Annotated in this window: 59 protein-coding genes, 2 tRNA genes and 3 pseudogenes; 44 read left to right on the forward strand and 20 right to left on the reverse strand. The window is 57.1% G+C overall.

What is annotated here, in order from left to right; genetic code table 11:
* From Q4Q11_RS10480 to Q4Q11_RS10490, 3 genes are all read right to left on the reverse strand, one after another.
* A partial coding sequence (locus tag Q4Q11_RS10480; protein ID WP_498569443.1) for a valine--tRNA ligase occupies positions 1-1,638 on the reverse strand: 1,638 nt, incomplete at its 3' end.
* Positions 1,639-1,760: 122 nt separating this feature from the next.
* Positions 1,761-2,669: a PopZ family protein gene (locus Q4Q11_RS10485; RefSeq protein WP_498569444.1), complete on the reverse strand. Its 909-nt coding sequence runs from the start codon at positions 2,667-2,669 to the stop codon at positions 1,761-1,763.
* A gap of 246 nt (positions 2,670-2,915) precedes the next feature.
* Positions 2,916-3,584: a protein-L-isoaspartate O-methyltransferase family protein gene (locus tag Q4Q11_RS10490; RefSeq protein WP_498569445.1), complete on the reverse strand. Its 669-nt coding sequence runs from the start codon at positions 3,582-3,584 to the stop codon at positions 2,916-2,918.
* 463 nt (positions 3,585-4,047) lie between these two features.
* Between Q4Q11_RS10490 and Q4Q11_RS10495 the strand changes: the two genes are divergently transcribed.
* The 4 genes from Q4Q11_RS10495 to Q4Q11_RS10510 all read left to right on the forward strand — a co-directional run bounded on the left by Q4Q11_RS10495 (position 4,048) and on the right by Q4Q11_RS10510 (position 7,593).
* Positions 4,048-4,476 carry a Rap1a/Tai family immunity protein gene (locus tag Q4Q11_RS10495; protein WP_112507395.1) on the forward strand — a complete coding sequence of 143 codons (429 nt, stop codon included), beginning with the start codon at positions 4,048-4,050 and terminating at the stop codon, positions 4,474-4,476.
* Between the two features lie 473 nt (positions 4,477-4,949).
* Positions 4,950-5,023 (forward strand) — tRNA-Cys (locus Q4Q11_RS10500).
* A 942-nt stretch (positions 5,024-5,965) separates the two neighbouring features.
* Positions 5,966-7,066: a porin gene (locus tag Q4Q11_RS10505; RefSeq protein WP_112507397.1), complete on the forward strand. Its 1,101-nt coding sequence runs from the start codon at positions 5,966-5,968 to the stop codon at positions 7,064-7,066.
* Between the two features lie 209 nt (positions 7,067-7,275).
* Positions 7,276-7,593 carry a hypothetical protein gene (locus tag Q4Q11_RS10510; protein WP_498569446.1) on the forward strand — a complete coding sequence of 106 codons (318 nt, stop codon included), beginning with the start codon at positions 7,276-7,278 and terminating at the stop codon, positions 7,591-7,593.
* A gap of 282 nt (positions 7,594-7,875) precedes the next feature.
* Here the strand turns inward: Q4Q11_RS10510 and Q4Q11_RS10515 are convergent, their stop codons facing one another.
* Positions 7,876-8,070 carry a hypothetical protein gene (locus Q4Q11_RS10515; RefSeq protein WP_113217651.1) on the reverse strand — a complete coding sequence of 65 codons (195 nt, stop codon included), beginning with the start codon at positions 8,068-8,070 and terminating at the stop codon, positions 7,876-7,878.
* A 310-nt stretch (positions 8,071-8,380) separates the two neighbouring features.
* Positions 8,381-8,800, reverse strand: coding sequence for a DoxX family protein (locus Q4Q11_RS10520; RefSeq protein WP_112507403.1), 420 nt, complete (start codon positions 8,798-8,800; stop codon positions 8,381-8,383).
* Between the two features lie 454 nt (positions 8,801-9,254).
* Between Q4Q11_RS10520 and Q4Q11_RS10525 the strand changes: the two genes are divergently transcribed.
* The 9 genes from Q4Q11_RS10525 (at position 9,255) to Q4Q11_RS10565 (ending at position 17,927) form a co-directional block, all read left to right on the forward strand.
* Positions 9,255-10,454 carry a tyrosine-type recombinase/integrase gene (locus tag Q4Q11_RS10525; protein ID WP_498569447.1) on the forward strand — a complete coding sequence of 400 codons (1,200 nt, stop codon included), beginning with the start codon at positions 9,255-9,257 and terminating at the stop codon, positions 10,452-10,454.
* Between the two features lie 269 nt (positions 10,455-10,723).
* On the forward strand, positions 10,724-10,933 hold the full coding sequence (locus Q4Q11_RS10530; RefSeq protein WP_498569448.1) for a helix-turn-helix transcriptional regulator: 210 nt from the start codon (positions 10,724-10,726) through the stop codon (positions 10,931-10,933).
* Positions 10,930-11,385 (forward strand): hypothetical protein, encoded by a 456-nt coding sequence (locus Q4Q11_RS10535; RefSeq protein WP_498569449.1) that lies wholly within the window; start codon positions 10,930-10,932, stop codon positions 11,383-11,385. The genes Q4Q11_RS10530 and Q4Q11_RS10535 overlap by 4 nt, the downstream gene beginning before the upstream one ends.
* 578 nt (positions 11,386-11,963) lie before the next feature.
* Positions 11,964-12,392, forward strand: coding sequence for a MerR family transcriptional regulator (locus Q4Q11_RS10540; RefSeq protein WP_498569450.1), 429 nt, complete (start codon positions 11,964-11,966; stop codon positions 12,390-12,392).
* Between the two features lie 103 nt (positions 12,393-12,495).
* Complete coding sequence (locus tag Q4Q11_RS10545; RefSeq protein ID WP_498569451.1) at positions 12,496-12,762, forward strand: hypothetical protein; 267 nt, start codon at positions 12,496-12,498, stop codon at positions 12,760-12,762.
* Positions 12,740-14,056 (forward strand): AAA family ATPase, encoded by a 1,317-nt coding sequence (locus Q4Q11_RS10550; protein ID WP_498569452.1) that lies wholly within the window; start codon positions 12,740-12,742, stop codon positions 14,054-14,056. Before Q4Q11_RS10545 ends, Q4Q11_RS10550 begins: the two co-directional genes overlap by 23 nt.
* 193 nt (positions 14,057-14,249) lie before the next feature.
* Positions 14,250-14,462, forward strand: a complete 213-nt coding sequence (locus Q4Q11_RS10555; RefSeq protein WP_498569453.1) for a hypothetical protein — start codon at positions 14,250-14,252, stop codon at positions 14,460-14,462.
* Between the two features lie 83 nt (positions 14,463-14,545).
* Positions 14,546-15,694, forward strand: coding sequence for a phage baseplate assembly protein (locus Q4Q11_RS10560; protein ID WP_498569454.1), 1,149 nt, complete (start codon positions 14,546-14,548; stop codon positions 15,692-15,694).
* Between the two features lie 121 nt (positions 15,695-15,815).
* Positions 15,816-17,927, forward strand: coding sequence for a phage tail tip lysozyme (locus Q4Q11_RS10565; RefSeq protein ID WP_498569455.1), 2,112 nt, complete (start codon positions 15,816-15,818; stop codon positions 17,925-17,927).
* A gap of 281 nt (positions 17,928-18,208) precedes the next feature.
* Here Q4Q11_RS10565 and Q4Q11_RS10570 read toward each other — a convergent pair whose 3' ends face one another.
* From Q4Q11_RS10570 to Q4Q11_RS10580, 3 genes are all read right to left on the reverse strand, one after another.
* Entirely contained in the window at positions 18,209-19,231 is a 1,023-nt protein-coding gene (locus Q4Q11_RS10570; RefSeq protein WP_498569456.1) for a DUF2806 domain-containing protein, read from the reverse strand.
* A 539-nt stretch (positions 19,232-19,770) separates the two neighbouring features.
* On the reverse strand, positions 19,771-20,292 hold the full coding sequence (locus Q4Q11_RS10575) for a GNAT family N-acetyltransferase (RefSeq protein ID WP_498569457.1): 522 nt from the start codon (positions 20,290-20,292) through the stop codon (positions 19,771-19,773).
* A gap of 10 nt (positions 20,293-20,302) precedes the next feature.
* A complete protein-coding gene (locus Q4Q11_RS10580) occupies positions 20,303-20,494 on the reverse strand; it encodes a hypothetical protein (RefSeq protein WP_498569458.1) in 192 nt (63 codons plus the stop codon).
* A 372-nt stretch (positions 20,495-20,866) separates the two neighbouring features.
* Here Q4Q11_RS10580 and Q4Q11_RS10585 point away from each other — a divergent pair, with 372 nt between their 5' ends.
* The 3 genes from Q4Q11_RS10585 (at position 20,867) to Q4Q11_RS10595 (ending at position 22,223) form a co-directional block, all read left to right on the forward strand.
* Positions 20,867-21,109: a hypothetical protein gene (locus Q4Q11_RS10585; protein WP_498569459.1), complete on the forward strand. Its 243-nt coding sequence runs from the start codon at positions 20,867-20,869 to the stop codon at positions 21,107-21,109.
* Between the two features lie 320 nt (positions 21,110-21,429).
* Positions 21,430-21,618 (forward strand): hypothetical protein, encoded by a 189-nt coding sequence (locus Q4Q11_RS10590; protein WP_498569460.1) that lies wholly within the window; start codon positions 21,430-21,432, stop codon positions 21,616-21,618.
* A 410-nt stretch (positions 21,619-22,028) separates the two neighbouring features.
* A complete protein-coding gene (locus Q4Q11_RS10595; RefSeq protein ID WP_498569461.1) occupies positions 22,029-22,223 on the forward strand; it encodes a YodC family protein in 195 nt (64 codons plus the stop codon).
* 344 nt (positions 22,224-22,567) lie between these two features.
* Here Q4Q11_RS10595 and Q4Q11_RS10600 read toward each other — a convergent pair.
* Together Q4Q11_RS10600 and Q4Q11_RS10605 are read right to left on the reverse strand one after the other, a co-directional pair.
* Positions 22,568-23,102 (reverse strand): annotated as a pseudogene (locus Q4Q11_RS10600) (IS66 family transposase); the annotation flags it as partial.
* Between the two features lie 251 nt (positions 23,103-23,353).
* Positions 23,354-24,121: an eCIS core domain-containing protein gene (locus Q4Q11_RS10605; protein WP_498569462.1), complete on the reverse strand. Its 768-nt coding sequence runs from the start codon at positions 24,119-24,121 to the stop codon at positions 23,354-23,356.
* 369 nt (positions 24,122-24,490) lie between these two features.
* On the opposite strand from Q4Q11_RS10605, the gene Q4Q11_RS10610 reads away from it, so the two are divergent.
* Complete coding sequence (locus tag Q4Q11_RS10610) at positions 24,491-24,730, forward strand: hypothetical protein (RefSeq protein ID WP_498569463.1); 240 nt, start codon at positions 24,491-24,493, stop codon at positions 24,728-24,730.
* On the opposite strand, the gene Q4Q11_RS10615 is transcribed toward Q4Q11_RS10610, so the two are convergent.
* Positions 24,682-25,056, reverse strand: a complete 375-nt coding sequence (locus tag Q4Q11_RS10615) for an HNH endonuclease (RefSeq protein ID WP_498569464.1) — start codon at positions 25,054-25,056, stop codon at positions 24,682-24,684. The two genes, Q4Q11_RS10610 and Q4Q11_RS10615, sit on opposite strands and share 49 nt — an antisense overlap.
* Before the next feature lie 128 nt (positions 25,057-25,184).
* On the opposite strand from Q4Q11_RS10615, the gene Q4Q11_RS10620 reads away from it, so the two are divergent.
* The 11 genes and pseudogenes from Q4Q11_RS10620 to Q4Q11_RS10670 all read left to right on the forward strand — a co-directional run bounded on the left by Q4Q11_RS10620 (position 25,185) and on the right by Q4Q11_RS10670 (position 32,900).
* Positions 25,185-25,427: a hypothetical protein gene (locus Q4Q11_RS10620; RefSeq protein WP_498569465.1), complete on the forward strand. Its 243-nt coding sequence runs from the start codon at positions 25,185-25,187 to the stop codon at positions 25,425-25,427.
* Between the two features lie 521 nt (positions 25,428-25,948).
* A complete protein-coding gene (locus Q4Q11_RS10625; RefSeq protein WP_498569466.1) occupies positions 25,949-26,173 on the forward strand; it encodes a hypothetical protein in 225 nt (74 codons plus the stop codon).
* Between the two features lie 647 nt (positions 26,174-26,820).
* Positions 26,821-27,036, forward strand: a pseudogene (locus Q4Q11_RS10630) (helix-turn-helix domain-containing protein); the annotation flags it as partial.
* A 130-nt stretch (positions 27,037-27,166) separates the two neighbouring features.
* Positions 27,167-27,406, forward strand: a complete 240-nt coding sequence (locus Q4Q11_RS10635) for a hypothetical protein (RefSeq protein ID WP_498569467.1) — start codon at positions 27,167-27,169, stop codon at positions 27,404-27,406.
* A gap of 288 nt (positions 27,407-27,694) precedes the next feature.
* Positions 27,695-28,159, forward strand: coding sequence for a helix-turn-helix domain-containing protein (locus Q4Q11_RS10640; protein ID WP_498569468.1), 465 nt, complete (start codon positions 27,695-27,697; stop codon positions 28,157-28,159).
* A complete protein-coding gene (locus tag Q4Q11_RS10645) occupies positions 28,156-28,692 on the forward strand; it encodes a helix-turn-helix transcriptional regulator (protein WP_498569469.1) in 537 nt (178 codons plus the stop codon). The genes Q4Q11_RS10640 and Q4Q11_RS10645 overlap by 4 nt, the downstream gene beginning before the upstream one ends.
* A gap of 105 nt (positions 28,693-28,797) precedes the next feature.
* Positions 28,798-30,072 carry a hypothetical protein gene (locus tag Q4Q11_RS10650; RefSeq protein WP_498569470.1) on the forward strand — a complete coding sequence of 425 codons (1,275 nt, stop codon included), beginning with the start codon at positions 28,798-28,800 and terminating at the stop codon, positions 30,070-30,072.
* A gap of 492 nt (positions 30,073-30,564) precedes the next feature.
* Entirely contained in the window at positions 30,565-31,059 is a 495-nt protein-coding gene (locus Q4Q11_RS10655; protein WP_498569471.1) for a hypothetical protein, read from the forward strand.
* 15 nt (positions 31,060-31,074) lie between these two features.
* Positions 31,075-31,281, forward strand: coding sequence for an ECs_2282 family putative zinc-binding protein (locus Q4Q11_RS10660; RefSeq protein WP_498569472.1), 207 nt, complete (start codon positions 31,075-31,077; stop codon positions 31,279-31,281).
* Between the two features lie 130 nt (positions 31,282-31,411).
* Positions 31,412-31,663, forward strand: coding sequence for a DUF982 domain-containing protein (locus tag Q4Q11_RS10665; protein WP_498569473.1), 252 nt, complete (start codon positions 31,412-31,414; stop codon positions 31,661-31,663).
* Positions 31,664-31,913: 250 nt separating this feature from the next.
* Positions 31,914-32,900 (forward strand): hypothetical protein, encoded by a 987-nt coding sequence (locus Q4Q11_RS10670; protein ID WP_498569474.1) that lies wholly within the window; start codon positions 31,914-31,916, stop codon positions 32,898-32,900.
* 231 nt (positions 32,901-33,131) lie between these two features.
* On the opposite strand, the gene Q4Q11_RS10675 is transcribed toward Q4Q11_RS10670, so the two are convergent.
* Positions 33,132-33,497: a phospholipase D-like domain-containing protein gene (locus tag Q4Q11_RS10675; protein WP_498569475.1), complete on the reverse strand. Its 366-nt coding sequence runs from the start codon at positions 33,495-33,497 to the stop codon at positions 33,132-33,134.
* 187 nt (positions 33,498-33,684) lie between these two features.
* Complete coding sequence (locus Q4Q11_RS10680; RefSeq protein ID WP_498569476.1) at positions 33,685-34,248, reverse strand: hypothetical protein; 564 nt, start codon at positions 34,246-34,248, stop codon at positions 33,685-33,687.
* A 142-nt stretch (positions 34,249-34,390) separates the two neighbouring features.
* Between Q4Q11_RS10680 and Q4Q11_RS10685 the strand changes: the two genes are divergently transcribed.
* From Q4Q11_RS10685 to Q4Q11_RS10695, 3 genes are all read left to right on the forward strand, one after another.
* A complete protein-coding gene (locus Q4Q11_RS10685) occupies positions 34,391-34,630 on the forward strand; it encodes a hypothetical protein (protein ID WP_174174065.1) in 240 nt (79 codons plus the stop codon).
* A 57-nt stretch (positions 34,631-34,687) separates the two neighbouring features.
* On the forward strand, positions 34,688-34,897 hold the full coding sequence (locus Q4Q11_RS10690; RefSeq protein WP_498569477.1) for a dehydrogenase: 210 nt from the start codon (positions 34,688-34,690) through the stop codon (positions 34,895-34,897).
* Positions 34,898-35,232: 335 nt separating this feature from the next.
* Entirely contained in the window at positions 35,233-35,787 is a 555-nt protein-coding gene (locus Q4Q11_RS10695; RefSeq protein WP_498569478.1) for an NUDIX hydrolase, read from the forward strand.
* A 605-nt stretch (positions 35,788-36,392) separates the two neighbouring features.
* Here the strand turns inward: Q4Q11_RS10695 and Q4Q11_RS10700 are convergent.
* Positions 36,393-36,467: transfer RNA gene (locus Q4Q11_RS10700), tRNA-Asn, on the reverse strand.
* Positions 36,468-36,583: 116 nt separating this feature from the next.
* Here Q4Q11_RS10700 and Q4Q11_RS10705 point away from each other — a divergent pair.
* A complete protein-coding gene (locus Q4Q11_RS10705) occupies positions 36,584-36,895 on the forward strand; it encodes a hypothetical protein (RefSeq protein ID WP_498569479.1) in 312 nt (103 codons plus the stop codon).
* A 13-nt stretch (positions 36,896-36,908) separates the two neighbouring features.
* Here Q4Q11_RS10705 and Q4Q11_RS10710 read toward each other — a convergent pair whose 3' ends face one another.
* Positions 36,909-37,466, reverse strand: coding sequence for a sugar O-acetyltransferase (locus Q4Q11_RS10710; RefSeq protein WP_112507545.1), 558 nt, complete (start codon positions 37,464-37,466; stop codon positions 36,909-36,911).
* A 328-nt stretch (positions 37,467-37,794) separates the two neighbouring features.
* On the opposite strand from Q4Q11_RS10710, the gene Q4Q11_RS10715 reads away from it, so the two are divergent.
* The 3 genes from Q4Q11_RS10715 (at position 37,795) to Q4Q11_RS10725 (ending at position 41,053) form a co-directional block, all read left to right on the forward strand.
* Positions 37,795-39,147: an extracellular solute-binding protein gene (locus tag Q4Q11_RS10715; RefSeq protein WP_498569480.1), complete on the forward strand. Its 1,353-nt coding sequence runs from the start codon at positions 37,795-37,797 to the stop codon at positions 39,145-39,147.
* A 99-nt stretch (positions 39,148-39,246) separates the two neighbouring features.
* Positions 39,247-40,131, forward strand: a complete 885-nt coding sequence (locus Q4Q11_RS10720; protein ID WP_112337420.1) for a carbohydrate ABC transporter permease — start codon at positions 39,247-39,249, stop codon at positions 40,129-40,131.
* Positions 40,132-40,138: 7 nt separating this feature from the next.
* Positions 40,139-41,053: an ABC transporter permease subunit gene (locus Q4Q11_RS10725; RefSeq protein WP_113216956.1), complete on the forward strand. Its 915-nt coding sequence runs from the start codon at positions 40,139-40,141 to the stop codon at positions 41,051-41,053.
* Between the two features lie 285 nt (positions 41,054-41,338).
* On the opposite strand, the gene Q4Q11_RS10730 is transcribed toward Q4Q11_RS10725, so the two are convergent.
* Both Q4Q11_RS10730 and Q4Q11_RS10735 read right to left on the reverse strand, forming a co-directional pair.
* Positions 41,339-42,451 (reverse strand): sn-glycerol-3-phosphate import ATP-binding protein UgpC, encoded by a 1,113-nt coding sequence (locus Q4Q11_RS10730; RefSeq protein WP_498569481.1) that lies wholly within the window; start codon positions 42,449-42,451, stop codon positions 41,339-41,341.
* Between the two features lie 301 nt (positions 42,452-42,752).
* Positions 42,753-43,583 (reverse strand): SDR family NAD(P)-dependent oxidoreductase, encoded by an 831-nt coding sequence (locus Q4Q11_RS10735; RefSeq protein ID WP_498569482.1) that lies wholly within the window; start codon positions 43,581-43,583, stop codon positions 42,753-42,755.
* A 295-nt stretch (positions 43,584-43,878) separates the two neighbouring features.
* On the opposite strand from Q4Q11_RS10735, the gene Q4Q11_RS10740 reads away from it, so the two are divergent.
* From Q4Q11_RS10740 to Q4Q11_RS10760, 5 genes and pseudogenes are all read left to right on the forward strand, one after another.
* Positions 43,879-44,919, forward strand: a complete 1,041-nt coding sequence (locus tag Q4Q11_RS10740) for a cysteine synthase A (protein WP_112507413.1) — start codon at positions 43,879-43,881, stop codon at positions 44,917-44,919.
* Positions 44,920-44,923: 4 nt separating this feature from the next.
* Positions 44,924-45,661 (forward strand): alanyl-tRNA editing protein, encoded by a 738-nt coding sequence (locus Q4Q11_RS10745; protein WP_112507415.1) that lies wholly within the window; start codon positions 44,924-44,926, stop codon positions 45,659-45,661.
* Between the two features lie 66 nt (positions 45,662-45,727).
* Positions 45,728-46,585, forward strand: coding sequence for a 3-mercaptopyruvate sulfurtransferase (gene sseA / locus Q4Q11_RS10750; protein ID WP_112507417.1), 858 nt, complete (start codon positions 45,728-45,730; stop codon positions 46,583-46,585).
* Entirely contained in the window at positions 46,540-47,154 is a 615-nt protein-coding gene (locus Q4Q11_RS10755) for a GNAT family N-acetyltransferase (RefSeq protein ID WP_498569483.1), read from the forward strand. Before sseA ends, Q4Q11_RS10755 begins: the two co-directional genes overlap by 46 nt.
* A gap of 79 nt (positions 47,155-47,233) precedes the next feature.
* Positions 47,234-47,742, forward strand: a pseudogene (locus Q4Q11_RS10760) (DUF1203 domain-containing protein).
* A gap of 17 nt (positions 47,743-47,759) precedes the next feature.
* Here Q4Q11_RS10760 and ald read toward each other — a convergent pair.
* Positions 47,760-48,878, reverse strand: a complete 1,119-nt coding sequence (gene ald / locus Q4Q11_RS10765) for an alanine dehydrogenase (RefSeq protein WP_113216951.1) — start codon at positions 48,876-48,878, stop codon at positions 47,760-47,762.
* Between the two features lie 151 nt (positions 48,879-49,029).
* Between ald and Q4Q11_RS10770 the strand changes: the two genes are divergently transcribed.
* On the forward strand, positions 49,030-49,491 hold the full coding sequence (locus tag Q4Q11_RS10770) for an Lrp/AsnC family transcriptional regulator (protein WP_498569484.1): 462 nt from the start codon (positions 49,030-49,032) through the stop codon (positions 49,489-49,491).
* 6 nt (positions 49,492-49,497) lie between these two features.
* Here the strand turns inward: Q4Q11_RS10770 and Q4Q11_RS10775 are convergent, their stop codons facing one another.
* Complete coding sequence (locus Q4Q11_RS10775) at positions 49,498-50,301, reverse strand: endonuclease/exonuclease/phosphatase family protein (RefSeq protein ID WP_498569485.1); 804 nt, start codon at positions 50,299-50,301, stop codon at positions 49,498-49,500.
* Positions 50,302-50,519: 218 nt separating this feature from the next.
* Here Q4Q11_RS10775 and Q4Q11_RS10780 point away from each other — a divergent pair, with 218 nt between their 5' ends.
* Positions 50,520-50,876 (forward strand): PilZ domain-containing protein, encoded by a 357-nt coding sequence (locus tag Q4Q11_RS10780; RefSeq protein ID WP_112507427.1) that lies wholly within the window; start codon positions 50,520-50,522, stop codon positions 50,874-50,876.
* 137 nt (positions 50,877-51,013) lie between these two features.
* On the forward strand, positions 51,014-53,002 hold the full coding sequence (locus tag Q4Q11_RS10785) for a bifunctional 2',3'-cyclic-nucleotide 2'-phosphodiesterase/3'-nucleotidase (RefSeq protein ID WP_112507429.1): 1,989 nt from the start codon (positions 51,014-51,016) through the stop codon (positions 53,000-53,002).
* Between the two features lie 154 nt (positions 53,003-53,156).
* Here Q4Q11_RS10785 and Q4Q11_RS10790 read toward each other — a convergent pair whose 3' ends face one another.
* Entirely contained in the window at positions 53,157-54,125 is a 969-nt protein-coding gene (locus tag Q4Q11_RS10790) for a LysR family transcriptional regulator (protein ID WP_498569486.1), read from the reverse strand.
* Positions 54,126-54,262: 137 nt separating this feature from the next.
* Between Q4Q11_RS10790 and Q4Q11_RS10795 the strand changes: the two genes are divergently transcribed.
* Positions 54,263-54,842 (forward strand): FMN-dependent NADH-azoreductase (locus tag Q4Q11_RS10795; RefSeq protein WP_498569487.1); only part of this gene is annotated, 580 nt, incomplete at its 3' end.

Below are 54,842 nucleotides of genomic sequence, written 5' to 3' on the forward strand. Positions count from 1 at the left end.
GAAGCCGGTGACGAGGACGTTCGTCGGATAGTAGCGCGCGAGTTCCGGCGTCTCATCCGGCCAGCCGAGTGTCGAGAACGGCCAGAGCGCCGACGAGAACCATGTGTCGAGCACATCTTCGTCGCGCGTCAGGATTTCGCCCGGCTTGAAGTTCTCCAGCAGGTCCTCGACATAGGCCTTCATCGGTCCTTCATGCGAAAGGTAATGCTGGATCGCGGCCTGCAGCGCCTCTTCCTCGGTCTTTTCGACGAAGACCTGGCCATCCGGCCCGTACCAGGCCGGAATCTGATGGCCCCACCAGAGCTGACGGGAAACGCACCAAGGCTGGATGTTTTCCATCCAGTCGTAATAGGTCTTGTCCCAGCTCTTCGGAACGAGCTTCGTGCGGCCTTCGCGGACGGAGGCGATCGCCGGTTCGGCGAGCGTCTTGGCGTCGACATACCATTGCTCCGTCAGGCGCGGCTCGATCGGCACACCGCCACGGTCGCCATGCGGAACCATGTGCTTGTGCGGCTCGATCTTGTCGAGCAGGTCCGATTCTTCGAAAATGCGGACGATGATCTTGCGCGCCTCGAAGCGATCCTTGCCTTCCAGCTCATCCCAGGCGCCGTGCAGGGCGGCAGGATGATCGAGGCCTTCGAGGAAATCCTCGTTCTCCTTGATGCTGATGGAAGCATCGGCGTTCATAACGTTGATGGCACGCAGTCCTGCCCGCTTACCGACCTCGAAGTCGTTGAAATCGTGCGCCGGCGTAATCTTCACCGCGCCGGTGCCGGCGGTCGGATCAGCGTAGGAATCGGCAACAATCGGAATCCTGCGGCCGACAATCGGCAGAATGACATGCTTGCCGACAATCCCCTGATAGCGCTCGTCCTCCGGATTGACTGCAATGCCGGTATCGCCCAGCATCGTCTCCGGGCGTGTCGTCGCGACAACAATATAGTCGCGCGTCTCGAATTCGGTGGCCTTGCCCTGCTCATCGAAGGCGATCGGATACTGATAGGTAACGCCCGGCTCCAGCGGATAGCGCAGGTACCAGAGATTGCCGTTGACCTCGTGCTGTTCGACTTCGATGTCCGAAATCGCGGTCAGCATCTTCGGGTCCCAGTTGACCAGCCGCTTGTCGCGATAGATCAGGCCTTCCTTGTAAAGCGTGACGAAGACTTCGAGAACGGCCTTCGACAGGCCCTCGTCCATGGTGAAACGCTCGCGCGACCAGTCGCAGGATGCGCCGAGGCGCTTGAGCTGATTGAAGATCAGCCCGCCCGATTCGGCCTTCCACTCCCAGACCTTCTCGATGAAGGCTTCGCGGCCCATCGTGTGGCGATCCGGCTGCTGCCGTTCGGCGAGCCGGCGTTCCACGACCATCTGCGTGGCGATGCCGGCATGGTCCATACCGGGCTGCCAGAGAACGTCCTTGCCGCGCATGCGCTCGAACCGCACCATGATGTCCTGCAGCGTGTTGTTCAGCGCATGCCCCATGTGCAGCGAACCGGTCACGTTCGGCGGCGGAATGACGATGGTGAAGGTCTCGGCGCCCGGCTTGGCGTTCGCACCGGCACGAAAGGCGTCGGCCTCATCCCATTTTTGGGCGATCTTCGGTTCGACGGTGGCGGAATCATATGTTTTGTCGAGCATTTTATGACCGGATCTAGAGAATTGGATGATGCGGGTTGTAAATAGGATGGCTGGGGGCAAGTCAATAAAAAAGCCGCCCCGGAGCCCGGAGCGGCGGATCGGTTACCCGAAGCTCAGGCGTGTCAGCGTCGCTGTCCGCGGGCCACGCGCTCGATTTCCTCGCGCACGAGGCGCTCGACAAGCGTCGGCAGATTGTCGTCGAGCCATTCCTGCAGCATGGGCCGCAGCATCTCCTGTGCCAGCTCATCGAAAGAACGACGCGGGCCGCCATCGACGATGGCGGCGAGCTCTTCGAACGAGCGGGTAACCTGCGCGCCGGCAGCCTCTGACATCAGCGGCGATGCAGACACGGCCTGGGACGGCGGCAGGGGCGTTTCCATTTCCATCGCGACCGATGCGGGCGCGATGGATGCGGGCCGCTCGGACGTCTGGAAAATCGGCGCCTCCAGCGACATGGCTGGCTGAGACGCTACGGCAGCCGCTATCGGTTTCAATTCATCCATCTCATGTTCGACGCTGTTGTCGGTTGCATCGCCCACGGATGGTAAAGCGACGGGCGCAACATCGCTGATCGCGTTTCGCAGCGGCACATCGACGGCGGGCCTGACATCGGCTTCAGCGACGTGGGCCTCGGCAAGGCGGGCAGCGATGGCAGGCGGCAGCTCACGCGGCTGCTGCGGCTCACGACCGGCATTGAGCAACGCCGCAGCGTTACGCTCGGAAGCAGCACGGACACGCGCGGCAACATCGGCCAGCGAGAGGCCGCGACCGGCGCCTTCCTGCTCGGCAGCAGGCACTTGCGAGTTTGCAGCGACGAAACGGGGATCCTGCTCTGCGGCTCGAGCGCGATCGGCGGCTGCGAACTCTTCATCGACGGTCAGCTGGATATCGTGGTTCGGTGCGTCGGCAGCGGCAAAATGCGCCGGAGACATGGGCTTTGCACCTACGGGCTCGTTGCTTTCAATGATCCTGCGGATCGAGGCAAGGATCTCTTCCATGGACGGTTCACGCACTACATTTGGCTGAGCCATATTCATCCCCGTTTTCCCATATTCAGCGACCGGAAACCCGCCAATGCGGCACCCGAATCAGCGCACCCTAGATGACTGCCCGCGGGAAAAAAATCACCTGGAAAGCACTAAACCCGGTGATGCACAGTTTTGTTACGATCGCGACGAATCGCTCTGCTGAGCCCGATTCTGCCACAGGCGGCGACAATAAAAAACAGGCGCCCGAAGACGCCTGCCATAAGCCTCAATCTTGGACCGTTCAGGAAATCAGAATACGAATTCCTTGGCCTTGGCAAAGCCCGGAAGCGGCTTGATCGACGCGTTAAAGAAGACGTTTTCAGAGAAGGCGCCGCGTTCGCGCATGAAAACGGTTGCGCGGGCGGCATGACCATAGCCGATGACCGTGATCAGGCGCCCGTCTTCGCCGAGCTGATCCAGCAGACCCTGCGGCAACTGCTCGATCGAGCCGTCGATGAAGATAACGTCATAGGGACCGTTGCCGGCATTGCCCTTCTCGAGATCGCCGGTGACGACGGTAACATTGTCATAGCCGAGCGCCGCGACATTGGCCTTGGTCTTGGCGGCAAGATCCTCATCGCTGTCGAGCGCGATAACCCTATCGGCAAGACGCGACAGGATGGCGGACGCATATCCGGTGCCGCAGCCGACATCGAGAACCTTGTCCTGCTTGGTGATGGCTCCAAGCTGCAGGAGCTTTGCAAGCGGCGATGCTTCCATCAGGAAGCGCGCCGGCTTGCCGGCTGCTGCCGGAGCGATCTCGATATCGTTGTCGATATAGGCCAGGAGCTTCGACTTTTCCGGCACGAAATTCTCGCGCGGCACCGTCAAAAAGGCATTCAACACGGAATGGGAGGTGACATCCGTCGTCCGGATCTGGTTCTCGACCATCTTCACGCGCGCTGCTTCGAAATCCATCTTATCCTCTTGCGCCCTTCATTGCCCAAACCAGACCCAAACGGACCGGCTCTACTTTCTGTTACGCGTTTCTTAATCGCCTGACGCCGCGCTTTCAAGGCATTGCGGCAACAGGCACTGAGATTCATGAACGGCCGTCGCAGAGGAACAACAATCGACATCTTCAAATGCGGGTCGCAGCTTTCGGACGCGCCCCTCCGGGACGACGTGGTACAAATCTGCAATGTCTCAAATCGAAAGACCCATTAGCAAAATGTTAACTTCACAGGACCACGCTTCAAAACGTTGGACCGCCTGAGTGTGGTGACCGATCGACCTTCCGGCCCGAGGCCCTTCGGGTTACGATCAAATTTGGATAGAAGGTGGCTGGGATGCCTGTCTCTCTCGTTCTTTTCGTCGCAACTTCGCTGCCGCTGGTGGTCTTTCTGGCTGCCAGTCTTTCGTCGATGATGTAGGTTTTCGAATGAGGCTTTCGCTCTCCGCCGCAGCGCTTCTCCTTCTCCTGCCCCAAGCTGCGCTGAGCGAGGAAGAGTCGCAGGAGAAGGCGCCGCCGGTCATAGGGCATGTCGTCACGGGCAAGCAGCTCGACGAATGGTGCGAGGAAGACCGCTCGCTTGCTTCTGCCTACATACAGGGCATTCTCGACGAGGCGCAGCGAACGAAGAACCTGACCATCCGAGCCACGAAGCAGACTCCGAAAAACTCTTCCCGCTACGAGCGCTATCTCCAGCAATTCGTCGGCGCCTTCTGTCTGCCGCCCGATCTCAGCAACACCAAAGCGACGGCAATCGCCTGCAGGTGGATGGCGGAGCATTCGTGGCAGCTTGAAAGGCCGGCCAGCTCGCTGATCGCGCGCTCCTACAAGTTCGCCTTTCCCTGCCTTGAGGAATAGGTATTTGCCCGCTCGCGACGGGACGAGCAAGTCACCGAACGCCAAGCCTCGCCTGCGGGTTCCCATATCCCATCGCCCGATGCGGACCCATCCCTTCTCATTCCCGTTGACAAATACTAAGCACGACTTACAATTAGCGTGCTGAATTTGATTGACCTCTAGTCCAGCACAAGGCGGCCCGGTTTTTTCCCTAGACTGGACCGCCTTTACTTTTTGGGACGCCAAATTCATCTCAGTTCAGTTCAATCCATAGCAGCGAAGGCTCCAAGTCCGATCCGGCGTCAAGCGGCAAGGCCATGACAGGCCGGTTCCGGTTTCCCCGACCATGCTTTTCGACTGATATTGTCGAGGCGCCGATTTGCCGCGACGTATCCGTCACGGTGAAAAAAGGACAGAATTCAGAATGAACCCTCTTGCGGTTTTCTTTGGATCATTCTAAATCCGCGCCACCACAACGCAAATTGCTTTCGGATGGCCTCGTGGCGGAGTGGTTACGCAGAGGACTGCAAATCCTTGCACCCCGGTTCGATTCCGGGCGAGGCCTCCATCCTTCTTCATCATCGATATAGTCATTTGATCTTGCTGTTGGTTTTTTCAGGCTTGGCAGCATGGGCATGGAGCGTTTCGCCACGCCAAAATAAAGTATGGCAGTCCGTTCGCCTTTCGGGCTTCCATCCCCTGCCGGTGCTCAGAGGCACGATTAATGTCCGGCAGCGTGCCATTGATCTAATGGCTCGATTATTCAACGAATCAGGATTTGAAAATGCGGCCCTCGCCACAGCCGATGCGGCTGCCAGCCCATTCAGGTAGCTTATAGAAACCTACGGTAGATGGTAGTTTTAGTACCACCGGTTTGTACGCCACCCACGAACCGGACAGTGCCGCGTCCGACGAAACTACGCCCCCAGTAATGTCGTCGGACGCACCTCCGCAAGACCGATCCGATAACGGCACTGTAGCAAAGCGACCGAAGCGTTCCTTTCTCTCTATGAAGGAATACGCATCTGTCGCCGATATCCCTTCCCGAGAACGGAATATAGATCCGGGAGCGAAAGCCGGTTTTGTTTGCCGGCTTCGCTATTGGCACAACCGTTGACTGATCACGGGCTGCAATCATCTCAGACGGCGAGCTGCGGCTCCTTTCCTTCCCCCTCACTCAGGCCGCGCCATTCGTCGCGGCAGCCCGAAACATGGAAGACGCAACCGTTTTTCGCATCGGCACAGCAAAGGCTTCTTAACGAAACCTAAATGAGCTTCGACCGCGCCACCTCGCGAATTGCGTCATTTTTGCAACAACGCCCGTTTTCAAGTAGCGCGCATATAGTTCGTCACTCTTAGTATCTTGCCAAATCAGTGAAGCAGGTTCAGGAAATAGTTCGCGAAGCTTATTACTTCGCACCTACTGATAGGGAACATGAACGGGATGGGGTTGGGCACGTCGACTTTCGGCGCGTTATCTCATGCCCAATCAAGAAAGATTGGAGTTATTATGAACATCAAGAGCCTTCTTCTTGGCTCCGCTGCTGCGCTCGCAGCAGTATCCGGTGCTCACGCGGCCGACGCCATCGTTGCTGCTGAGCCGGAGCCGCTGGAATACGTCCGTATCTGCGACGCGTACGGTGCAGGCTACTTCTTCATCCCGGGTACCGAAACCTGCCTCAAGATCGGCGGCAAGGTTCGTACCGAAGGTGAGTGGTACGACGCTTACAACCGCGACAGCCATCGGGGCACGCTGTGGCACACCCGTGCTGAGCTGAACATCGACACCGCGACTGACACCGAATACGGTCCGCTGAAGACTGAAACCATCGTTCGTTGGGACTGGCAGGAAGGCAATGCTACCGGCACCAACCTGCTGTGGTCCTATATCAGCCTCGGTGGCTTCACCGTCGGTAAGAAGGACTCGCAGTACAACCTGTACATGGGTTACGCCGGCGACGTCATCAACGACGACGTGATCTATGACGGTCCGTACGAACTCAACCAGTTGACCTACGAATATGACGCCGGCAACGGCTTCTCGGCGGTCATCTCGCTCGAAGACAGCAACTCCGCTTCGGATTCCACGACCTACAACGGCGCATGGGTACAGTCTGAAGCCAACCACTACGCTCCGAACGTCGTAGCCGGTGCCGGCTTCAAGTCTGGCGCATGGGGCTTCAAGGTCGTCGGCGGTTACGACTCGATCGTCGAAGAAGGCGCCATCAAGGCCCGCATCGATGCCGACTTCGGCGCGTTCACGGCCTTCTTGATGGGCGGCTGGAACACTGATGGTTCCAAGCTCAACCAGTATGCCGGTTCGAACCAGGACATCTCCGCTTGCACGGCGCCGAACGGCACCGTCAATGGCGCGAAATGCGGCTGGGGCGACTGGGCCGTTTGGGGCGGCGTTGGCGTTCCGGTCAACGACAAGCTGAAGTGGAACCTGCAGCTTGCCTACTCCGACTCGAAGATCTTCGAAGCAACGACGAACCTGAAGTTCAACCCGGTCAAGAACCTCCTGGTCGAGCCGGAACTGACTTACGTTCACTACGACTATGCCAACGACGATACCATTTCGGGTATCCTGCGCTTCGAACGCAACTTCTAACCTGATCAGATTTGACCTCCGATCAGAGAAAGAAGGGGTCCGGCTTTCCCTGCCGGACCCCTTTTTTTTCGGCAATTCCTGAAATCATAAGTCCCTCCGGCGATCGCCGCGGGTATCGCAAGGCTCGCCAATCAACCGGAGGGGAACCTTGTCGCGATGCTGACGTTTACCAATGAAAAGGGACATGGCTGACAACAGGAGTTACTTCCTTGAAACATCTTGCTTCCATCGCGTTGACTGCCGCCCTAGCCGTGGGTGCGGTGATATCCGCCACCCTGCCCGCCGCGTCTGCATCATTTGCCAATCCGCCGTCGGCGGGAGCCTCAAACATCATTCTCGTACAGGAGCATGGAACGCGCAGATATCCGAACGATGACCGTGGCCGCTATTGGCTCGACCGCCATCATAATCGCGACCACTGGCGCGAGCGCCGCTGGGAGCGCCGTCACTGGGATAATGGATGGCGGGACGATCGCCGTTACCATCACCGCCATCATGGTGGTGTCATGTTCGAAATCCGGCCCTGAGCTCGCAGATCGCGCCGTCTCGCCAATGCGGCGAAACCTTGCGCAGACATTGAGACATAAATACCCAGGACAGAATGAAGGCCGCTACCGAAAACATCGGCAGCGGCCGCTCTGTCCTGAAAGGAACCCTGCGCCGGGTTTCGCACCTGAAAACCGCTGCGCACATTTCCTGGAAATGCGCTAGAGCGGTTCAGTTTTTCACGGAATCTCTGAACCGCTCTATCTCCTTGTTTTCGCGCAATTCCGGACGGAAAACCGCTGCGCACTTTTCCTGGAATTGCTCTAACGGCAGACGCGCACCCTGCGAACGACCCAGCGGCCATGAACCCTGTGCTTCACCTTCTTCATATAGCAATGGTGATAGTGCCGATGATGATGGCGGTAATGATGATGATGCATCGGCGCGGCCTGGGAGGGCGCGCTGACGGCAAAGACCGATGCCAGCGCTATTGCGGAAGCAAGAATCACGTTTTTCATGTTCAACCTCTAAAAGCATTGGGGGACTATGCTGCGCGGAGTGCGCATCTATGTTCATGCGCCGCATCATATTAACGACACATGAACATGTTCTCACATTCACAAGAACAACCCTGCCTTGAACCGGTTTTTCTTAGATCGCGGCATTCGTACCCGCGAAAACCGCTATTGGCAGATGGCCGCAAATCACCGACCTGTTCCCACTTGCATCGCTCCTTAGCCCGCTACCGTTTGAACGCCGCAGTGGATCACGCAGTGCAAGATGTTGTTATTGCGCTGCAAAAAGCCTTACGGCGTGCGCCGCTGATTTTCAGCGGACCGCGGTGCGAAAGGGCAGAAGATGGCGAATGCGCTCGTCGCGAAGATAGAGACCGCCCCAGGCCATGATACCAAGAACCAAACTGATAAGTTGTGGCGGAGAGCCGAGTTCTCCGAGGCGAAAATGGGTGCAGATCGCGCCGCCAAAAAAGCCTGTTATCAGGATGGCGCCGAGTACGGCGGTGCGCGGAACGGCGTAAAAAATCACACAGACCAGAAGGATCAGCCCCAGTGGAAAGGTCAGGCTGGCCGGAAATCCGGTTTCCTGTATCTGCGCAGCCACCATCGCTGGCGAAAACAAATTCACGGCGGCATCGACTGCAAGTACGAGCACCACGATCGACGAGATCACCCACCCCACCCAGAAGATGCGGCGGGTATTTGCATTCTTCGCTGCCGTTTCCTCCAACATCCAGAAATCCCCCTGCTCCTAGATTTGCGCCATATCCTCATCCGGATACGAGCGCGGGCGATCCTGCCATGACTTCAAAGAGCATACAATGAGCGCTCAGCGCCTGCCGCGACAAGGACGCGAAAGGAGAGACAACGAAATCGTCGGCTCAAGGCGGATGCAATAAAACTGCAAAACTGCGCTGCTACAGATTCCAAGCTGAGGAATGCCCCGCAGCAGCCAGAAGGCATTGGCCGCAGAATGACAAACGGCTGTCGCTGCGCGTCTTGACGCTGCAATATCTATAGAAGAAGAGTGGCTCCCCGGGCCGGAATTTCGACCATAATTCTACCGTCCATGACGGCAACCAATATTTCCATAAGCCCTTGATTTTCAATATCAGCCTTGTCCATAGTATCTTTATCGTCTAATACAACCACCAACCCTTAAGTGGGGAAAAAGTGGGGAAAAAACGATGGGGATTCACACTAGGAACGCGTTGACGGTAAAAGCCATCAACGCCAGCAAAGCAAAAAAGCTTCGCGATGGTGGCGGCCTCTGGTTGGTGACTAAAGGGACAGGACGATATTGGGTACTCGACTATCGCCTTAACGGCAAGCGCCGCGAAATGGGTCTCGGCCCACTCCACACTGTAGGCCTCGCCGAAGCCCGACAGCGGGCCGAGGATGCGCGTTCCTTAGTCAGGCAAGGCATCGATCCAATTGCGTCCAGGCAAGCTGCGGAAATCAGCGGACCGCGCGCAAAGACCTTTGGCGAATACGCGGATGATTATATCGACGCGGCAGTGAAGGCAGGCCGCTGGCGCGGCGCGAAGACTGAGGCGCGGTGGCGAAACCTTTTGGAAAATCATGCCGCATCGCTTCGTGTGAAAGTTCTCACCGACATCGGCGTTCCAGATGTGCTCGCCGCAATCAATCCAATATGGGGTGAAAAGCAAGAAACAGCTGAGAAGCTACGCGAAGCCATCGAGCGCGTGCTTGATGCCGCAAAGGTCGAGGGGCACCGAACTGGTGACAATCCGGCCGCCTGGAAAGGAAATCTGGAGCACATTCTTCATAAGCCAAACGAACTGACCAGCAGAAATCATCATGCAGCGATGCCCTACGTTGAGGTTCCGGCTTTCATGGCCAAGCTTTCGAAAGTGACCGGCGTATCTGCTCGCGCGCTCGAGCTCGTGATCTTGACCGCCGTCAGAAGTGGCGAAGGGCGAGGCACTGAACGTACCGAAATCGACGTGTCCGAAAAGATGTGGACAATTCCGGCTGTTCGAACCAAGCCCGGTAAGACACACCGCGTCCCTTTATCAAAGCAGGCTGTGGCACTGTTAAAGGTCATGGAGGCCCAGAGCACCGATAAGCTTGTGTTCCCGGGAGCTAAGGAAAACACCCCACTGTCAGATGCATCTTTGGCAAAAGCGCTGAAGGCCGCCGGTGGCGACGGGTTCACAGTCCACGGCTTTCGCAGTTCGTTTCGAGACTGGGCGACGGAAATTGCGCACGCCCCTCGTGAAATCGCGGAAGCCGCCCTGGCGCATGCCGTTGGCGATACCGTTGAGCGCTCATACGCACGGTCGGACGCATTGGAGAGGCGCCGGAAGCTGATGCAGGCATGGGCCAACTACATCCTGCCTCCCAGGAAAAAGGTTGACAAATAAGTTAAAATATACTATAGGGATGGCGCTCTAATTGTGGTGGTTAGAGCGTTCGCGGGCAATGCCTGTATGAGGGCCGAAAAGATTCGGCTCGACTCCTTTGGGGTTCAGTCGCAGCCGCAAGCTGCCGGTAGCGTTCCCGCGGAACGTGGCGTTATAGGCGTCGTTCAACTTCAACCCGGCCATGGCGCGCCGGTCACCGAACCTTCTCAAAATCAATCCCATCAAGTCGACGCCCGGATTCTGTCCGCGCGTCGCGCAAGAGGAGCACCATGAAGCCCGCCAATGACAATTCCCCTACCCTCATCAGCCTGAACGAGGCCTGCCGTCTGACGTCGATGTCTCGCACGATGATCAATAAGTATCGATCCAAAGGCCGGTTTCCCGTCGCCGTGGATCTAGGTGACCGACGCGTGGCCTTTGTCCGGTCAGAAGTCACCGCCTGGATACAGACAAAGATTTCGGCAAGGGCCACCGCATGAACAGCCAGGTGGCCAAGAATCTGCGCCAAGCGCTGCCGGACGCGGAACACGGCTCGCTTGATAATCTCGCCGCGAAAGCAGCGGCGAAGTGGGCAAGCGCACCGAATGTTGCCATTGACGGCATCCTTGACGAGCTCGATTTGCTGGACATTGCACAGCGCGCCCTGGTGGCCGGCGAGACTTTGGAGGAAATTGGGGCCAGCGGTCCCTATGGAACCACGGCACAGCGCCGCGCCTGGGCCACAGGCAAGCTTTCTGCCGCGGCGTATGCCGTTGTCCTATCCGTGAAGCTTCTCGCACGTCAGCGGGCAGATATGGCGAAAATCGTCGAACTGGAGCGCAAGTTATCCCATGCAGCTGCCGAGATCCGGGCGGCGAAGCGATATGGCGGGATTGTCGTGCCGTTCCGAGAAAGAAGAAGGCCGGGAGTGGATTGGGACGCGGCGGCCTAAAATATCCCCATTGAAAACATTGATCTTCTCGGAATGCCGTTCATGAAAACCGGCTTAGGGTAGGAAAAACGCGATTTCGTAGAGAGTGGGATGAAGGGGTTGCTCAACGTTGTTTTGCGCAACACGGCTGAGCGGCCCCAATCCACTCCGTGCGCTACGCGGCGGATCCATCGTCTGCCTTTTCGTGCTGCATTCTGGCGTGCGTTTACAAGAGCCAAACGCGACGCGCCTTCAAGTTTGCAACGGTTGAGAAACCTGCTTTTGCTTGCATTGAAAACGCCTCACTTTTCGCTTTGACGTTAATAAAACCCGTTCGATGGTGCACTTTTGGACGCCTCGGAGGGTGTATGTATATAAGGCACCGCAAAGTTTGTGGCCGTCTTCTGCATTTTTCAGCCTCCCTCTTGGGATTTTTATTCGCTGCTGGTGCAGTGACACCTGCCTCCAATCAGCAGCCTCCCTATCCGGTCGGGTTCCTCCTCCCCGATCGTTGATCACCGCCCCGCGCGCCGGCCCAGGCTGCGCGGGGCGTTCGTTTTACCCGCCCGAGATTTCGGCAATCATAAGAAAGATGAAATATGACTCTGCCTTCTTTTTGGCGGCAGCCGTCGTTTTCCGTCGCCGAGACCGCCGAATTGGTCGGCGTGTCAGAGGTGACGCTTAGGACGTGGCTGACGCGTGCACCACTTGGCAACTTCATGGGAACGAAGACCGCAAACCGGATCTTTTTCGAAGGACGCGAGATCTTTTATTACCTCTTGGTCCGCCACCTATCGAGCTATGGCGTCCCTATCAGAACGGCGATCCACGCGGCCGCCCTGCATGCTACCGACAATCTCCCACTAGATAAGTGGCTCGTCGTGAAAACTGCTGACGGCGTGACAGACTTCCAACTGACCGAAGATATTCCACTCACAGTCACGCCGGCCCTCGTCATTCCCCTCCGCGCCTTGGCTCTAGACCTCATTGAGCGCGCCGCTGCGGTGTACGCGACGGAAGGCGTGTGACGGGGCCGCCGGATGCCGTTGTGCATACCGTACGATACGACATCACCCATCAGTGACACCAACCAGCCTGGCTCCCGAAGCCGGCTGTTATTGAAAGGAAAAAATGCAAATCCTCGATTTCAAGCTCATCGACGAACGGAGCGGAGGCCATCAGGCCGTCGCCTGTTTCGATCTCGAGCTGACAGACGAAGTGAGGCTTTATGGCCTGCGACTTCTAAGAATGCGTGATGGCCGATTGCTAACCTTCGCTCCGCAGTCCGGCTATCGCCGCGTCGCCACCTTCGCGGCGCCATTGGCCGCACACATCACCAAACTGGCAACCGACCAACTCGAGGCAATGACCGCCGATGGCGACCGACGAGCAGCCTAGTTTCGCTACAGGGGACCGCACACGACACCGCGCCTTCGGCATGGGGAGGGTTGTCTCGATTTCCGATGATCGTGCACTCATCAGATTTGATGATGGCGAATTCCGCACAGTTGCCAATCAATACCTCAAGGAGCCACCCAAACTGGAGTCGGCGAACGACAATAGGGCTGCGACGTCATCGGCATCGCGCTTCACTCCAAGTTCTCCGCCGGCACAGGCGGAAGATCGGTTGCCGTCCTTCATCAATCCAGCTGAATGGCACGGCAAGCCGGTGCCGTCGCGCGAATGGTACGCTGAAGAGCTGATCCCCATGCGTCAAGTCACTATCGTAAATGGCGATGGCGGCGTGGGCAAATCCCTTCTGACGCTACAAATCGCTGCCGCTGGCGCCATGGCAGTCGACACCTTGCAAATGAAGCCTTGTCCAGGTCGCACGCTTTACGTCGGCGCTGAGGATGAGGCGGAAGAGTTTCACCGTCGCCTACTGGACATCGCAAAGTCGCACGGCCGCACTCTAGCCGATCTCGCGGACTTTCGCCTGTTACCCCTCGCCGACCGGGATGCGCTGCTTTCCGTTCCGGATCGGAACGGCAACATGCAGGCAACGCCCCTACTCGGGCAGATCGCCGAATTCGCCGGAGAGTTTCGACCTCGCCTCGTCGTTCTAGATACTGCCGCGGATCTCTTCGGCGGCGACGAGATCAAGCGCGGCCAGGTCCGACAGTTCATCGCCCTGCTGCGCAAGTTAGCAATCGAGCTCGATTGTGCAGTTGTTCTGCTCGCGCATCCGTCCGTCGCCGGTATGATGAGCGGCAGCGGATCCTCCGGCTCTACCGCGTGGAACAACTCGGTCAGATCACGGCTCTATCTCACTCGCCCCGAAGCCAAAGATGCCGATTCAGACCTGCGTATTCTGAAAACCATGAAGGCAAATTACGGCACGACGGGTGGCGAAATACGGCTGCGCTGGAAGGATGGTGCGTTCGTTCTCGACGATGGGAAGCCTCAGCTGGGATCACAGCTTCTGGCGGCAAAGGCCGAAAGAGTGTTCAAGGATGTGCTGTCTCTATTCAACCGCACTGGCCAGAACGTCAGCGACGTCACTGGCACCAGCTATGCCCCCGCGAAGATGGCGAAGCACCCTGCCGCCGAGGGCATGTCGAAGAAGGCGCTAGCGGATGCGATGCAGCGCCTCATTGATTCAGGCGATGTGCGGATCGTTATGGAGGGACCACCGTCCAGACAACGAAAGCGACTGATCCTGGCGTCCGAAGATTTCGGCCCTAAGGGCTGAACGCCGAACCTTTCGGGGATTTCCACCGGCCCTTCCACCGCGCTTCCAGCGACCTTCCACCGCCTTCCACCGAGGGTAGCCACCACCCCCCTTATACCCCCCGTGCGGTGGAAGCACCGCTGGCCGGTGGAAGCCGGCCGCTCCCTACCCACCGCTTATCGAAACGCAATCGAGGAGAAGATTGGATGAAAATATGTTCGCACTCCCCGCCCCTTACTCCGCCACCCGCCACACCGTCATCGTCCGCGGCGATAAGACAATCATAGAATGGCAGCCGTGCCGGGTCATCGGCATCGATGCCAGTGGTGATGAACCACAATATATCGTCGAGATCCGTAGCAAGGATGGTTCGTTCTGCATCGACAAGGCCGACGTGATCCGCAAGCCTGCGCCCTCGGCTGCCTAACACCACCAGCACCCAAAACCAATCAATGAAAAACAGCATCGATCCTGCCCGAAGGCCGGATCGAGCGCTCACGGAGTACAAACTTGCCCAAAATTGAAGAGACGTGCGAGGTCACGATCAACGGAAAGACCTTCCGTGATTGGGACTCGGTGACGGCGACTGCGAGCAGCAATCCGGTTGTGCGCATGGTTACGATAAGTGTGACAGAGAAGGTCGGCGCCAACGGTGCGGTCGGACAATCCCTGCAGATCAAGCCAGGGGATGCTGCCACCGTGAAGCTTGCCGGCCAGCTTTTTGCGTCTGGTCACATTCATGAGCGGCAGGTTGCTTACGACGCCAACAATCATTCGGTACGCGTGACGTTTGCATCGCAAGTACAGCGGGCGGTCAGACAGTCAATCCCTCTCAAGGATGGCGAGTTCAAGAATTACAGCTTTCAGGCCATTGCCAACAAGGTGCTGGCGCCGGTAGGTGTAGCTCTGAAAGCGCTCAGCCCGCCCGCGGGATGGGACAAGCCTTTCAAGTATGTGAATATCGAGCCGGACGAAACGCCATTCAGCCTTTTGTCCAGGCTGTCGAAATATCGCGGCATTTGGCTTCGCGATGATAAGAATGGCAATCTGGTCGCACAAGGCAGTGCCGATAAACAGCCGACCGCCGAATTCGTCGAGGGACGGAATATTCTGGCTGCGAGCTGTCTCGCTGAGAATCCACCAGACACGAATATCGCCGTTATTGGGCAGCAGCGTGGAACCGATAATAACACGCCGGCTCAGAACCGCGGCGCTTATTCCGGGAAAGCCGATGCTAAGGGATCGAACTTCAGTACTTATAAGAGGATGCAGGCCGATATTCCTGCCGACAGCGATGACCTGAAACAAGCAGCTGGTAATAGCTTGCTGCTTTCTCTGAGCCGGCAGGTCACCGTTCGTATCGTATATCAGGGCTGGTTGCTATCAACCGGCAGTTTGCCCGAGGTGTTCGACTTCATATCGATCGACTCCCCAATGCTGATGCTGAAAACCTCGGATCTGCAGATCGCCGAAGTGACCTTCACTCAGGATCAGGCCGGAACGCGCACCACGCTCATTGCTCAACACTGGCTTACGTCACCCGGAAGCGTCGAAGGCTCAGCTCCTGAGCAGACCGACGCGCAAAAGGCGACGTCCACTCCGGTTACCCCAACGCCTCCAACGACCGATGGCCCGAAGGGGCAGGAAGTCATCTTTTAGCGCACACGCGAGACTTTCATGACAATTGCACGCGGAAGCATAAAGTCCGTCAAGGACGGCAGCCGACCAATAGCAGGCGGCCTCTCGGCCGCCCTTTCCCAACATATCGAGAGCACATGCAATGGCTGAACCTTTAGTTCTTGAAGCCGCCGTCGTTGACAAGTTCAGCAAGCCGCTGAAAGACCTTGTGAACCGTATGAAGGATGTAAAAGCCCCAGACGGAATGAAACAGGTCGGTAAGCAGCTGGAGAGCATCCGGAAGGGGGCCGAGGGCGTAAGCAAGGCTGTCACGAACGGCTTTGGCGGCTTGACCACCGGCCTTGGTCTTGGTGCCATTAGCACCGGCGCATTGTCCGCAGCTGGGGCGCTGGCTGCGGTCGGCGCGGCCGTTCGATCGTTCGCTGATAATGCTGTGCACATGAGAAAGTTCAGCAATGCGACCAGCATTTCGATCGCAAAGTTGAAGGAAATGCAGCAAGTGGCGTCCGGCTTCGGGATTGATCCAGGTAGCATCGAAGCCGGGATGTCTTTTTCGGCACAGAACGCCGATGCAATGCGCCTTCGCCAAGGCAGCTACGGCGCCATCGCCGGCCTTCGTGGCGGACGTGGTATTGCCGAGGATCTCGCGAATACCAAATCCAATGATGAGGTCTTTGAAAAGGAAGTGGCCTACATTGCGAAGCAGAAAACGGCGCAACAGCGGCGGGTTCTATCGCAACTTTTCTTCGGTACAGACGAGTTTGCCGAGCTTGGCGCAAACGGCATAGAAGAGCTAAAGAGGCGCCGTGCTGAGGCGCGCAAGAATGTTCAGGTTCCTTCGGACGCTGATGTGCAGAAGGCGCGTGATTTTCAGGATGCCATTTCGCATCTGAGTGCCACATTCGAGAATTTGAAGAACTCGGTCGGCGGCGAATTAGCGCCCGACATCACGGCGGCGGCTGACGCCTTCAAGGAATTTGCAAGTTCCCATGTTGGCGACGTGAAGGCTTTCTTTCATGACGTCGTAACGACAGTCGAAGGCTTTGATTGGGCCGGAACCGCCAAGAATTTTCATGACCTGTTTGATGATATCAAAAGCATCGCCGATTGGGCGAGCGGCACCGCCAAGGCGAATGCCACAGAGAAGCGCGACGATGCCACTGACGGTCAATATTATAAGGTAAAGCCATCATCCTGGCTTCCAAGCTGGCTTTCCAATCTCAGCCCGATTCAAAAGGGCGGCCCGCTAGATCGGGCAATTCAAAGCACTGCCCCTAAGTCGGATCAGCCGACTCGAGATCCCTCGCTCGTTCGTGGGCGCAATGGTCTTTATCATCCGACAGCCTATGCTCCAGGCATGCAAGCCGCCCTCATTGGGGCGTCTGCGGCTCGGAACAATGAGACGATCGCAACCCTTGCCAAGGGCGTCGAGCTCGGCATGATTGCGTTCACGCAAAGCTATCTTGGCGGCGATGCCGAAACGGGCAAGGGCGGCACAGATGGTATCCGGAACGCATCGTGGGGCGGCGGTCGTAGAGCCGTATTTGGTGGCGGCGGAACCGGTGGTCAGATAAGCGCTGAAAGTATCCGGGCAGTTCACGCCAGCGGCAGCCTAGCCAAGAACCAGAGGGAGGCATATGCCGCACTGATCGCAGGTGGCCTAAGCCCTGAAGCTGCGCGGGCATCCGTCGCAAATTTCAGCGGAGAAGCCCTTAGCAAGCCGGGAGATGTGCATTGGGACGGCAAGCACTATGCGCACGGTATCGCGCAATGGGATGACGTCAGATCTCAGCGTATCAAGGACCAGTTTGGCAGATTCCCTCAGCAGATGAGCGTGACGGATCAGGTAAAGGCATACCTGTGGGAAGCGAAAAAGTATTATGCGAATGTCTGGAAGAAGCTGAACAGCGACGACTCTTCCGAGAGTATGGTGGACACGCTCGTTCGCAAATACGAGATTCCCGGCAACCCGAACAAGGCGATATCACAGCGCCTCGCATTCCTGCATGGGTTGCCGGATTTCAAGTCAGCCGCGCAGATGGCTCAGGATAATCAACAGCCCAAGCGCAAATCTGCATCGAAAGAAGCAGCAAAAGCCGGCCTGCAAGGGAGCGGATGGCAGAGTGTCAAGCCGCCGACCGGCCGTCTCGACGTCATCGTCACGAGCAAAGATCAGCCCGTCAGCGTCAAGGCAAGTGACAGCGATATCTTCCAAAGCTTGAAGATTAACCGAGGAAACAAAGTGTCGATCTGACCACGGCCACTCGTCACCATTTTTTGGCGAGTGGCAAACCTCCTCCGGCGGTGTCGCAACCGAACCCCCCCAAAAAAGTGGCGGGTCCTTCCCGCCAAAACCATCCACCGGTATCGCGCCACCGCATGCTTTCGCTAGGCACAGATATTTTATTGGGGGGGGCCATCATGTTTCCGCTCCAGCGCAACGGAGCGTTGAGACAATGGCCATAACGGTGAAAATCGCACTCGAAGGAAGGTTGGCTGGATCTGCGATCCAACGCCTGCACATTCTGCCAGACATCAAGCAAAAACCTGCATTGGAATTCCGACTAAACTGCCGTTGGGCATCATTCGGAAGCAAAGAACTTCCCCATCCGGCAATACGGACTTCATGCTCGCGACAAGTTTCTTAAAGACATCAAGTTCATTGACGGGCAAAATTGTAGATAACGCCCAACCTACGTCCGTGAGAACGTAGCATTGGAGAGCAGGCGTTCCATTGTGATCTGCGAGCGGGCCATCATTCATATAGACGACGGAGGAGCCCTTCTTAAACGCAATTGCAAAAACTCCAACCTGCAATAGCCATATCGGATCCCCGGAGTTCAATGTCCCCTCGACAAACGGGCTTATATGGCCAGTAATGCCGGGATCGACGATCAACCCCGCTGCGACCAATGTCGCTTTCTCTTCGAACGTCAATTCTCCAATAAGCGACTTAGCGAGTACTTTGGCTTTAACTCGAAAAGCAGCAACCCTTTCAAATAGCTGTGCTGTAGAGCTATCTAGTTCATCCGTCACTCGTAGCACCTTGGTGCCAAAAGTACCCGGTTTACGGATTTCCGCCGAAAGAACACGCCCCCATCTTTGCCGAAGATCCTCCGTTGATGCACCTTCGGCATATTGCTCGAATCGATGCATGAACTCGTCACCGATCGTCGATGGCCCCGACTCGGCATCATTGTCTGAAGGCGGATTCAGACGCAAGTCTTCCAGCGCTTCGGCAACTACAGCATCTTTGTTGATTTGTTTCTGCGCTATCTTTTTAAAGTGATTTTCCAGTGTACGGTTAGCGAATTCATCGTCAGCGCTTATCCGTTCAAGCGCGTACTTCGCAGTGGCTTCGATCAGTTGGCGCTCGCCTTCTGTCTTCGTACGACGGCGAATTGTGACGCCCTCCAGCCAAGCATTTCCTAGGTCCGCAATATTTCCTATGAGGCGATCGACGGCGGCTACAGCCCGGCTTTTCGCCGCTGCTTTCACGCCCGTTTCAGTCAGCTCGGCAGAAATCGAGGTTTCATTGCTCAAATGGTCTTCGGACATATTCCTCTCCTAAAAGTAGCAAGAGCATTATGCCGGATTCGATTCATTGCAACTGCTGGCCTTTGCGGGGACAAAATATCTTCGTAGCTAAGCTTTTCCACAGCCGAAACAGACTGCTGATCGTCTGACCACCAGTCGTCCTAAGCCGAAAATTCGCCCTGTACCGAACGCATAAGAAGCCCCGTCCGTTTTCCGATGCTCGAATCCCTAAAAGTCGAGAGCGGACGATTGCGAGCTTTGCCACTCTGGAGGCTCAACACAGCCCGCGGCGTTCAATGAACCCATCGCCCGTTTCCCGACTCGATACGACTTATCTGGGCGGGCAGCGCTGTGCAGGTGTCACCGCACGCATGTGCACGGATAATGCACGGATAATTAAGTGCGCATCCGGGCGGTATCAAAAGTTGTAAACGTAAATGAAAGTGGTTGTATTTGACAAACAAAAAAGCCGCTCGACGAGCACGCGAGCGGCCACGATATAGAAACAAAAAAGGCGGCCTGTTGGCCGCCTTCAGTTACGCAAACCTGCTACAAAGAGATCAGACCTTCAGTAGGTCGAGATAAAGGACTGGCTGCTCCAGTGCCCTGTTGCTTGGTGTATCCAGCAACGTAAAGCCAACTCTCTCATAGAATTTTACTGCGGACTGCTTGGAATCCACGACAACGAACCTACATCCGACATGTGGCATTATCGCGCTTTTTACGAGGCCGACTGAAAACGATACGAGCTCTTCGCCGATGCGCTTTCCACGATAACGTTTATCAACGGCCAATCTTGCAATTTTAACTGCCGGGAATGTTTTGTGCTCGAAATGACCGTCGTTTTCCAAGAGATCAGTCGGTGTCTCCGTGAGGATTTCGCCGCAAATAAGGGTTACATAGGCGATTATTTTTCCACTATTGAGGAAAACGCCATAAGTTCTGGCAAAGCTATATTCTTGATAAATCTTAGCTTTTTTCTGAAGGAATGTCTTGAGCGGCTGAAATTCAACGTCGCCAAGAGAAAGCCCGGTGACACGATCACCGGGCTCTATCAAGCGTAGTTCTGTTTCCTCATCCATTGGGCGCTTACTACTTCGCTGGCGCCTTAATGGTAAGCTTCACTTTGCCGGTGGACTGGAATTCGTTGAATAATTCTTTACCACGCGCTACAGTGTCGTGAGCGCTGGCTTTTGGCTTGCCATACGTCACTTGGTTTTTAAACTTTTTGGCGTCGGTCTCAGTGAGCTTCACCTGACCGAAGGCGCTGGAGATAACTGCCATTACGCGATCCTTTCTGTCGGTGTTAGTGGCGATTGTTATGGTACATATAGTTTATTGACGAACACTTAGCAACGTGATACGAACCTAACCGTTCGGTTCGTATCACGCAAAGCCGTTTTTGGTGTAAAATTTATTACCCATACTAATCAACTGGTTAACACCAGACATCACGATAAGTTCCGAAAATTCCCTTTAAGAGCTGCCAAAATACGATTGATTCTGGCTACGCCGCTCTCACGAACATAGCCGTCTCTCGCCTGACTGGGTCCCTCCCCTCGCGCTCAACGAGCACGCCCTCTTTCAACAGAGCCCTTGCAACCGAGAAGGAGCATTCCCACCTCGAATCCGTCTGTAACAGTCGAGGAGACTTCAATGATTCCGAATGCCACGCTGTCCATCAAGGACAAGGGTTCGTCGATGCCAGTCAGTGCGGCGCTCGCGACGGGTGGCTACCTGCTTCGCGGCCATAATTTATATCTTGGAGATGCCTCTGGCGCCCAGTACGTTGAGCTTTCGGGCGATTTTGCAAAGACGCCGATAAGAGTGCTCATTCAGCGTTGCACGCAGAACGGTGAGGCGCTTGCTATCCCATACATGCCGGTGAGGCGGATTTGATAAACCCTTCTCGGCGCGGCTTCCAGCTTATCTGCATTTTCCGATCGTGCTGAGCGACGAGAACTCTTCGGTCTGTTTGCTCATTCTTCAAAATCCTGACCGCCGCCGGCCGCGGCGATCGCGCTTGGGTTTGTAGGCCTCGTGGTCAGTTGGCCGCTCGCATATTCACTCGCGGCGTGCTTTCAATTGCTGCTCGAAATGCTAGCTGGGGTAGTTTAATGTTGCTCGGTTCGACCGTCTTGCCTTTCACCAACTCTTGCGCGAATGCTTCATGCCGGGCGGTTTTCAGCACTGGAATAGATCAACCTTGGGAGACGGCTTTGGATGACGATGAAGATCTGATGGAATCAATCAAAAAGCACGCAGCAAGAGCACACGAGGCAAAGCCAGCCACGTTTGATGTCTGGGGACTTGCCCTGCAATTGCAGTCCTTTTACCCGCACCGCTCAAAAGAAGATATCGCCGAGAAGATCAGAGATGTCTTCCGGTCCGAAGGTCTTTTCTATTGAGAGCGACCCTCGATCAATAATGCCCCTGTTCGCTTTACCAGGATTGGCAATGATGATCTCCGGCTCGTAAGAACTGGATATGAGGGAGGTCTGTCTCCCCAAAGCGACGGCGGTTGGCATTGGTGGCTACGCTCGTCGAGTGGCCGGTTCGCAGGTTCCGCTGGCTCGCTTACAGGAGCTGAGAGTTCGTTAAATACGATTATCCGTGCCATAGAAAGCGGCGAAGATCCAACGATCTGTACGTTGCGATACCGAGGAACTTCCACGCCATAGCGGGAGCGGACGGCCTGGTGGTGGCTGCCCAGCCTTACGCCAGTGAGTTGCGGGAATAACGGGGATAACTCAACCTCCCCATTGCGACTCAGAGGAGATCGTAATGTGCTGTTATTGCAACCCAGAAAGGAGCAATAATGGCCGAAAACATCGCAAACGGGGACGTCGTTCAGCTTAAGTCTGGCGGTCCTAAAATGACCGTCAATATCGTCGCAAAATATGATTACGAGGACTACGAAAGTGCCAACTGCGACTGGTTCGTGGCCGACAAAGCGCCATGGAAAAAAGAAAGCGGCATCTTCCCGCTACATTCGCTAAAGAAGGTCGAATAAACATTCATGGAGGGCCGCTTGAAGTACTGGGTCGATATCTATCCGCCAAATGTCTCAGAGCCTCGCAGCCCCTTGAAAAGGAGAGCCGAATTCTGGGCCAGCAGCTCTTTAGAAGCTGCTGAGATGGCTCACGAGGGTAGACAGCTCAGCTCTAACGGCCCGAATGGAATGCTCGCCGCGATCGTCAGGACTGACGGGATTCCGAACCGCACCGAGTCGTTCTTCTTCACAACCTATGAATGATATGCATGCGCCGTCCACCACCCATCGATTTATCAGTTGCAGCAGCCTGATAGTCCTGCGGGAGGGCCGGATGTGAGCTCACCCGATAGTATCTGACGAGCTCATTGTGAGGCCTTGATGCGAGCGGCATAGGCCCATGGCATCAGATCGTCGATATCTTTGGCGAGGTGGCCGTTTGCGAGGCGGGTGAAGAGGTCGCACAGGATAGTCGCAAGGCTCAACGCCGTTCATTTTACAAGTGCCGATTAGGCTGGCAAACCGGGCCCAACTGCGGCCCCCTTCATCGTGGCCCGCAAAGAGCGCATTGCGGCGGTTCATGGCCGGTCGGCGGATCGCGTTTTCCACCAGGTTGGAGTCGATATCGACGTGACCGTCGTTCAGGAACTGCCGGAAGCCGTCCTGCCGCGTTAGCATATAGGCCAGGGCTTTTCCGAGATCGGACTTGCGTGAGACGCGCTTGGCTTGCGCTGCCAGCCAGGTGAAGAACACGTCCACCAGCGGGAGGGCCAGGTCCTGTCGAACTGCCCGGCGATGTTCGGGATCTGAGCCCCGGATACTGGCTTCGATCTTGTAGAGCGCGGCGATCCGCACTAGCGCCTCGTCGACGATGGGCGATCCACTCTTTGGCGTGCCTTCAAACGCCGTCACTCGGCTCAAGAATATGGACGCTGCCTGTGTGGGCATCGCAGAACGATGGGATAAAATCTCCCCGCCGAGCAACGCAGTTCTGTGAAATTTCTCGGGACGGAACAGTCAGGAACGAACCCCAATCTGTCGCCGCGCTCCAACAATCTCAGACCGCGCACTGTCGGAAGCGCGTAACGCGGAATCAAAAAAGCCCGAGGCGTTTTCACTCTTCGGGTACATGCAGTAGGTGATAAAGTTGATCATGGGCCTATTTGGCCAGTCATGGGCCCTTGGGGTGTGAAAATCTGACAAAAATTCCCCAATGGCTGTATCGGACCAGGCCCAAAACGACCCAAAGGAGTGTAGCAGAACGCGCCGACCTGCTGTGCAGGAAACGGTTGCGGACCTGGGTTGGGGAAACCTCCATGCGCCTGGGCCCAAGCCCAGTAACCATTTCCTTTGGCATATGCTGGATTCTCAACAGAGTTGTAGTCTCGCGCGTACTGGATTGCGAAGCTATGAACTCCCCAATCGCGATATTGATCGACGTGGGTCAATTCATGGGCCCATGTTGAAGGATTTGCGGCTTCGCTGGGGCCTCGGAAAACGACAACATCGATAAGTGTAACAGCATCGGCATACCCCCCTTGCTCAAGCATGTGCGCAAGGTTCAAAAAGCCGCCATCTCCCACCTTGTAGCGAACTCTGTTCATCGAGTCTTCAGATGCATAGCCGGTCAGCATTTGCCGAATATTAGGTGGTATCGGCATAGACCCATTTATAGCGGTATTGTGGGATGCAATAATCCACTGCTCGAGCGGCACTCCACCGAGCTGTGCCTGTATCTCTTTTTTGGCATGCTCTGCCGCGTTGCCAATATCTCCGCCGACTTCAGGTAAACATACGCATGCTATATGTAATGGGTCGCATTTTTCATATTGCCCGCTTGGGCATGCGTAAGAATAGGAGACGGAGAAGCAAAATAAAAGTAAGCCAATATACACTGCTTCACTCTTAAAATAAGGCATCTCAACCTCCAAATCTACGCTTTGGTAGAGAAGGACTACAATCCTTATCAATACATATTGCAAGTAGATTCATAAAAATTCAGAATAAAACCTTGAGAAGATTTCATCCCCTCACCTTTTCGAATAAGGCCTTCACAAAACTACAATCAAATAGCGGCGGACCATCGGTGAATCTGCCACGTCCGGTCATCATCTGGTGTTCGAATTCCCGATACGAAGGATCGACTGCGTCAAAACTGTTCGGCTCGGTCAAAGAACCACCGCCGGCGTTCGCTTCGTCATGATGTCTTTCCTCACCTGCCATATCGATCCTTGTAACATCCCTCCCTCCCCCCAGAGTTCTCGTTCCCTCACACGAAGGAGGTTGCCATGACCGACGAACTAAGTGCCGGATTCACGGGGACACCCGCGGAACCACTAACGGGCGCGCGGAAAGTTGTAAGGGACGCGACGGACGCCATCATGCATGAGAGCACCGCCGTCGCGGCGGGCGCTGCTGAGCATCCACATACGGCGACCGGGATCGTCCTAGCGATCGGCACCCTTGCCTTTGCGATTGGCTATGTGCTCGGGCGCGACGCGGGGTCTAATGATTCTCGCTGGTGGTAACGAGACTGGCGGGGTGCGCCAGCCGCCGGCTGCGGCGCGAAACATCTTGCGAACTCGCTGATCTCGCCCCGCTTGAGAGAGCGGTAGGTCAACCAGTCCACCTCGCCGCGACCGTCATTACAAGTCTTGCATGCCATAGCCAGGTTGTCGGGGTGGTTAGATCCTCCATCCGCGCGGCGCTGCAGGTGCTCGACTGTGGCAGCGTCAGGCCTCTGCTGGTCACGCCAGCGATATGAAAGGATGACATGCCGGTCGCAATAGCAGCATTTTCCATCCTGCTTGGCAAACAGTGTCAACAAGTAGCGTCGTTTCAAAGCTGTCTTCATTTCGCGACGGTAACATACATCGACGAAAAAACCGCCGGCTGGTGAGACCGGCGGCGCGCACTGATGGACTGATATGGCGACCTCGTAGCGCTAGCCAACCAACTCCCAACGATGTAGATCTTCACACCATGGCGCTAGACCCACTCAAAGTTCTTTCAGATTATGCTGAGGCGGATTGCACCGTGCAATTCTGGATTGCCGGCGCTCCCGCAGTTGAATTCAAGTCTCTAAGGGCCGCCGTCAAATACGCGAAAGATCTTGGTGGGCGATGGCAGGAGATCGAAATCACGGTGCATTTGCCCCGTGAGGACATCGTTTATGCAACCGAAAAGGTGCACCGACTGATCGATGCATTGCAAGATCGCGACTAGGATTAGCTCCAATCATCGCCGACATTAGGGGCGGAGTTGCGATCTCGTAAAAGACGCCGCTCAACAGGGCGGCGACCCAAGCCTTGGGTGCGATCCAAAATTCGCGCCCTTCCGTCACTAGATGGCAGTATTCAACACTTTACCATGCGTTGACCAGTCGCAGCAAAGATTACCGGCCGGCGCGCTGCTTTTGTGGGTGCAGGTGGTGACCGCGCCGGCCATTGGTAACTGGTGGTGGCCCACCGCCGACATGCGGCGATGGCGACGGGCCGACGCCGGATAGAGCGGAAGTTCCTGCAGCTGAAGATCAACGCACCAACGAGATGTGCTCGAACATCGACCTGGAGGCTTATATCCTAGCAAAGCTAGCGGCCGCCTTGGTCTTTGCCGGTCTGCTCTGATGTGGTCAACTCGCAGTGTAGAATCACGGTGAGGCCGCCATGCTCATATACCTCCTACACATCGCCGCATACACGTATGGAAACTTCGTTGGGTTACTGTACGATCCTACGTTTATTGTCATGCTCGTCGTGGTCGCGGGAGTGGCTGCCGTCACGAGAAGGATCGTCTATCCGATCGGCCTTACCATCCTATGTGCGATCAGCCGCTACTACATCTCATGGTCCAACATGAGTGCCGCCGGCCTCGATGCCCACGCCTTTGCTCTTTATTCGGGCTTCTCCACTCTTATCGGCTTCGTATTGATCATCGGAATTGTCCGGCTAATCCGTCGTATCGTCTCCTGATACCGGCCTCCCTCACCGCGAGGAGAGATACCGGCCGGCGCGCTGCTTTTGTGGGTGCAGGTGGTGACCGCGCCGGCCATTGGTAACTGGTGGTGGCCTGCCGCGGCAAATGCGGCGATGGCGACGGGCCGACGCCCAGGACAAGGCGCTTTAGAGAACCGGCTCAGCGCTGTGATAGCAGCCGCCGGTTGCCGCTGCGGTTCACGCGTCGCGACTTGCCCGCGGGGATTGAGATCTAAAGTGGCTCAAGATCGTGCGATCGAGCCCGAAATGATCAAAGTAAATTTCATGAATGGGGTGATCGCCCGGCGCAGAGGACGGCTCCAATGCATCGCCGAGTACGTTCCTTATCGGGCGCTCCGTGCATGTTGTCAGTATCTCGTAGAGTTCACGGCCGGCCGCCGTCTTTGAGCGGTCGATAATAATTGCTACATCGCCGTAAAAGTCGACGATCTGGGTAAGCCTCAAACGAAACACATTCGGTCGTCTGCCGATCAGACTGCGAGGGAGTAAGATTCTTTCGGAATGCGTATGCGCTTGCACGGCGTCGCTCCTCGTTGTCACTTTGGTGTCTAGGTGATACCTTTAGCTCAAGGTGGTGCGTTCGTCAACACCTTTGGATATCTTTGATACTAAAGGATCATTTTATGCTCTCTGGCAGGCAAATTTCGGCCGCCCGCGCTCTTATAGGGATGTCACAGGCGACGCTTGCGCTCGCCGCGAACATCTCCGTGCCGACGCTGAAACGTATGGAAGCGAGCGCGGGAGCGGCCGCCGGTATGCGGAACAATGTTGCAGCTGTTCGCACTGCCCTCGAATCGGCTGGCGTGACGTTCCTTGATGCCGGGGGTATCGCAAGCGGCCCCGGCGTATCTCTGCATAAGCCGAATGGTGCGGCCGTTGACGTCGACGAAGACGAAGTTGTCCAGTACCGCGAAAATCTAGAGAATGACGCACCACCTGGCGCCGGTGGCTGACACGAGAGCAGCCTTCATGTCGAAAATCAACGATCTGATAGCATCAGCAAAAACTGTCTGCGACCGATACGAAAGGGGTCTCATGGAGCGAGAGACCGTGCGCGAATGGATCTTGCGTCTGGGTATCTATCCAACGCCGCATGGCGATCGTTTGCGGATAGCGCGGGAGTGGTTCATTGCTCATCCAGCAAGCGAGGTGCCGACCAATATAAGGCAAGTCGACATTGAGAGGCTGAAGGCAATCTTTTCTCATTGATCAGTCGGACTTGATTGTAACCGCCGATACTATACAGACCAGCGAAGGGCGCGACTGCCGTTAGTTTTAGAACGGGGTCGGGTGGCCGATTGACGTCACGCTGCTGCCACGAGATCACGTGGCCGTCCTCTAACTCTATTGAGCTCAGCGGCTTGACTGCCTCTCCTCTGCGCAATAGCCTCGATCTGCGGCCGACCAATCCGCTTGCGATCCGTCACCACCGGACAGACATAGCTTTTCGACATTCGTGCCGGACGGCAATGGTTTGACCCGTTCAATTGGTGAAGCTTGCGCAAATCCTATACCCAAAAGTCCGCCCTGGATTACGTCCGGACCGTTCAGCCTCTTGACCCCGATAAAGGGTGGCAGCGAGAGGATGTTCAACTCGCGTTCATGGCCGGCGCCGAAGCGCCGCCGGTCACACGGCTCATGTCTTTAAGGGATGTCGCCGATGCTTTGGCTGTTTCTGTCTCCACGGTCAACGATCTCGTGCGTTTCGGCGAGCTCGCCTATGTCCACGCCGGCCGCGGCACAGCGAGAAAAAGGCTGACCTTTAGGCCGGACGACGTTGAGAGCTTCGTCATGCGCCACACGCGGCGCGACTACCACGATCCAGGGCCGAAGACTGCTCGCCATGGCACGCGCAGAGGTGCGCGCGATCTTGCCATCGATCGCTCTATGGCTGGCAGCGACGGGTTCCTAGCCCAGCGCGCCGCTAGGCTGGCCGATGCAAAAGCGAGGAAAAGAAAATGACAGACGAAAACTCCCCTCGCCTGATCGGCCGAAAAGAAGCGGCGGCATATTGCGGGATCGCCGAATCCACTTTCTCGATGTGGGTTGCAACACACAAAATGCCCTCCTGCATTCCTGGCACCCGGAAATGGGACAGGCGCGCGATCGATGCCAAGCTTGATGAAATCAGTGGCCTGACCGCTGTTGATGGCGAAGATCCATATGACAAATGGATGCGAGAAAATGCGGGTGGTAGCAAAGGTGCCAGCCTATCAGAATGGCGTGAGAAGAAGCTCAAGCGCCAAGCCAAATATAAGCCGCAAATGGCTCTCGATGCGAAGCTCGAGCGCATTTTGCTAGAGATGGCAGCCAACCCCGAACGCGACACAATTGCATCGGTTGCCGCAGCCGGACCAGTGTTGATGGATCGCCTTATCGAAGCCGGAGCCGTCCGGTTGGTCGGCACCCGACACCACGAGTTCCGCTATGCGCTGACTGAGGAAGGCGATGAGGAGGCAAAGCTCATCAAGAAATGGCGGGCGCTAGCACCATAAGTTGTCGCGATTCGAAACTCGACATTTCCGATTCAGAAGTACGAAGTAACGGGGGGAGAGTGGCAACGACGCGGCAGTGTTCGTGCGATTATCAGTGGGGAACCTATGGACGAGATCAAGCGATTGTATAGCCGTGAAGAGCTGCACGAACTCGTGTGGTCCACGCCAATGCAAAAGTTGGCTGAGAGATTTGGGCTATCTGATCGTGGTCTCGCCAAAACCTGCGCACGACACCTAATACCGGTGCCACCGCGCGGCTATTGGGCAAAGCTTGAGGCCGGTCAAAGCGTAAAGAAGACCCCGCTGAGGAAGGTGGAAAACGCGGCGTTGCATAGAGTGGTGGTGGGAACAGGTGCCCTCTCTCCCGAAGCGCAGGAGCTGCTAAACGCCGTCAAACGCAACAAAAATTCGGATCACGTAGTAAAACAAAACCCTGTCAGTCGAGATAGACTCTCGCCAGTCGAGGGTTATCTCGCCCCGCCCATCCGGCAACCAAATATTGCGATACGAGTCGTTGCCCGATCCCTTAGGAGATCGCGTCCGACCAAAGTCGGCGCGGTGAGCAGCTATAGTGTCCACCTCCATCAGACATCCATTGAGCGAGGAATTGCATTTCTCCACAATTTGGCTATTCGCCTGAATGACAAAAAGTTATACCTTGTCGCGGAAGAAGAAAAGCTAACCGTCAAAGGATTGCATGACGAAGTTTCGGTTTCCTTGGCCGAGAATACCAGAAGACAGGAGCATATCCCGACGAAAGCTGAATTGAATAAGCTTGAACAACTGAAGAAGGGCTATCCGACCAAACTGCTGGACTTGTTGGGGCCTTCGATCAAACGTCGAGCTTGGGAACAATTCGATATCATCTATACTGGCAGCTTTCGTTTCGGCTGCGATGATTGGCACGATGGATTGCGACAGTCCTGGAGCGATGGAAAGACGCAGCGCCTTGAGGGTATGTTAGATACTATCGTGGAAGGGCTATCAGTCCTGCTTGCATACAAAAATAGTAAGCGGGAACGCCAAGCTGAAAAAGAACGTCGGCACTTGGATAGCCTTCGAAGACGCGAGTTGGCGGCGCGTCGAGCCGAACGCGAGGAAAAGCGGCTATCGCTCCTATCTCAACTGTGCGCTCTTCATCGCGAGGGCGCCGGTTTGAGGTTGATGATCGAGGCCGCGACCAAGCATCTTTCGGATGCGCCAGCGGAATATGTGAGCATGATCGGCTGGGCTCGCGAACGATTAGATCATGTAGAAGAGAAGCTCAGCGTCGCCGGCATTGTTGATGCCTTACGCGCCGGCAATCTATTCCCGGTAGTTGATGAATTCTCAGATCAAGTTCAGGCGTTGTTGCCCGAGGCTGAATCCGGTGACGGCTGACGGCGAGCGATCCGCGAGTTTTGCCGATACCTTTTCGCCGGCCTCTGCATGTGCGATCAGGTCTAATCGTTCTGCTTCTGGCATCTTGATAAGATGCATCCATCTCGACGCCCTTGTCGAGGGACGTGCCAACGATGCGGGTGATGTCAGGGCCGAGCGCTGCGCCACGTTGCGCAGCAACCTGTATCGCTCGCACGGACCTTCCGCTAGTTTCGGCAGTCGATGACGCAAACGCAGAATTTGCGTTTGCGTTTACTATATTACCCATCGAAGCATTTGCGGCGCGAGCACCTATTGCTTTCGCAGGTCCGTAGATCTCTTCATAAATCGCCTTGCGTCGCGCGACGTGAGCCGCTTCCTGCGCTGGCGAGAGCCCGGCATGCTGCAGGTTCTCGTCGATTTCCATTAGCTCGGCTTCGCCACATGATAGACTTTCCATGTCTTCAGTGACAACCTAAAGGTCTACGAACCACTGTAGCCGGTAGTCAGATCATGGAACTTCTGCAGCGGGAATTTCAAAACCAAATCCTTCACGTGTTGTCGGAACAGTATCCAGCGACTGTCGATCTTGGCGCGGCTGGGCTCGCCAATGACGGGCGGCAACTTGCTTATAACCTTGCATATCTAGAAGAACATCGGCTCATCACTGTTATCTGGACCCACCCGCTCAGCGGCGATCCATTTGCCGGGATGGCCAGGATAACTGCCGCCGGCATTGACTTTATTTCAGACGACGGCGGCCTATCCGCCATCCTTGGTGTCGTGACCGTGAAGTTGCACGAGGATACGGTCAAAGCTCTTCTGTTAGACAAGGTTGCGAAATCGAATATAGAGCCAACTATTAAACGTCAGCTCATCGACGAGATAAAGAAATTGCCGGCTCTGATGACCAGAGATGTCGCAATGGCGGCGCTAAAAAAGGGAATCGAAGATATACCTGACGTAGTCAATTGGCTTCATCACTTTCTCCCACACGTCCATCCATGAAAGGAGATCCTTCCCGTGAGCGACGTTATTGTGCCTTTCAAATGCCCGGCATGCGACGGCGAGCAGTTTCGGACTGCAAAAGAAATCAAATCCTACCAAGACTTCACCGGTGCTGTCTGTGATGGCTGCGGGCGTACCATCGTGGACGACGACATCAAAAATCACGCGATCGCACTCGCCAGACAGTTGGCGAGCGACGCGTTCAAGGATCTAAAATTGTAGTCAACCCGGAGAGGCGTAAACCGTCTTTTCATAGTCGATCCGCCAATTTGGCGCGCGCTAACGGTTGCCCTAACTGACCCAAGGCTTCTTTAGAGACGAACGCCGAATAGCCACAAACTCGAGGTTTCCCGTGACGCACAGAAAATGGAGCAAGGCGGTCACGATCGCTCTTGAGAGCCCCGACGAGTGGGTCGTTATCGATACGACCCAAGCCGCCAGCTGGGCGTTGATAGAAGATTGGCCACTTGAAGAGGCGCCCGCATTGGATCGAGCCCTGTCCGTCTGCGCCGACGTGATCAGCGGCAAGCGAACCCCCGAGGATGCTCGCCGGGCGTTCATCGATGCGGTCAATGAAGCCCAGATACCAATGAAGGAGGGGTGAGGTCGCGGCGCGTCTTAGGTTCTGTGTGGCCCTCGGCGCGTTGCTGAGGCATCCCTCGCCTTCTAGTAATGGTGGGGAAATTTTCCCACTATTCATTTCAGCCCGAATCTGCTTTCGGCGATGTCTGAATTCAAATATGGCTATGCAGCTAATGGGCGAATTCTTACGCTCGACATTCGCCCTTTATTCGGTAATGATCGCCGAATTGAGGACTTAAGCCGTGTTTTGCATTCGAGTGTTCCTAATCGGAGTGGCCTTTCTTCTTTGGGCGTTGAATGCGCGAGCAGATGACAGCATCGCGCCATTTTCAGTGTCGCCTGTCTGGCCGCTAGCAATTCGCCTCGACGGTCCGATCGATAGCCGCTCTGCCCTCACGTTTCGACGGGTGCTGGCAGCCAACCCGAACCTAAAAATCCTTGTTCTGAACAGCCCCGGCGGCGATGTCCAGAACGGACTGCTGATTGCTGACGACGTCTATACGAAGGGCATGAGCACTGTCATTCCCGCTGATTCCGCATGTGCCTCGGCTTGCGCCTACGTCTTTTTCGCCGGCCGAAACCGCATCGTGCAAGGTAGGCTCGGCGTGCACCAGATCAGCGGCAACGTCGGTCTCGGTGATGCGCAGTTAAATATTTCCGATATTCTCGACACGTTGAACAAATACGGCGTCGATCAGCGCATATTCCCGATCATGTTCCGCACGGCGTCCGATGACATCCATTTTTTCAGCACTGATGAGATCAAGCAATTCGGGATTGAGCATCTCTCACCGGGTTCGGACAACAGCCAGGTTTCATCTGCGCAACCCAGCACCCCCACGATTCAATCGGCGCCCGCCTCAATGAGCGGCATGAGAGACGAGGAGACCGCGGCAAGGAACTTCGTCGCAGAGCTGGTGAATTCGGGGAGCCTCCCGGCCAACCAGGCAATTGCCTTTGCCTCGAATGTCTATGCCGGCGAAGTCCGCTTTTACGGCAAACAGAGAAGCTTAGACGAAATACTCGATGACAAGCGCAAGTTCTTTGAGCGCTGGCCGAGCAGAATGTACCGGCTGAGACCGGAAAGCCTCGTGACCGCGTGCGACGCTGATCTTTGCCGGGTAACGGGCGATTTCGACTGGTATGTGAGCAGCCCGCAACGGGCAAAGAGCCTCAGCGGCACAGCAGCATTCTTCTACTCGCTCAGCATGAACGGCCGCATTCAAGTCGTCGCCGAGGATGGCAAGGCTCGAAAGTGATGGTCGACACAGGGATTTATCGACTGCTTCAAATGTCAGGGAGACAGGCATGAAACGTTTGTTTGCGATCGCCGCCCTTGCGGTGATGGTGTTTTCGACAACCGCCGAAGCGAGATATGATCGCCGGCCATATCATGGCTTTGCCACGGGCCACTGCAAGCGTGCCAGCTGTTACGCGAAGCACCCCGGCGGAACCTATCACTACCCATATCATTACGGGCACAGGCGCCATTAATCGGCCGGTTTGCCGGCCCTTTCGTCGAAAGCTCTCGACACCTTCAGCCGGCTATCCCAGTTCCCTAGATATTCGCGGGCAAGCTCTCGGCTCTCTGTAAACGTCACGTTCTCCGCATTCCGTTTTTGCGCGGCCGCGGTGTAATTGTAAGAGCCGCCGATCGTCAGATGCCCGTCAATCACGATGATCTTATTGTGGGCAATCGCTGGCTCGAAATCGATCCAGACGGGAACGCCGGCGGCTTCGAGCAGCGTCGCGCCCGAATATTTGCGCTCATTCGTCTTGTCAAGGATAGCCAGAACTTCGACGCCCCTGCCCGCGGCGCTGCAGCGCGTGGATAATGGACAGAGAGGTGAAGCCATAGGCCTGAACGCGGATGGATGACCGAGCGCGGTCGATCGCCTCGATGATCTTGCCCTCGCACTGTTCGCCCGGCGTGAAGCAGACTGTGATCTGTGCCGTGACCGGCTGACCGGCAAATGCAGGTAGCGTAATTGCAAGTAAAAAAATTTAGGGCCGCGACAGATTTAAAATGTAAAAGGCTTTGCATCATGACCCCAGGCGATGAATCGACCTCGCGTAGACACCCAAGTTTGTACCCCGGCCCTCCACCACAATCTGCGTGTTTGGCTTAAGCTGCTGCCTCACCTCATCCGGCACGTGGCAGAGAAAGTCGAAGAACCATGGCAAATCGCGGAGTTCGATCGGCGTATAACATCCCCGACCACCGTCACCATCGGATGTCTCCACCGTATAGATGAGCGCGACGCGGTGGCCTGCGATTGCTGCCATCAGCATTGGGACGCCGGCCAATATCGGTGCGCTCCCCAGTAAGTACCCGATAAACGGAACGACCAATATCCCGATAGTCTTTTTGAACGCTCCAACTTTTCGATTTTTGACAACGCCGATCGTCATAAATGCCGCGGCCACAATACCGGCCCCCACACGGAAGTAGCTCGAAGTCGCCGTCCAAGTCGTGGATGGCAAGTAGCCGTATCCAAAAAGATGCCCGAACATGCCTATCAAGGAAAGAGGCAGCCAAAGTAGAAACAGGAATCCTAGGCAAGCGAACATCCAACGATCAGACGTTTTCTTCGATGTCGAGTTCATGCGATCGACTCTGCCAGGTGCCATGGGCGTCATTCTCGCACACCCTTAGTTGCGCTATCAAGGGCACTTTCTAGTCGTTCCCTGTCACGCTTGACTCTTCTCCAAAATGAGAACATTTTGAGAACAAATTGAGGAAGACGCCATGAGTACCGCCGAGAAATTCATTATCCTGCCGTATCGGAAGAACCGCGGAAATCTGGTGCCCGGCGAGATGCGTCAGGCGTCGAGCGTGCCGTCTGCGGAGAAGATCGCGGCTTCCATGGCTTCTCGATTTGTTGGCGTTGCCGCCTACGCGGTCATGGTCGACGAGGAGACCGGCGACATGTCGTCTCCCCGCCTGCTGGCGAAGCACGGCGAAATCGCCGACCTGAACGCCGCCTGAGATAGACCGATATTTTCAATGTTGAACCGCCGTAGCCATACGGCGGAATGAGGACGCATGACCATGACTGCCCAGCCGATCGCTGTTGAAGAGCCTGAACTTGATCCTATCGATGCGGCGCTTGCCCTTTATGATGGCGATGCCCGTGCAACGATCGCCGCCGCTCTGGACATGCTGCAATTCGTCCGTGCTCAGCTTGCCTTGACGGAAGCGGCCATGTGTCACGGCTTTACCAGAGGCTTCCGGCCGGCCTACGAACCGGAATAGACCGATGTCCGAGCGTACCAGGCTCGCGGATTACAAGGGGGCAAGCTCGCTGTCATTTGGGAAACAGGTAGAGCTTCAGCAGATCAGAAGGGTCATAGCCCGGTCGCCTGGTATCGTTTGGCATCACTCTAGTGGACCGGCACGCCCCAGATCTAGACCATCGATGAATGCCTCTGTGAAACGGACCGGATTATCCGGGCCGACGTAATTGTCCACACTTCGGACAACAGCAGCATTTGCGAGCGGTCAGTTCCTGATAAATGGGCCATGGTCGGTGCTAGCATATTGAACTAATCTTCGGAATCCGGGAGCTTGAAAACGAGGAGAAAATTGGAATGGGCAACAACTGGCAGGTGGTAAAGTCCAGAACGATTTTGCACGACCGTTGGATAAATATACGCGCCGATGATTGCCTGACCCCGGAGGGGGTAGCGATCTCTCCCTACTACGTTTTGTCCTATCCAGACTGGATCAACGTCGTCGCGATCACCACCGACGATCGCCTTCTACTTGTTCGCCAATATAGGCATGCCGCAGGAACGTTCTTTCTGGAACTTCCAGGCGGTGGCTTGGACGAGCGGGACATTGATAGTGAAAAGGCCGCTCGACGGGAACTAGAGGAGGAGACCGGGTACACCGCCAAAGATTGGCAATTAATCAGTAGCCTTTATCCAAACCCGGCCTCTCATACAAACCGCCTTCACACTTATCTCGCGACCGGTGCTGAGCCTAAATCTCGACAGCGCCTTGATGAGGGTGAAGAGGGCTTAACCATTCATGCCCTCCCTATTGCAGACGTCCTAGACGGACTACAGGCCGGCTTAATTGGACAGTCCCTCCATGTATCGTCCATCCTTCTCGCTCTACGGGCAATCGGGCGGCTTGACTAAACGACAGGTGTGTCACCTTTCGGGGCGGCTTTTGACACGCTCTGTAGGATCATCTGGACGATACGCATATTTCCGAAAGGGCACAGCACCGCTTCCCCGCTCTACAGGCGGGAGCACGTATAAGCCCTCAGTCGCCACCGCCTGCTTAATAGGTTGGTGCCGATACCTCATCCTACGCTCTAAAAACAAACAGTCCCCCTTTTGTAAGCAAGGCGAGCTTGGAAAATCCTCTTGCCCGTCAAGCGCGAACTTGCGGATTGCCTGAGATGCTGGCGAACGGCATCCATCATCATCTCGGGCGAAACACCCTGGGCGACGGCTTCCCGGTCATCATGTCCACCTTCGACCCGACTACTTCGACTTTTGTCGAGATCGCAGACATATCCTTGCGGAGAAGATCGAAGCTGGTTTGCATCGTCTGCGCATCTCGTCCTGGCCGTTGATCATAAGATCGGCAAGCCGGTCCATGCGCGCGTACAGTCCGCTTAGTGCGGATTGAAGAAACAATCCCGAACGTGGAGCGAAACTAAAGCGGGGAAGGAAAGCAGGGAAGGCATACGCCGCTTTGGAATTGCCAAGAAAAATCAATCACTTACTAAGAAGAGTGGCTCCCCGGGCCGGATTCGAACCGGCGACCTGTCGATTAACAGTCGAATGCTCTACCGCTGAGCTACCAGGGAATGCGCTTGGCGCGGTGTGAGCGGGGTAATACAAATGCTTTCCCGATTTGCCAAGCGGTTTTTTCAAAAAAATCGCTTTCTCTTGCATTATTTCCTCGCGCCACCATTTCCTGTGGATGACCGATCAAAGCGAAACGACAGCAAATGCCGATCGAGATGGCCGGAAAACCAGGCGTTTCGGCATTGATCCTTCAACCCGCGAGCTGGTTTTCGGCTCCGTGAGAATTCCGCTGCCAAGATCGCGCCTTGCCCGTGTCGGCATGGGAATCGTCCTCATTTTCGGCGGCCTGCTCGGATTTCTGCCGATCCTCGGTTTCTGGATGCTGCCATTGGGTTTTATCGTGCTCTCGCACGACATGCCGATGGTCCGCCGCTGGCGCCGACGCTTCGCCGTGTGGTGGACAAGAAAACGCCGGTCGGCGAACTAGCGGCCAGCTTACCTTATTTTACGCCCACGGGACGGGCGGGATTGCCGACGACTGTCGCACCGGCCGCAACGTCCTTGGTTACGACAGCGCCTGCGCCGACGATCGCGCCATCGCCTACCGTCACGCCGCCAACCAGGATCGCGCCGCCGCCGATCCACACGCTTTTGCCGATTACCACCGGCCGCGCGATCTCCATGCCCGCGCCGCGCAGCCCTGCATCCTTGTGATGCTCGGCACAATAGATATGAACACCCGGCCCCAGCATGCTGCCATCGCCGATATGGACACCGGCGCTATCGAGGATCGTACAGCCCGCATTCATATAGACCTGGCGGCCGAGTGAAATGTTGATACCGTAGGAGCAGTGAAATGGCGCTTCTATGAAGACATTCTCTCCGGCATTGGCAAAGAGCGCAGACAATTCGGGGGCGAGATTGCCGCGTTGCGAGGGCGGCATTGAATTATGCGCGTACACGGCCTCTCGCGCACGCCAACGCAGGGCGTCGAGTTCCGGATCGAAACAGCAGTACCATTCCCCCGCCTCCATTTTCCGACGTTCGCTCAGACCCATCTTCCCGTTCCTCCAATGCTTTCGGGATTCGCCGATGCCGGATCTTGCAACATCATCCAAGGCGCCATCAAGGAAGACCATCACGCGGCTATCGTCCACCGACAAGCCATACGCGAACCAGCGCGCCTCGCACGCCTTGATCAGCGGAATCTCAAATGCACGATCCTAAGAAAAGAGAGCACCAGTAAACTCTCAGCGCCGCCAAAAAAGCCTGTCAATGCGGGATTCTTGCCCACAACAAACTGTCACACAGCTTGTCTATAACCCGCGCTACCGCGGACTTGCGCAAGACCATCGGTTCCGGGCTTTCAAAAAGGAAATAGGGATTATGTCAAAACTTAAAAGCTACATTTCTGCCGCCGCCGCTGGCGTGATGAGCGTCGCCTTGGCGATGCCGGCTGCAGCCGCACCGATCAAGTTCGATTTCTGGTTTGGCCTGTCGGGCGACCTCCAGCGAGTCGTTGAGACCATGTGCAAGAACTTCAACGATTCCCAGAAGGATTATGAAGTTTCCTGCGTCAGCCAAGGCAACTACGACGCCGCCCTGCAGAACACCATTGCCGCCTTCCGCGCCAACAAGCAGCCGACGATCGTCCAGGTCTACGACGTTGGCACCGCGACCATGATGCTTTCGGGCGCATACTATCCGGTCAACAAGCTGATGTCCGAAAACGGCTACAAGGTCGACTGGAACAACTATTTCCCGGGTATCGCCCGCTACTACGCCACCTCGAAGGGCGAACTGCTCTCTTTCCCGTTCAACTCTTCGACCGCCCTGCTCTATTGGAACAAGGACGCCTTCGCCAAGATCGGCAAGACTGCCGCTCCAAAGACCTGGGAAGAAGCTGCCGAAGACATGAAGGCCCTGAAGGGCGCCGGCTATGATTGCCCGATGGCAATCAACATCTCCGGCAACGAAAGCTGGCAGCTGATGGAGCAGTTCTCCGCCATCCACGACCAGCCGATTGCCACGAAGAACAACGGTTATGATGGCCTCGACGCGCGTCTCACCGTCAACAAGACGAAGTTCGTCAAGTATGTGACCGACCTCAAGAGCTGGTACGACCAAGGCTTCATCAAGATCAAGTCCAAGGACCTCGGTCAGGACATGGTTCAGGCTTTCGCCGCAGGCGATTGCCAGATGATCATGACCTCGGTCGGCGACCACGGCACGGTCGGCAAGACGCAGAAGGCCGGCATGAACTGGGATGTTGCCGAGCTTCCGGTCTACGCCGGCACCGAGCGCAAGAATTCGCTCGTCGGCGGCGCTTCGCTCTGGGTTCTCTCCGGCAAGTCGGCTGACGAATACAAGGGCGCTGCCGCGTTCCTGAACTTCATCGCCAAGCCCGAGACTGCCCTCTTCTGGTCGACCAACACCGGCTACATTCCGGTCACGAAGTCCGGCTTCGAATTCATGAAGTCCTCCGGCTTCTATGATAAGGCTCCCTTCAAGGGCCGCGAAGTTGCTATCGCCAGCTTGACCGCTTCCGAGCCAACCGCGATCACCCGCGGCATCCGCCTCGGCAGCTTCACGCAGATCCGCGCCGAGTTCGGCAACCAGATGCAGGCCATCTTCGCCAACAAGGTCAGCGTCCAGGAAGGCATCGACAACCTCGTCAAGAACGGCGACGCCGTGCTCGAGCGCTTCGAGGCCACCTACAAGGGCAAGCAGCTGCCGTAAACGGCAAAGCTCGTAACAGAACAGCGTCCGCCGGGGTTTCCCGGCGGACGTTCGTTATGAAAGCAAGCGTGGCATCGAGATCTCAAGCCGGTAGAGACAATGGAAAAGCGAGTAACTTTCAACAAATGGAGCGTCGGCATCCTGTTCGCAGTGCCGCAGCTGCTCCTCATCTTCACCTTTTTCTATTGGCCGGCCGGTCAGGCGGTATTCTGGTCCTTGACGCTGCAGCAACCGTGGGGCGGCGGCAATATCTGGGTCGGGCTCGACAATTTCAAATCCATTCTCGCCAGCTCCGATTACTGGAACTCGGTGACGATCAGCATCATCTTCGCTGCTATCAGCACAAGTATTTCCATGGCGGGCGGGCTGATACTTGCGGCGCTGACCGATCGGCAGCTGCGTGGCTCGAAAATTTATCGCGTCGTCCTGATCTGGCCTTACGGTATTGCTGCGCCCGCATCGGCGATGGCTTTCCGCTTTATCCTGGCACCGGAAGCGGGGCTCATGGCAGTGGTCAATCAGTGGTGGCCGGGGATCTGGGACCCGGGTCTTGACGGTAACGCCGCGATGGCCTGTGTCATCGCCGCCTTCTCGTGGAAATATATCGGGTACAGCTTCATATTCTTCCTCGCCGCGTTCCAGGCCATCCCACGCGCGCTTATCGAGGCGTCCGCCATGGACGGCTCCGGCGTGCTCCGCCGCTTCTGGGACATTCAATTCCCGCTGATCACGCCGACGATCTTCTTTTTGCTCGTCATCAACATCACGGAAAGCTTCCAGGATTCATTCGGCATTGTCGACATCATGACTTCTGGCGGCCCGCACAACTCGACCAACCTCATGGTCTACAAGATCTACTCGGACGGCTTCAAAGGCCTCGATTTTTCCGGCGCGGCCGCACAGAGCATCATCCTCATGCTGCTGATCGTCCTGCTTACCATCTTCCAGTTCCGCTTCATCGAGAAGCGCGTGCATTACCGTTGAGGCTGACATGGTCGAGCGCACCCCCATCCTTAATTTCTTCACCCATCTGATCCTGCTACTGGGATTCATCGTCGCCGTAGGTCCGCTGGCTATCGTTGCCATTGCCGCATCGCATAACATCACGGACGTCAACAAGGTGCCGATGTCGCTGATCCCCGGCTCGGATTTTTTGGTCAACATGAAGGCGGCCTGGGCGACTGCCAATCTCGGCCCCAAGCTGCTGAACAGCCTGATCTTCGCCACAGGCGTCGCGGTGGGCAAGGTGCTCATTTCGGCGATAACGGCCTTTTCGCTGGTCTATTTCCGCTATCCCGGCCGCCATTTCATTTTCTGGCTGATCTTCATAACGCTCATGCTGCCGCTCGAAGTGCGCATCGTGCCGACCTATGCAGTCGCAGCGAACGTGCTTTCGCCCTTCCAGGGAATTCTCGACTTCACCGGCATCACCTGGCTCATCGCAAAGCTTACGGGTATCGAAGTCTCGCTGAATCTCGGGCTGCTTAACTCCTCGATCGGCCTTATCCTGCCGCTGGTCGCGACGGCAACCGGCACCTTTCTTTACCGACAGTTCTTCCTGACGATACCGGACGAGCTGGCCGAGGCTGCGCGCATGGACGGCGCCGGGGCATTGCGGTTTTTCGTCGATATCCTGCTGCCGCTGTCGCGCACCAATATGGCCGCCCTCGGCACCATCATGTTCCTCTGGGCCTGGAATCAGTATCTGTGGCCGTTGTTGGTAACCACCGATCCCGCCCACATAACGGCTGTACACGAACTCAAGTCACTCATCCCGAACTTTGGCGGCCTTCCGGAGTGGCACATCGCCATGGCCGGCACGCTGATCATCATGATTCCGCCGCTTGCCGTCGTCGTACTGATGCAGCGCTGGGTCGTCCGCGGCATGATCGCTACCGAGAAGTGATCGAGTTGCCTGCCGCGTCGGATTTGCCGGCGCGGGAGTGCCCTTTGGAGATCAATTCTTCTCCCTGCCGCGAACTGATCTATCTCCACGACTCATCGGATGGTTTCCATCCGATGCTTCGTCATGTCTCACGCGTCGCCGCAGATAATCGCAGTCAAACGTGTTCCATCGGGATGATCGCTTGCAAACAGCCTCGCCGTCAGCGAGCCGCCCTGCCATGGATAAAAAAACCCGGAAGTCGGGAAAACTTCCGGGCGATACCTACTGAAAAGTTATGTCTGAAAATCAGCTCGCCAGCACCCTGAGCGGCGTGACGGAGGCGACGGCGTCAAGCCGCAGCCCGGTATCCTGGGCGAAGAGATGCGTATGCTGCTGCGGCAGCTCCAGCGCGACGGACTGGCCGGTCTGGCCGGTCGTATGGTCAGCGACCGCGACGGCGAAGCTCGAACCGTTGATGTCGCAATGGATGACGCGGCCGGCGCCGAGCTCTTCGACGAAATCGACCGTTGCCGGGATCGCACCGGGCGTACCGGCCGGAACGAGGCGAGCATGTTCCGGGCGAAGGCCGAGGGCGACCGGCTGGCCGGCGTGGCGCTTGCCGATATTGGCGTCGATGGCAATCGGAATGCCGTCGAAGATGAATTGCTCGCCGTTGGCCGAGAAGGTGCCTTCCAGGAAATTCATGGCCGGAGAGCCGATGAAGGAGCCGACGAAGCGCGTGCGCGGCGTGTTGTAGACCTCAAGCGGTGTGCCGACCTGCTCGACATTGCCCTTGTACATCACGACGAGCTTGTCGGCGAGCGTCATGGCCTCGACCTGATCGTGCGTGACGAAAACAGACGTTGCCGACAGACGCTTGTGCAGGCGGCGGATCTCGACGCGCATCTGCACACGCAGCTTGGCATCGAGGTTGGAGAGCGGCTCGTCGAAAAGGAAAACTTTCGGTTCGCGGATGATGGCGCGGCCCATGGCGACACGCTGACGCTGACCGCCGGAAAGCTCGGCCGGCTTACGAGCCAGGAAATCCTCAAGGCCAACGATCTTGGCGGTTTCCTTGATGCGGCGGTCGCGCTCGGCGCGCGGCACGCCGGCGACCTTGAGCGCGTAGCCCATATTGGCGGCGACATCCATGTGCGGATAGAGCGCATAATTCTGAAAGACCATGGCGCAGCCGCGTTCGCGCGGCTCAAGCTGGTTGACCACCTTGCCGTCGATGATGATCTCACCCGAGGTGATGTCCTCAAGGCCGGCGATCATACGCAGCAGTGTGGACTTGCCGCATCCGGAGGGGCCGAGAATGACGACGAATTCGCCCGATCGGAAATTCAGATCGACGCCATGAACGACCGGATTGCGTCCATAGGCCTTGCGAACTTGTTCGATGCGGATTTCCGCCATTTTGATCTTTCCCCGCCTGTGAATTCTAGGCTCGTCAATTCCGAGCCCGTCAATCGGGTGGACTGCTAGCGAATTTGCATTACAGAACAGTGACAAGGAGCCCTTATATCACAAGCGGCATCCAGTTTCCTTCACGAGAGTTGCGTGCAGGATTTTCTTATGAAACGCGCGGTAGCGGAACCATTTTGGCGACCGGCATCGCGTGCCGGTTGGCGACCCGGCAAGACGATCATCGGCCGGTCCCCTATCATGCCATCGTGCGCTCGCTGCGCGCTCATCATTGAAAGAAAATGGATAAGCGCTATTCAGCCGGATGCGCGGTTATGCGCGCTCCGACCGATTGGCGTTTCGGGCCGATTCCGAGAAAATATCTGAGCGCCCGGAAATAGAGGCCGTACGGCAGAAGCTTCAACAGCTTTGCCCGGTAAACCAGGCCTTTCGGGAAACTGATATCGAAGTTCGGCGATTTCAATCCGGCTGATATTGCGTCAGCCGCCTGCTGCGCGGACACGATATCAGGCATGTCGAACTTGTTCTTAGCCGTCAGCGGCGTATCGACGTAGCCCGGGGTGACGAGCTGGATGTGTATGCCCATACGGTCGAGTTCGAAATTCAGGCTCTCAGCCATATTGATCAGCGCGGCCTTGCTGGCCCCATAAGCCGCACCGCCGGGAAGTCCGCCATAACCGGCGACGGACGACACGAGCGCGACCTGACCGTACCCCCTCGCCCGCATGTGCCGCACCGCCGGAACGAGACAATTGACGACACCGTGAAGATTGACGGCGAAACTGCGTTCGAACACTTCGTGATTGAGATCTTCGCCGCGTGCCGGCAAATAGATGCCAGCGTTCAGAACCGCCAAGGCAATGGGGCCGTGCTGATACTCAATTGCGGCAACGGTGTGCTCCATATCCTCCGTATCGGTCACGTCGCCGTCCAGCACGGCGATACTGCCTGTAAGCGCGCTTGCCTCGGCTTGCAGAGCCAGAAGCTTGCCATGACTGCGCGCCGTAACGGCAACCTTGTATCCCTCTTCGGCCAGCTTCAGCGCGAGCGCGCGGCCGATACCGGAACTGGCGCCGGTGATCCAGACGACTCCGTGTTCGGGACGTGCGATGAACGGGCTCATGGCTCTTCTCCTTGGCTGGCGGCCGCCTACATCAAACGTTTGGGCTTCGGCCGTCCGTGGCATTTTAGAAATAGCGTATCATTGTGGCCGCTTTCGGCCAGCTCGGCTGCTCGATGCGGAAATCAACGTCACCGATTGGAGACTTTGTGTGGTAGCAAGCGCCTCATCGAATAAGGGCAGCCAAGTCGAATTTTGCGGCCTGAACAAACAGCGAGGAACAGAATTTCTTGCCTATGCAGCCTTGTGAAGGGAAAAGACCGTTCTTACAGTAGTTGCGAACAGAAGGCAGATTCCAATGACCGTCCATCCGTCCGTTCTAGAAGCAATCGGCAATACGCCTTTGATCAAGCTCAAGGGTGCCTCCGAGGCGACGGGCTCGACCATTCTTGGCAAGGCCGAATTTTTGAATCCCGGCCAGTCGGTCAAGGATCGCGCCGCGCTCTACATTATCCGTGACGCCGAGAAAAAAGGGCTGCTGCGGCCCGGTGGAGTCATCGTCGAGGGAACGGCCGGCAATACCGGCATCGGCCTGACGCTTGTCGCCAAGGCGCTCGGCTATCGCACCGTCATCGTCATTCCTGAGACACAGAGCCAGGAAAAGAAGGACGCGCTGAAACTGCTCGGCGCCGAACTGGTCGAAGTTCCCGCCGTGCCCTACAGGAACCCGAACAACTACGTGAAGGTCTCAGGCCGGCTTGCCGAACAGCTCGCCAGGACGGAACCGAACGGCGCGATCTGGGCGAACCAGTTCGACAACATCGCCAATCGTCAGGCCCATATCGAGACGACCGCCAAGGAAATCTGGGCCGATACCAATGGCAAGATCGACGGCTTCATCTGCTCGGTCGGCTCCGGCGGTACGCTGGCGGGCGTTGCCATGGGCCTGCATGCCTTCAGCAAGGACATCAAGATCGGCATTGCCGATCCTGAAGGCGCTGCCCTCTATGAATTCTACAAGAACGGCGAACTGAAATCCTCCGGCTCCTCGATCACCGAGGGCATCGGTCAGGGCCGCATCACGGCGAACCTGGAAGGCTTTACTCCCGACTTCGCCTATCAAGTCACCGATGCCGAAGCACTTCCCTACGTCTTCGATCTGGTCGAGCACGAGGGCCTTTGCCTCGGCGGCTCGACCGCCATCAATATTGCCGGCGCAGTTCGTCTCGCGAGAGATCTCGGCCCCGGACATACGATCGTGACCATCCTATGCGATTACGGCAATCGCTATCAGTCCAAGCTCTTCAATCCCGACTTCCTGAAGTCGAAAGGCTTGCCGCTGCCGGCCTATCTCGAAAAGCGGGCTGAAATCGCCGTCCCATACGAAACGACAGCGTGATCAGATGACCGTCAATGCCCTCTATCGTGACGATTTCTATCTCTCCACTGCCGAAGCAGTCGTAACCGCAATCCACGAAGACGGGGGCATAGAACTCGATCAGACCTGTTTCTATGCGACCTCGGGCGGCCAGCCGGGCGATACGGGTTTCCTGGAGCGCGGCGACGGCTCGAGGATCATCCTCGGCCAGACGAAGCACGGGCAAATCAAGGACATCATCGTCCACGTTCCGCTCGAGGGTGAGCCGCGGCCCATCGTCGGCGAAAAGCTGGTGCTGCACATCGACTGGGCGCGCCGCTACAAGCTGATGCGCATGCATACGGCCTGCCATCTGCTCTCGGTCGTGTGCCCCTACCCGATCACGGGGGCTGCGGTCGGCGAGGAAGAAAGCCGCGTCGATTTCGATATGAGCGAAACGATCGATAAGGGCGAAGTGACGGCCAAAATGATGGCGCTCGTCAACGAGAACCATCCCGTTTTCGTCCGCTGGATCACGGATGAGGAACTGATCGCCAATCCGGGCATCGTCAAATCCAAGAATGTGCGTCCGCCGATAGGCCTCGGCCGCGTGAGCCTCGTCTGCATCGGCGAGGATTCGGCCGTCGACAGCCAGCCCTGCGGCGGTACGCATGTGTCGGAGACGCAGGAGGTCGGAGCGATCCACATCGCCAAGATAGAAAAGAAGGGCAAGGAAAACCGCCGCTTCCGCATTCGGTTCGGCACGCCGACCGACGAGAATTGACCGGGCAAGGCCTGGATCCCGATACCAAGACCAAGAAATCCTATCATAAGGCAGGGAGAGATCATCATGGCAGCGGACAAGAGCCGTTTCGTCGTATCCGCCGACTGGCTGCAAGGCGAACTGGGAGCCAAGGATCTGCGCATCCTCGACGCATCCTTCTATCTGCCGGCACAGAAGCGCAATGCCGACGCGGAATATGCCAGCGGCCACATTCCGGGCGCGATCCGTTTCGATCAGGACAAGATATCGGATCACTCGACCAACCTGCCGCATATGGTCCCCTCGCCCGAGTTCTTCGCCGCGGAAGTCGGCAAGCTCGGCATCAGCGAGAACGATCGTATCGTCGTCTACGATGGCCCCGGCGTGTTCGCCTCGCCGCGTGTCTGGTGGCTGTTCCACATCGTCATGGGGGCGCCGAATGTTTTCGTCCTCGACGGCGGCCTTGACGGCTGGAAGGCCGAAGGGCGGCCGCTGGAGACGGCGCTGCCTGACTTTATGCCCGCGACTTTCAAGCCTCGGTTCAACGGCAACCGTATCGTTTCACTCGAAGAAATGCGCGGGATCGTCGACAGCCGCTCGCTGCAGATCGCCGATGCTCGCAGCGGCGGGCGCTTTGCGGCAACGGAGCCGGAGCCGCGCGAAGGCATGCGCTCGGGCCATATGCCGGGCGCGAGAAGCCTGCCATCCGGCGTGTTCGCCACGAACGGCAAGTTCAAGTCCCTGCCGGAACTGCGAGAAACGATCGAAAAGGCCGGCATAGATCTTGAAAAGCCTGTAGTTACGACCTGCGGATCCGGCATTACCGCCGCCATCATCACGCTGGCGCTCGAATCCCTCGGCCATGGCAATAATAAACTCTACGACGGCTCCTGGTCGGAATGGGGCAGCCGGACGGATACCCCCATCGTCACTGGTCAAGATTGAGCGCCCCGGCCGTGAAAACGCCCTCCTCCATCAAAGTTCACATCACGCGGCTGGAAATGACCGCACCACCCAAGGCAAGCCTGCCCGTGCCGGTCAATATCCAGACGGCGATCATGCGTACGCCTGATATTCCGCTGCCCTTCTATCGCTATCTCTACCGGCAGGTGGGCGCGCGCTGGCACTGGGTCGATCGTATTCGCCTCTCCGACGAAGATTTGGCAACGACGCTTCACGACCAGCGCAACAATATCAGCGTGCTCTACGTCAACGGGGCGCCTGCCGGCTTCTTCGAATATTTCCGGCAGGATGAAGAGGCGATCGAACTCAGCCATTTCGGCCTCATCGAGCACGCACTCGGTCTTGGCATTGGCAAATGGTTCCTGCTGCAGGCGCTCTACGCGATCTGGACGCTGAACCCGCAGCGGATCGTGACGACGACGAACAATCTCGACCATCCGCGGGCGCTGCAGCTCTACCAGATGTTCGGCTTCTCGCCGATCTCGACTGGAGAAGGCATCGTCCGGCCGCTCAGCGACAAAGAACTGCTGGAGCTGGCCAAGAAGGGCTAGATTTTGCAGCAGCAGGAATCGGGTGGTTGCGGCTCTCGTTTCGGCGCATCACATGGCAAATCTCGAAAGGAGCTTTGCCATGCCGTCCATCGCTTTTGCCGCCATGCCCACATCCGACGCCCAACTTGTCTGGAACGGCGGCGCCGATGCTTATGGTCACCAGCCGGAGACCATGATTTCCGATGGTCCGGGCCATCCTGCCGCCACTGCCTGCGCAATATCGATGCCGGCGAGGAGCTGCTCGTCTACGCCTATCGTCCCTTCCCCGAATTGCAGCCCTATGCGGAGACAGGCCCGATATTCCTGCACAAGACGCCATGCAGGCGCTACGAAGCGGAAGAAATCCTGCCGCCCGTGCTGACGACCGGCCGGGATTTCATTGTGCGCGGCTATGGGAAGAACGATCGCATCGTCTACGGAACCGGCGCCGTGACGCCGGCGGACGATATCGCAGTCTATGCGGCTTCGCTGCTCGAACGTCCCGATATCGCCTATGTCCACGTCCGTTCGGCGCGCAATAACTGCTATCAATGCCGGATCGACAAAACAGGAGCACCGGCATACGCGGATGCCGGTGCTTCCATCTGAGGCGCGCGTGATGGGCTTTACGCGACGTTCAGAATGCTTTCCGGCGCAACGGCCTCATAGCCGAGAGCTTCGGCCACCGGACGGCTGGTGATGCGGCCCTTGTGGACATTGAGACCGTTGCGGAGGTGCTTGTCTTCCGCGATGGCGCGCAGGCCGCGATCGGCCAAAGCGAGTCCATGATAGATCGTGGCATTGTTAAGTGCATGCGCCGAGGTGACCGGAACGGCGCCGGGCATATTGGCGACGCAGTAATGCACGACGCCTTCCACGACATAGGTCGGATCGGAATGCGTCGTCGCATGCGAGGTCTCAAAACAGCCGCCCTGGTCGATGGCGACATCGACGATGACCGAGCCCTTTTTCATGCCGGACAGCATTTCGCGCGTCACCAGCTTCGGCGCGGCAGCACCGGGGATCAGAACCGCACCGATGACGAGATCGGCGGAAAAGACTTCTTCTTCCAGCGCCTGAATGCTGGAATAGCGCGTATGAACGCGGCCGTTGAAGATGTCGTCGAGCTGGCGCAGGCGTGGCAGCGAGCGATCGAGGATGCTGATGTCGGCGCCGAGCCCGGCTGCCATCTTGGCCGCATGCAGGCCGACGACACCGCCGCCGATGATCGCCACCTTGGCCGGCAGCACACCAGGCACGCCGCCGAGCAGGATACCGAGGCCGCCATTGGCTTTCTGGAGAGCGGTCGCACCCGCCTGGATCGAGAGGCGGCCGGCGACTTCGGACATCGGCGCTAGCAGCGGCAGGCCGCCGCGCTCGTCGGTCACGGTTTCGTAGGCGATGGCGGTTACGCCGGATGCCAGCAGACCCTTAGCCTGTTCCGGATCGGGCGCGAGATGCAGATAGGTATAGAGAAGCTGGCCTTCACGAAGCTGCGCCCATTCCGAAGGCTGCGGCTCCTTGACCTTCACGATCATATCGCATTTCTCGAAAATATCCTTGGCGCTTGCAGCGATCTTGGCGCCGGCAGCCACGTAGGCGTGATCGTCGGCACCAATACCGGCGCCGGCCTTCGTCTCGACCCAAACCTCATGACCATGGGCAATATATTCACGAACGGACGCCGGCGTTAGGCCGACGCGATATTCATGATTCTTGATTTCCTTGGGGCAACCAACTCGCATTTTACTCCTCCTCGAACGCTTGTGCGTCTTCCTTTTCTCCGAAGGAAATCAGATCACCACAGCCCCGCAATGTCCTTGCAAAGACAATTTGCGTTGCGGTCATTTTTCGTGATTTATTGCGCATAGAAGAGTTTTTTCGAAAGATCTTCGAATGTCAGATCTCGACGCCATAGATCATTCGATTCTGCGGATGCTGCAGCAGAACGCGCGGATCACCAATGCAGAACTGGCCGAAAAGGTCGGGCTCTCGCCTTCGGCCTGCTCACGCAGGCTCGATATCCTCGAAAAGAACGGCGTCATCGACGGCTATCATGCGCATCTCTCGCATAAGGCGCTGGACTACAAGATGATCGCCATCGTGCACATCTCGCTCTCCGGCCAGTTTGCCAAGACGTTGTCGGAATTCGAAACAGCGGTGAAGCGTTGTCCGAACGTGCTGGCCTGCTATCTGATGTCCGGGGAGTACGACTACATCTTGCGCATCGCCGCACGGGACCTTGAAGATTACGAGCGCATCCACCGCGACTGGCTCTCGGCGCTGCCGCATGTCGTGAAGATCAATTCAAGCTTCGCGCTTCGCGAAATCATCGAGCGGCCGAATGTCGGCCTTTGATCTTCGTCAGCGAAGATCGAGCAGCAATGCTCGGTGATCCGAGACTTCTGGCTCGGCGATGGGATCGAAAGCGATCACCTCGACATTGGGCGTCACCAGCATGTAGTCGGCAAAGCGGGGCTGCTTGCGGTAATAAGAAGTACGCGTGTCGTCATGTCCCCGTGAAGTGACGAGATCGACAAGTCCCAGGCCGCCGAGGATTTTGAAGGTCTCGCTGTCAGGCAGCACGTTGAAATCGCCGCAGACGACAAGCCGGTCGCCGTCCTTTTTCACTTGTCGAATAAGATCGACCAGTGCATTTGCCTGCTGACGGCGTGCGGGTGTGTCGCCCTTGCCTTCCAGATCACGCAGGCCATGCATGTGGGCAATGGTGATGGGATAGCCGCGCTCATAATCGAAAAGGCGGATGCAATGGGCATTGCGCGAACGCGGATGCGGCCCATAGCCGCCTGCGGAGAACTCGCCATGGACGAAGCCGGCCGCGTGCCCGATGATCGGATGGGTCCTGCGGACGAAGGTTGCTAGTCCGAATTCGGAAGCAATCGGCCGGTCGCCATCGAAGAGATCGCCTCGGGCTACGGGGAGGAAGAATGCATCGTGAGCCGGCAAAGCAGCCGTCAGCTCCTCGAAGAGATTGGCGCGCTGCAGAAGCTCGACGCCATGATCGCGATAAACCAGCCATGCCGCTTCCGTCTCCTTCGTGCGAACCACCTCCTGCAAGCACAGAACATCCGCGTCGACATCGACGAGATAGGGCATCAGCGGCCCATGCAGCCGACCACCCCATGCATTCAAGGAAACGATGCGCAACGTTTGCTCCTTTTCGTTCTTCAGGAATGCCGGCGGCCAAGAACAGAGTGCTGCATGGCGCGACAATCGCAAAGCCTGCCTTAGGTCTTCCTGCCGGCCAGCCGCTTCCCGTGCCGATTCGGAACGAGCGACTGCAATTTTAACGGTTACGCTAAGCATCCCTCAATGCGGGCCTGCTATCCAAAAGCCGAAAAAGTTGCACGAGCCGGGAAAATATCATGCAGTCCTCTTCAAGACGTCATGTTGACAACCTGAAAATCAAGGCGCGAGGTTCACCGCGCCACCATGCCCGGTTGACGGGCCAGGTGCGATATTTCACCAGGCTCGTTGCAGGCCGCGTGGTCAATATTTCCGCCAGCGGCATCGCTCTCGATCTTCAAGCGCCGCTCTATGCGGCTGCGGGCAGCAAGGTTCGCGTCGAATGTGACGATATCGGCTTGCTGGATGGTTTCGTGCGCTGGGCTCACAATGGCCGCATCGGCATAGAGTTCGATCGCTCGTCCAATGCCTCGGCGAAAGTCGTATCCTATTTCCGCTTTTTCCACAAAGACATAAAGCCGGTTCTCAAACGTTGACGGCATGCCGGCGCCGGCCGGCTGCGATCCACAATAAGCCTGTCACATTACTGGTGCACACCTTCAAAAATCGTCCTAATCTCCCTCGCCCGAGAGATGATCGACGGACCATGGATTTATCGTTGAAGGAGTATTTCATGTCTTCCATTCTGGATTTGCCCAGCATGTCGCGCCGTTCCCTGCTGCAAGGCCTCAGCGCCACTGCGGCGCTGATCGTGCTGCATCCTTTCGCCGCCCGCGCCGCCGGCAATCAGGCGCATCTGCGTCTCATGGAAACGACCGACATTCACGTCAACGTCTTCCCCTATGACTACTACGCCGACAAGCCGAACGACACGATGGGCCTGACGCGCACGGCGACGATCATCGACAATATCCGTGCCGAAGCCACCAACTCGCTCCTCATCGACAATGGCGACGTACTGCAGGGCAACCCGATGGGCGATTACATGGCCTATCAGCACGGCATGAAGGATGGCGATGTCCACCCGGTCATCAAGGCGATGAACACGCTCGGCTACTCCGTGGGAACGCTCGGCAACCATGAGTTCAACTATGGTCTCGACTTCATGTTCAAGGTACTGGCCGGCGCGAACTTCCCGTTCGTGTGCGCCAACCTGACCAAGGGCCAGCTGGCCTCGGATCCGACGAAGGACGACCTGTTCTTCAAGCCCTATCTGATCCTTGAAAAGAAGATCAAGGACGGCGCCGGCAATGAAAGCCCGATCAAGATCGGCTTCATCGGCTTCGTGCCGCCGCAGATCATGCTCTGGGACATCAAGAATCTAGAGGGCAAGGCGCAGACGCGCGATATCGTCGAGGCGGCCAAGGCCTGGGTTCCGGTGATGAAGGCCGAAGGCGCCGATATTATCATCGCCCTCTCGCATTCCGGCATCGACGGCAGCGGTCCAAGCGACAAGATGGAAAACGCCTCGCTTTACGTCGCCGCGGTCGATGGCATCGACGCCGTCTTCACCGGCCACCAGCATCTCGTCTTCCCCGGCCCGAAGACCTGGGACGGCATCAAGGATGCCGATCCGGTCAAGGGCACGCTGCATGGCAAGCCCACCGTCATGGCCGGCTTCTGGGGTTCGCATCTCGGCCTCATCGACTTGCTGCTCGAAAAGGACGGCAAGAGCTGGAAAATCGTCGATTTCACGTCCGAAGCGCGCCCGATCTACCACCGCGACGACAAGAAGAAGGTCGTCGCCGATGTCGCCGACAAGAAGGAAGTGGTCGAAGCCGCCAAGGCCGAGCACGAGGCGACGCTGACCTATGTCCGAACGCCCGTCGGCAAGACCTCCGCGCCGCTCTATTCCTATTTCGCGCTGGTCGCCGACGATCCCTCTGTCCAAATCGTCAGCCAGGCGCAGATCTGGTACATCAAGGACATGCTGAAGGAGACGCAGTACAAGGACCTGCCGGTTCTTTCGGCAGCGGCACCCTTCAAGTGCGGCGGCCGCAACGGCGCCGACTACTATACCGACGTTCCGGCCGGCAACATTGCCATCAAGAACGTCGCCGATCTCTACCTCTATCCGAATACGGTGCAGGCCGTCGTCATCAACGGCGCTCAGGTCAAGAACTGGCTGGAAATGTCGGCCGCGATGTTCAACCAGGTGCAGCCGGGCGCCAAGGATGCGGATCTCGTCAACAGCAGCTTCCCGTCCTACAACTTCGATGTCATCGATGGCGTCACCTACCAGATCGACCTCTCGCAGCCGCGCCGCTTCGGCGATGACGGCAAGATTCTGAATGCCGATGCAAACCGCATCCAGAACCTGCAGTTCAACGGCAAGCCCATCGATCCCGCGCAAAAGTTCCTGGTCGTCACCAACAACTACCGGGCAGGTGGCGGCGGCAACTTCCCCGAAATCGCGGCGGACAAGGTCGTCTATCAGGCACCGGACACCAACCGCGACGTGATCGTGCGCTACGTGCACGATCAGGGCACGATCAATCCGACCGCTGACGGCAACTGGACGTTCAAGCCGCTGCCGGGCACGACGGCACGGTTCCAGAGCTCGCCGAAGGCCAAGGATTTCCTCGATCAGGTCAAGGGCGTGAAGATCGAAGATGCCGGCGACGGTGCCGACGGCTTCCGAAACTACCGGCTGGTTCTGTAATCATTGACGGTTGTTTCTGCTTCCCGCAAGGGAAGCCAGTTACGTATGAAATGAGATCGTTGCCGTGTAACCCCTTCTCCCCAGCGGGGAGAAGGAATTCATGACACTAAAAGTCTTATAAGCAATTGCCTATGGTAACGAGGAGAGGACTTTTTCACTCCGCCGCCAGGCGCTTGTCACCTAGATGGAACATCTCGACAGCGGACTTGAAGTCTTCTTGATTCGGGCATCGTGACAGGCGGTCGCGGAAAGCTTCGATCAGCCACGCAGCCGCAGGGCCGGGAGGGTTATCCACCTTGCGGATGGCATAGAGCGGATATTCGCTCTGGTCATAGGCATCGAGAGTCAATGGCACCAGCCTGCCCTTTTGCAGATCCTCCATGATAAACGAGGCCGGCAGGCCGCCCCAGCCAAGACCACCACGGATCAACTGATGCTTGGTGGCGATATCGCTGAGATGCCAGATCTTGTAGGACAGAACGTTGAAATCCTTGCCATTCGTGAGGTTTGACGCATCGGTGACGACCAACTGCACTTCTTCGCGCACGTCGGCAAGCGTCAGCGGTCGCCCCAGCAAAGCGAGCGGATGCGTGGGGGCTGCAACCGGCATCATGAAGGAATGTCCGATGCGCTCGATGACCAAGGCATCGTCCTGTTTCACCACCGAGCCGCCGATACCGATCGTCGACTTGCCGCTCGTGACAAGCTCCAGCATCGAGCCGAGTTCGCCGGTGTCGAGCCGCAGGGAAACGTAAGGAAAACGATCGCGGAATTCGCGCAGCACGTCGACAGTGGCGTGAACCGGCACCATGACACTAATAGCGACAGCCACCTCCGCTTCGAGCCCCGTCTTCAAACCCTTCACCCTGGCGCGCATCACCTGGAGATCGGAAAGAATACGCCGCGCATCCTCCAGCATCACCCTGCCCTCATCCGTCAGCTTCGGCTGGCGCGAGCCGGATCGCTCGAACAGCGGCATTTCGAGCTGAGCCTCCAAGTTGGCGATCGTATAGCTGATGACCGACTGTGCGCGGTTGAGCGTACGCGAAGCGGCCGAAAAACTGCCTGCTTCCGCAACGGTCAGAAAAACCTGCAATTGGTCGAGGGTGGGATTGGGGAGCATCTGCCATCCATTCTATCGATAATTCCAATCCATATTATCACAGTTTTTCTCGATAGCACTGACGACTTATTTATTGAGGCGAACGTGATCGGACTCTCCCAGCCGATTTTCGCAAACCATTGAAAAGGAAAACGGATATGTCCTCCATTCTGCTTCTGACCTCCAGCCCGCGTCCGGACTCGCTCTCCACCAAGATCGCCACCGAACTGGCCGAGAAGATCAAAGCCAATAATCCGGGCAAGTCGCTCGTCAAGCGCGACCTCGCTGCCGACAACCTGCCGCACATCGACGGCCCCTTCACGGCCGCCATCCGCACACCGGCCGATGCCCGCACGCCCGAGCAGCAGGAGCTGGTCAAGGTTTCCGACGCACTGGTTGACGAGCTGCTCGCAGCCGACACACTGGTCATCGGCACCGGCCTCATCAATTTCAACATCTATTCCTCGCTGAAGACCTGGATCGACAACATCACGCGCGCCGGCCGCACCTTCACCTATACCGAAACCGGCCCGAAGGGCCTCGTCGCCGGCAAGAAAGCCTACATCGTGCTCGCTTCCGGCGGCGTCTACTCCGAAGGCCCGGCTGCACCGCTGAACCATGCCGTTCCTTACCTGAAGTCGATTCTCGGCTTCATCGGCATCACCGATGTCGAGACCGTTTACATCGAAGGCGTGGCCTTCGGTCCGGAAGCTGCTGAAAAGGCTATCGGCGCCGCTC

It is taken from the genome of Rhizobium sp. UFLA01-1127, from assembly GCF_059803845.1.

What these genes read in the sequence shown, in the direction of transcription:
- Q4Q11_RS10485 (WP_498569444.1), bottom strand. Translation starts at nt 2,669, where the DNA reads ATGGCTCAGCCAAATGTAGTGCGTGAACCGTCCATGGAAGAGATCCTT.
- Q4Q11_RS10490 (WP_498569445.1), bottom strand. Translation starts at nt 3,584, where the DNA reads ATGGATTTCGAAGCAGCGCGCGTGAAGATGGTCGAGAACCAGATCCGG.
- Q4Q11_RS10495 (WP_112507395.1), top strand. Translation starts at nt 4,048, where the DNA reads ATGAGGCTTTCGCTCTCCGCCGCAGCGCTTCTCCTTCTCCTGCCCCAA.
- Q4Q11_RS10505 (WP_112507397.1), top strand. Translation starts at nt 5,966, where the DNA reads ATGAACATCAAGAGCCTTCTTCTTGGCTCCGCTGCTGCGCTCGCAGCA.
- Q4Q11_RS10515 (WP_113217651.1), bottom strand. Translation starts at nt 8,070, where the DNA reads ATGAAAAACGTGATTCTTGCTTCCGCAATAGCGCTGGCATCGGTCTTT.
- Q4Q11_RS10520 (WP_112507403.1), bottom strand. Translation starts at nt 8,800, where the DNA reads ATGTTGGAGGAAACGGCAGCGAAGAATGCAAATACCCGCCGCATCTTC.
- Q4Q11_RS10525 (WP_498569447.1), top strand. Translation starts at nt 9,255, where the DNA reads ATGGGGATTCACACTAGGAACGCGTTGACGGTAAAAGCCATCAACGCC.
- Q4Q11_RS10530 (WP_498569448.1), top strand. Translation starts at nt 10,724, where the DNA reads ATGAAGCCCGCCAATGACAATTCCCCTACCCTCATCAGCCTGAACGAG.
- Q4Q11_RS10535 (WP_498569449.1), top strand. Translation starts at nt 10,930, where the DNA reads ATGAACAGCCAGGTGGCCAAGAATCTGCGCCAAGCGCTGCCGGACGCG.
- Q4Q11_RS10540 (WP_498569450.1), top strand. Translation starts at nt 11,964, where the DNA reads ATGACTCTGCCTTCTTTTTGGCGGCAGCCGTCGTTTTCCGTCGCCGAG.
- Q4Q11_RS10545 (WP_498569451.1), top strand. Translation starts at nt 12,496, where the DNA reads ATGCAAATCCTCGATTTCAAGCTCATCGACGAACGGAGCGGAGGCCAT.
- Q4Q11_RS10550 (WP_498569452.1), top strand. Translation starts at nt 12,740, where the DNA reads ATGGCGACCGACGAGCAGCCTAGTTTCGCTACAGGGGACCGCACACGA.
- Q4Q11_RS10555 (WP_498569453.1), top strand. Translation starts at nt 14,250, where the DNA reads ATGTTCGCACTCCCCGCCCCTTACTCCGCCACCCGCCACACCGTCATC.
- Q4Q11_RS10565 (WP_498569455.1), top strand. Translation starts at nt 15,816, where the DNA reads ATGGCTGAACCTTTAGTTCTTGAAGCCGCCGTCGTTGACAAGTTCAGC.
- Q4Q11_RS10570 (WP_498569456.1), bottom strand. Translation starts at nt 19,231, where the DNA reads ATGTCCGAAGACCATTTGAGCAATGAAACCTCGATTTCTGCCGAGCTG.
- Q4Q11_RS10575 (WP_498569457.1), bottom strand. Translation starts at nt 20,292, where the DNA reads ATGGATGAGGAAACAGAACTACGCTTGATAGAGCCCGGTGATCGTGTC.
- Q4Q11_RS10580 (WP_498569458.1), bottom strand. Translation starts at nt 20,494, where the DNA reads ATGGCAGTTATCTCCAGCGCCTTCGGTCAGGTGAAGCTCACTGAGACC.
- Q4Q11_RS10585 (WP_498569459.1), top strand. Translation starts at nt 20,867, where the DNA reads ATGATTCCGAATGCCACGCTGTCCATCAAGGACAAGGGTTCGTCGATG.
- Q4Q11_RS10595 (WP_498569461.1), top strand. Translation starts at nt 22,029, where the DNA reads ATGGCCGAAAACATCGCAAACGGGGACGTCGTTCAGCTTAAGTCTGGC.
- Q4Q11_RS10605 (WP_498569462.1), bottom strand. Translation starts at nt 24,121, where the DNA reads ATGCCTTATTTTAAGAGTGAAGCAGTGTATATTGGCTTACTTTTATTT.
- Q4Q11_RS10610 (WP_498569463.1), top strand. Translation starts at nt 24,491, where the DNA reads ATGACCGACGAACTAAGTGCCGGATTCACGGGGACACCCGCGGAACCA.
- Q4Q11_RS10615 (WP_498569464.1), bottom strand. Translation starts at nt 25,056, where the DNA reads ATGAAGACAGCTTTGAAACGACGCTACTTGTTGACACTGTTTGCCAAG.
- Q4Q11_RS10620 (WP_498569465.1), top strand. Translation starts at nt 25,185, where the DNA reads ATGGCGCTAGACCCACTCAAAGTTCTTTCAGATTATGCTGAGGCGGAT.
- Q4Q11_RS10625 (WP_498569466.1), top strand. Translation starts at nt 25,949, where the DNA reads ATGCTCGTCGTGGTCGCGGGAGTGGCTGCCGTCACGAGAAGGATCGTC.
- Q4Q11_RS10635 (WP_498569467.1), top strand. Translation starts at nt 27,167, where the DNA reads ATGTCGAAAATCAACGATCTGATAGCATCAGCAAAAACTGTCTGCGAC.
- Q4Q11_RS10645 (WP_498569469.1), top strand. Translation starts at nt 28,156, where the DNA reads ATGACAGACGAAAACTCCCCTCGCCTGATCGGCCGAAAAGAAGCGGCG.
- Q4Q11_RS10650 (WP_498569470.1), top strand. Translation starts at nt 28,798, where the DNA reads ATGGACGAGATCAAGCGATTGTATAGCCGTGAAGAGCTGCACGAACTC.
- Q4Q11_RS10655 (WP_498569471.1), top strand. Translation starts at nt 30,565, where the DNA reads ATGGAACTTCTGCAGCGGGAATTTCAAAACCAAATCCTTCACGTGTTG.
- Q4Q11_RS10675 (WP_498569475.1), bottom strand. Translation starts at nt 33,497, where the DNA reads ATGGCTTCACCTCTCTGTCCATTATCCACGCGCTGCAGCGCCGCGGGC.
- Q4Q11_RS10680 (WP_498569476.1), bottom strand. Translation starts at nt 34,248, where the DNA reads ATGAACTCGACATCGAAGAAAACGTCTGATCGTTGGATGTTCGCTTGC.
- Q4Q11_RS10685 (WP_174174065.1), top strand. Translation starts at nt 34,391, where the DNA reads ATGAGTACCGCCGAGAAATTCATTATCCTGCCGTATCGGAAGAACCGC.
- Q4Q11_RS10690 (WP_498569477.1), top strand. Translation starts at nt 34,688, where the DNA reads ATGACCATGACTGCCCAGCCGATCGCTGTTGAAGAGCCTGAACTTGAT.
- Q4Q11_RS10695 (WP_498569478.1), top strand. Translation starts at nt 35,233, where the DNA reads ATGGGCAACAACTGGCAGGTGGTAAAGTCCAGAACGATTTTGCACGAC.
- Q4Q11_RS10705 (WP_498569479.1), top strand. Translation starts at nt 36,584, where the DNA reads ATGACCGATCAAAGCGAAACGACAGCAAATGCCGATCGAGATGGCCGG.
- Q4Q11_RS10710 (WP_112507545.1), bottom strand. Translation starts at nt 37,466, where the DNA reads ATGGGTCTGAGCGAACGTCGGAAAATGGAGGCGGGGGAATGGTACTGC.
- Q4Q11_RS10715 (WP_498569480.1), top strand. Translation starts at nt 37,795, where the DNA reads ATGTCAAAACTTAAAAGCTACATTTCTGCCGCCGCCGCTGGCGTGATG.
- Q4Q11_RS10720 (WP_112337420.1), top strand. Translation starts at nt 39,247, where the DNA reads ATGGAAAAGCGAGTAACTTTCAACAAATGGAGCGTCGGCATCCTGTTC.
- Q4Q11_RS10725 (WP_113216956.1), top strand. Translation starts at nt 40,139, where the DNA reads ATGGTCGAGCGCACCCCCATCCTTAATTTCTTCACCCATCTGATCCTG.
- Q4Q11_RS10730 (WP_498569481.1), bottom strand. Translation starts at nt 42,451, where the DNA reads ATGGCGGAAATCCGCATCGAACAAGTTCGCAAGGCCTATGGACGCAAT.
- Q4Q11_RS10735 (WP_498569482.1), bottom strand. Translation starts at nt 43,583, where the DNA reads ATGAGCCCGTTCATCGCACGTCCCGAACACGGAGTCGTCTGGATCACC.
- Q4Q11_RS10740 (WP_112507413.1), top strand. Translation starts at nt 43,879, where the DNA reads ATGACCGTCCATCCGTCCGTTCTAGAAGCAATCGGCAATACGCCTTTG.
- Q4Q11_RS10745 (WP_112507415.1), top strand. Translation starts at nt 44,924, where the DNA reads ATGACCGTCAATGCCCTCTATCGTGACGATTTCTATCTCTCCACTGCC.
- sseA (WP_112507417.1), top strand. Translation starts at nt 45,728, where the DNA reads ATGGCAGCGGACAAGAGCCGTTTCGTCGTATCCGCCGACTGGCTGCAA.
- Q4Q11_RS10755 (WP_498569483.1), top strand. Translation starts at nt 46,540, where the DNA reads ATGGGGCAGCCGGACGGATACCCCCATCGTCACTGGTCAAGATTGAGC.
- ald (WP_113216951.1), bottom strand. Translation starts at nt 48,878, where the DNA reads ATGCGAGTTGGTTGCCCCAAGGAAATCAAGAATCATGAATATCGCGTC.
- Q4Q11_RS10770 (WP_498569484.1), top strand. Translation starts at nt 49,030, where the DNA reads ATGTCAGATCTCGACGCCATAGATCATTCGATTCTGCGGATGCTGCAG.
- Q4Q11_RS10780 (WP_112507427.1), top strand. Translation starts at nt 50,520, where the DNA reads ATGCAGTCCTCTTCAAGACGTCATGTTGACAACCTGAAAATCAAGGCG.
- Q4Q11_RS10785 (WP_112507429.1), top strand. Translation starts at nt 51,014, where the DNA reads ATGTCTTCCATTCTGGATTTGCCCAGCATGTCGCGCCGTTCCCTGCTG.
- Q4Q11_RS10790 (WP_498569486.1), bottom strand. Translation starts at nt 54,125, where the DNA reads ATGCTCCCCAATCCCACCCTCGACCAATTGCAGGTTTTTCTGACCGTT.